Source organism: Alkaliphilus sp. B6464 (genome assembly GCF_018141165.1).
Taxonomy (GTDB): Bacteria; Bacillota; Clostridia; order Peptostreptococcales; family Natronincolaceae; genus Alkaliphilus_B.
Genome location: NZ_CP058558.1, coordinates 57,672 through 112,155, shown reverse-complemented (window position 1 = coordinate 112,155; position 54,484 = coordinate 57,672). Strand labels below are relative to the sequence as shown.

Here is a 54,484-nt window from a genome sequence, read left to right as displayed (position 1 = left end):
ATGGTTACTGGTTTAATTGAATTATTTAACTTTGATATATCAAAAGCACTTTCTGTTATCGAAAATGAATACTGGTTTAATTACTATGAAGATGTTAGGCTTGGGGGTTCAACTGATTGGGCAGCATTAGCAGGAAGTATTTTAGGTGATATTGAGGGGATTGATGGGTTTGCAGATGGGTTTACAGAGGCAGATGTTGATAATTTAACTAATTTAGAGGATGCAGAATTAGAGCAGTTTCTTAAAGATTCAGGCTGGAGAATTGCATCTAACGGTTTTGCCATAGGCTTTGATGACAAGGCTCTTGCATTATTAATAAATCAAGAATAGAAAGGATAACTTTATATCTATAACAACTCTTACTAGGTACACAATAAGTATAGAGGATACATTATATGGGTTGTTTAGGATGCCTCAAGATATAGATTTATTAAATGGTGATGAATATGATTTGTATATAGAATTAGAAAAGAGGTGTTTAAGCACCTCTGATTTTATTATTTTTAATTTTTCTCTCTTTATCTAAAAAACGCAATTCGCATGTATTGTTAATAATTCCCAAAATCATTTTCTTTTATTGATTTTTTTATAAGTCCATAAATATCATTATGAATATCTTCAATGCTTCTAAGAATGTCATTTTTAACACATCTAACTTTATGCCAATCGTATTTATTCACAATATACATAGCGTTATCATATGCTGATTTTAAAAATTTTTTATTGCTTTCATGAATATCCTTCTTTTTGTTACCTGAATATTTATTGGGTCTGTTTTCCATCAATTTTATACTAACTTCTGGTGGAACATCTAAAAACAGCACTTTATCTGGTACAGGCAATTTAAATTTGTTAAACTCTAAATCCCATAGCCAATCTAAATATACATCTTTTTCTTTCAAATCAGTAATTTTAGATGCCTGAAAGAGCATATTAGATGTAGTGTACCTGTCACAAAGTATAATTCCGCCATTTTCATAAAATTTTCTATATTCCTTTTCAAATGAAATAAATCTGTCATTAGCATAAAAAGTTGATACTGCATATGGATTTATTTTTTCAGGATCCTGTCCAATCTTCCCATCGAGATACATTTTAACAAGGGCAGAACCTTCTGACTCATAATGAGGAAATGATATCCTAATTACATCATGACCTTCCTCTTTTAATCTATTAAAAATTTTTTGAACTTGAGTTTGCTTTCCACTTGCATCAAGCCCTTCAAAACAAAATATTAAACCTTGATTAGTGGCCATATAAATTCCTCCTTATTTATTTATGAAGATATGATATAGTTGAATGAATATAAGAATCAAATCATTTTCATATTGAATATAACATATAAAAGGACAAAAATAAAAGACAGGATAAACCCTGTCTTTTATTCTGCCAAATAACCTTTAATAGCATCTCTTTTTCTTTTCTCATTTTGTTTAGTATAGTGTTTTGCTGCGACCTCAACAGTATCGCCTATTAGTGAGGCCACAAGATATACATCTCCTGTAATTTCATATAAATTTGTAGCGAATGACCTTCTAAATGTATGAGGAGAGATCGTATGATGGGTAAATAATTGAGCATATTTTTCTATCATTTTTTGTACTCCTCTATCAGTAATTCTTGACTTGTAACTTGATAAGAAAAATGCGTTTTCATGATTCTTTTTAGGCTCTATTAATTTTCTTTCCTCATAGTATTCCATAATGTATTCTTCTGAAAAATCATAGTAAACAAATTCTTCATCTCCACCTTTTCGTGTTACTTTTATCATTTTTTCATCAAAGTAAATATGCTGAAAATCAATTCCCACAAGTTCACTTATACGAATACCAGTTTCAGCAAGAATAGATATGATACAAAGATTTCTCTTTAAATAATTATTTTTAATAATTTTCTTTTGATTATTAGTTAATTTCCCTTCTTTTCCTTCACCCGCTTCAATTACATCTAAAAATTCTTTAATCTGCTCTATACTCATTCTGTATTTTTCTTTAACATTAGTATCCTCTAGTTTAATAAGTCTGGCAAAATTCTTTTTTAACCTATTGTCATCATTCTCATCTTTTGTTAAAGATATTTCGTAAAGATTTGAAAATAAAGATCTTAATGCAGCAAACTTCCTGTTAATTCCCCATTCGCTATTTTGCCTAGTTATTTCATAATTTGCACCGTTTGAGGCCTTAATTTGAGTTTCATAATAAGTTATGTACTCCTTAAATTCATCAATGTGTTCCAGATTGATTTTATTTAATTCATTATATGAAAAAGATGAAAGTGTAACGCCTTCAAACTCATCTACAAATTCAATTAAAAATTCAAAAAATAATTTTAGATCATAGTAATATGAAGTTCTAGTTCTGATGGATGTGCCAGATATTCTCCTAAAAAAATCCTTAACAGGTTTAGGCATTATCTTAAGATCATCTTTTAACTTTTTTTCTTTCTTTTTTTTCTCTAAAGCATCCACTATTAAATGTCACCACCTTTTAAAATTATTTTGTAATTAATAAGTATATTATATCATAGAACTTATTCCAAAATATTGAAATATAAAAGTTTATAAGGTATTATTGAATTAACAAGTTATATTTTTGCATTTTAATGGACACATCTTAGCATACACATTATAACAAATTTAGCAAGGAGGGTTGAAATTACTGTTAAAAAAGGGAGGAGATTAAAATTACTAATTATAGTAAAATTCAAGGGGAGCGACTACAATTAGTTATTGATTATTTGAGAACAAATAATGGAGTAGAGGGTATTACGCTAGGAAGAAAAGACATTATTGAAATTGCAGGAATATCAGAAGGTAATAGTGCGAAAAAATTAATTAAAATGATTGATGATTGCGATGTAATTAAATCAGTTAAAGCGGGAAGAAAGAAAACATACTTTTTAACAGAACAAAGCATAACCGACAATATTAAGGATAATAAAAACAAAAAAGATAGCATAGTAAGTACAGGAAATAAGACAGGTGAAAAAGTGAAAAACAACTCTTATGAAATCCAAAAACAAGAAGAGGATATAGCATTGAAATTAGAACCCAAGATTCTGCTTAACGAGGTTATGCAGATTGGTGAAAAAGAATATTTAACATATATCACAGGAAAAGACTTGGTAGAATTTTGGATAGATAAGAAAATCGGTTATAATCCGAGGATACAGAGAGGTGTAAAACTAAAAGTAAATAGAGATGAAGAAATAAAAGTTCCAGTATTTAGTTTGGCCAATGTTAAAAAAATTAGAGATAAAATATTAATGGGAAATTATTTTACAGATATGATCACACTTAATCTCCTAGAAAACGGAGAGGAATATTTTGAATACAAAAATGGCGACTTGATTATTTATGAAGGAGAAACAGATCTTGCAGATGGACAACACAGAACAAGAGCATTGCATATGATCAAAATGTCGAATGATTTAAAAGATACTTCATTTGACCTATCTAAGATCATTTTCCCTCTTAAAATCACCCATTATGATGAAAAAACTGCACAGCAGCAATTCCATCAGTTCTCATTAGGATTAAAAATTAGCAGAAGTAGATCAGAGTACTTTAACGCTACTGATTACTCAAATATAGTCGTTCGAGAATTGATGAATAATAGTGATTTAGCAGACAGGGTAGAAATAGTAAGCAATAGTATATCGAAAAAAGATACTAAACATATTGTTACATTTGCCACTCTTGTAAATGCCATCGAGGAGACATATAAAATTGGTACTAAAAAGCAGGCAAAAGAACTTGCCAAATACCTCTGTCAATTTTTTGATGAATTAATTGATGAAATTGATGAGTTACATGATTATGATAAAAGAATTGAAAGCAAAGAAACATCTTTTATTGGGGAGAATTTCATGTTCTATGGTTATGTTTCTATAAGTAAAATACTTAAAGGCATGGAAAACTGGAAAGAAAAGATTCTTTTAATTAAAGAACTAGATTTGTTTAAAGGCTCCAAGATATGGTTTGGACAGGTAACTAAGCATACTGGTGGTAAAGTTAATAATGCAAATCATGGATTTGGTATCATTAATAATAAGCAGTCCAGAAACTATATGATTAATAAAGCAGCAGAAGAATTTGAAAGAGCATTAACGACTGAACAGTTATTTGTAAAAAATGAAATAGCAGCAGATAAAGAATAAAGCATTTATTATTTAACAACAAAACCTCCTATTAATGAATAGGAGGTTTGTTATTTTATATAAGGTATTTTAATACTGGAGATATTATATTTCAATTAGGTTATTTTCAACAAAACTGAAATAGTTTTTATAATCTACAACAATATGATCTATAAAATTCATTTTATGGACTACACAGAAGTTGGCAAATGTAAAAGTACAATCTATATCATCTTCAGAAGGCGAAAGTTTCATTGCTATAAGTCTTTTAGGATGATTATGTAATATAGCAACTGCATCAGCGTTCAGTTCTTTATAAGCATCTTTAAATGCATTGTAAGAGATACTTTCGGCAAAAATTCTGTTTTTATCACCTTCACCAAATTGAATTGACCCAATTAATTCATAATCGCCAACCTGATCACTATTTTTTTTGAGATAATAAGCAAATAATTTTTCAGTTTCACCATTCCTAATTGACTTTACTGATTCATGACCTATGATTTTATCAATATATTTAAGCATATCACTTTCCCTCCTTTCTTTAGAAATCAATAGTGTACTTTTAATGTATTTTTAGTATAACACGTATTTTCTCCTTTAGTCAATATAAAATAGTAAATTTTTTCAAAAAAACACTATATCTTGTGTTTTGATAAATGTCTAATAGCATATATTGATTTTAAAGCAAATTTCAAATTAATAGTCAAACTACACAAAATACAATCATAACAAAAATTCTATTACTTAAACTTAAAATAGTGGAGTTGAAAACTTAGCATCAGATCTTGAATACGACAATCGTGCAGTCACATTAGTTAATAGGAGATAAAAAATTCAGATTGGATTATGTAAGAGTAAAACTAAAATAATACAATAGGGAGAAAACTTCTCAGTTTTTTGTATAAAAAAAGAGATAGGAAATCCCATCCCTTGTTAATTAACTAATTAATTGTTCTCTTTGTTCAATTAGTTGTTCTAATAATTTATTCATTTCATGTTGCTGCCCATAAGCCTCTTTTAAGATTCTTATAGGCATCTTGTTAAGTTCAACAGAACATAAAAATTCTAATATACTCATATTTCCTTTATTTTGGTTGCAGTTATAACACATACCAATAAAATTATTCATTTCATTTTTGCCTCCTAGATCTTTGGCAATAATATGGTCAATTGTAAATTTATCTTGAGGAATTTTTCCTCCACAAACAGGGCATCTTCCATTAGATTCTACATAAAGAAAGTTTCTAACAATCTTTCTATGTATATAAGATTCTAAAGAAATATCAGTTCCGAGAATACTTTTAATAACTTCTTCGTAGCCATTAAGTACCATGTCATATAAATTTTCTTTGCAGTCAACAGGTAAAGGGGGGAGCACAAGTTTAATAAATCTCTCCAATTTAATGATCTTAATACTAAGTTTTAAAAACTCATTGGTATCATTAACATTATTGTTTTTTATCTGAAATCTAATCTTTTGTTTTTCCTCCGCCCAATTGATTCTTTTTTTAAATTGTGGAACTAATATATCTTTTTTTTCGAGTAATTTAGTTCGACAATTTTTGCACACATTTATAATTTTCTTAAAATTAATAGATCCATTATCATCTGTATAAGGTCTAACATGAAAAGAGTATGGTTTTCCACAATCTTCACAAGTAAAGCGATTGTTATTTATATGTTCTAAATATGTAAACTTTTTAAAATTTTTAATTTTAGAATTAAAAAGGTACGCAATTTCAGAACTATCCTTATTAAGAACATAATGTTCCTCGTTATCTAAATATACAATGATACCCAGTAATAACAAATTAGCCATTTCATCATGTGAAACATCTAATACAGGTTTATTTAAAAAATATACTTTCATAGAAAACCTCCTCCATAAAGTTTTAAGTCATTATACTTATTGAAGGGAAAAGTTCAAATTTTTAAGACAACTTATTTAAAAATGGTTTACATAAATAAATTATGTAAACAAAATAAAAACTTGAAATATAAAAAAGTCATTTATTATGATTTTTAAAAAGAATAGGAGGGATATGTATGAAAATTATTCAAACAAATCAGGAGTTTAGACTGAACATTGAATTATTATTGAAAGAAATTAATACAAAGGAGCCTCTTAGGTATATCCTTTTTAATAGGGGAAGCACAGTAGGTGAGGTAATGGATAAACGAGGACAGGTTGTTGAAAGAATTAAGATGAACAATATCTATGATGAATTAAAGATTGATAAAAATAACATTGTCCAAGTTCTTTATCATATCAATTCAAGGCATCCAGAATTAATTGGGAATATATCAATTTATTAATAACTATTGAGGGAGTATCTCCCTCTTTTTTTATGTTTGAAAATATACTTTGAATATTAATTATAGATTTTGATTAAAAGATGCAAAAATTTGCTCTTTAAAAGGCAATCCTTTTGCAATTTGAGAAAAGGTGCAAAAAGATTACTTTTAAAACATAATGTTTTTTACCTTTATTAAAGTTAGAAAAGCGGTCTAACTCTATTTAAAACCGACACTAATAAAATACAGATATCTTTTTAAGGATATCTTATTTAAAAACATGAAGGTATGTTATGTTTAAAGTGTCAATACTAAATAATCTCAAAGGGAAAGATTTATATTAAATGTAGTTAGTGAAGTAAAAATAATGAATTTGAGGAGGATATATATGAATTTATTAGAACAAGCAATTATTATAGCAACTAAGGCTCATGCAGGGCAAATAGACAAAGGGGGAAATCTTTACATCTTACATCCACTTAGTATTATGTTAAAAATGCCTGATGATAGAAGTAAGATTGTTGCTGTGCTTCATGATATTATTGAAGATACGAGCATTACTCCTGAAGATTTAAAAAATTTAGGATTTGGAGATGACATATTAATTCCATTAGATTATTTAACCAGAAAGAAAAATGAAACTTATATGGAGTTTGTAAGAAGGGCTGCACAGCATCCAGTATCTAAATTAGTAAAAATGGCAGATATTGAAAACAACATGGATCTAACAAGAATTAGCAATCCTACAAAAAAGGATTATGACCGGGTTAAAAAATATGAAAAGGCTTTAAAAATATTGAAGATGGATGACCAAGAGAATGAGAGAACTATTTAGTTTGTGAAAAAACTTGATATTGTAGAACCAATAAGACAGATAGGTGAAGAATTTAATTTAAAGAAATGCCCCAAATGTAAAGATGGGGTTCTTCATCTAACCATAGGTCATTGTCGTGCTTGTGATCATCAAAAGAGTGATATTGTTTCTATGTAAAAATGTGAATCATAAGGGAGTAAAATAGATGTCACATATTGAAAATATTGCGACGTAGGAGGCAATCTAAATTGGCTATAAATGATGTGTATACAACTCACAAATGTATAAATTGTGGTTCGAAAATAGAGGAAATTCCTATAAATGATTATTGGGGTTATCATGTGCTATCAATGTTTAAATGTATAAATGAAAAATGTAAGATGCAGATTAATTGTTCAGATATTGATATTAATGATTATGTTGAAACGACATACCATCGCAAATAAATTAAAGACTTACAGTAAGTCTTCTTACAAGTATTAGATACAGTTCCATCTATTAAAATCCATAGAATAGAAAGGATGATAAATATGTTTAGTATAGAAAGAAAATTTAGGTGTACAAAATGTGGTGAAGTACAAATTCAAGAAGTAAGTTTTACAAAACTATATAAAATAAACAATAGCAATATAGAATATGTGGATTTAAATTGTGAACAATGCGGAGAATTACATTATGTAGCCTCAGAAGGTTATATTTTAGATGAACTTACAGCAGAGGCTAAAGAGAAGAAGTTTAAGGAATTAAAGCACTATTTGGGAAGTGGTGCTAAAGAAAGATTTTTAAAGGACGCTAAATTTATATTAATTAAAGATGCTGTTATACCTAAAAGTGATGTAAAATGTATAGAATGTGTTGGAGAAGCAGCCTTTTAAATTATAAGTTCACTATTTAACTAAGGAAGGAACAAGTTAATTAATGAACATAGCAAGATTTATGTGTAATAGATTAACGGCATTATATATGCCGTTTTTTTATGTGTTATGTTAAGGGAAGAAGTCATATTCAATATTAATAATTGAAAACATACTGTATCTTTATCAATAATATATGTGATAAACTAATAGATAGTGGAGGGATATTATGTCAGAATTAAAAAGGAATTTTACTAAATATTCAGGGTTGCCTTTAAATGCACTGGAATTTTTAGCAATAGCAAATATGCCAGTAAATCCAAATAATCATAAGGAAGTTTGGTCGGAATTATATTATAGATATTTCAACTTAGAGAGGCAGTTTAACTTATATACAATTTTACTAAAATTAAATAATAAAAGGGCAAAAATGATTTATTTTGCAAAAGCATTAGAAATGGAATTGATAAATGAAAAAACTAACATTCCAGTTCATCACACAGAAGATTTCATGAAGAATGTTCTAGACTTTATAAAATATGTAGATGATATAGTAATGCAGAGAGACAACTTGCAATTTGAATGGCAATTACATGCTTTATCAGGTTTAAAAGATTTAATTGAAAAAGTTAGAGAGGCCAAAATTAGAGACAATAATCTTCGTCAAGAGATTAATCTTTTTATTGATAAAGTTAATAATGCAAGAAAAGAAACATTACTATTGCTTGAACAGAGAAAAGTTAGTGAATTAGAGAATGATGAAGAAAATATACAAAAAAATGAACTTATATTAACTGAAGAACAAACAGCACTTATGAAGCAGGAGTTGAGGCATTTAGATATTACACTTTCTAAACTTAGAAAAGGTGAATTATTAAGTGTAATTTATAATTTAAAAATGTATTATCCTGCTGATAGGAAAAAGATTTTAAGGCAGGGAATCAAAAGATGTACTTTTGAAACCCTAAATCATTGGCCATGGGAATGTTTTGTAGAGAACCTTGAGTATAAAAATCCTAATGTAAATATGATGCATATTTTAAATAAAGCAATTAATAATACTACAAGCGGAGTTATATCAATTATGACACCAAAAAATATAGACATAAACTTACTTATACCTAATGGAACAAAACAACAATTAGCCGAATATCTAATTAATTGGTTTAAGTCAATTGACGGAGTTTCAGATATGGAATTAAAGCAATTTAAATTAATGGTATATGAAGGGTTAGTTCCTGAAAAATATAAGCAGTCGTATATTGAATTAATGGAAGAAAATTATTGGATTATAGAAAAATATAGAGGAGCAAATGTATCTGAATTATTAAAAGAAACAATTGAATTTACAGAAGTTGATTTAGATAATAGATATCTTGCAGTAACTTATGATAAAGAAAAGGATGGTTGGATAGTATCATCTTCATCTAATAGAAAAAATGAAGGTGAATTAACAATACTAGAATACTTCACTGTTTTATTTAATAAACTTAATAATACAATTTTTTATTATAATGGACATTGGCTAGAAAGGCATGAATTTACTATACACGTAGATAAAAAACATACTTCGCTTATAAAAGAATATATTAACTTTCATTTAAGTTTGAAACTTGACAAGGGATTGCTAGAGAATTCAAGAACTATAGAAAAGTCTCGTTGGATTTATAGCGATTCTATAACGCATCAAGCAATATACAAACTAATATTGCACAAGTTTTGCCAAGATCACATAACTATTGATGAAATAGATTTTCTATACAAAGAAGGTTATGATTTCTTTAAAAATATTACAAATACAACTGGACATAGTGGATCATTTCATAATCATAAGGAATATTTGGATAAATATCTTGATGAAGCAATTAATCTTTTTGATTTTTCAAAAGAAGAAGAACTAAGAATGTTTTTTAACTTATCTTTCAGAGGAGACGATTTTTATGGTTCTTATAATGATGGAAGAAAGGCAAATCTTTTTCTTAACAAGAGTCATGGAAAAAAGATAGTTAGAAAACTTCAAGCAGAATGTCCTCATGAATTTGCACTTATATCTGATTATTTTTCAGGAATAGAGGAAGAATATAACGAGTTTGTATATAAGGAGGAATATGAAGGACTATCACCAACCGAAAAACTTCTATTATTTAAACATGGGATTGATATAGGAGAAAAAAGAACAATAAAAAGATATAAAGATAAAAGGTACGGAACAGATATTTATTACACTATTGATGAAATCAGAAATAAATATATTATTGATTATTTTAAGGAAATATATATAAAGAAAACATAAAAATAAGAACACATAGTTGAGTTGCTAACTTGATTATGTGTTCTTATTTTTTATAATATCTATATTAATTTCAAAGGAGGATTTGATATGGCTAAAAAAACCTCAAAAGTATTATATGATCTAACAAGAACTGTTGGTAAGGCTGCTAGTACTATGAATGATTTAGAAAACTTAGGTAAATCAATTCAAACAGGAGATCCGTCACATATAGCAAAAAGGTTGGCTAGAAAAACTGCAACTAAAAATGCTAATAAAGTATCAAGTAATATTAATAAATTATTTAAATAGAAAATAAAAACGCATGTTTATCATGCGTTTTTATATTGATATAAGAATATATATATGCAGAATAAATATATAGACATAAATTATATTTAATCCAAGGACTGAGTTTGCAACCCATTTTTTCTTCTTATATAGGAGATTAATTGGATAAATACATAAGAGTACACCTAGTAGTTTACACAATACAAAGAGAAAAGGGTTATATTGATATATTCTGTTCATTATAGGATTACTCTCTATCAAATATTGCTTTTTAAGGCCATTATATGTGAATATCAGATCTAAGACATTAAGAGTATATAAAACTACTATTGAACTGTGGATTGAATATATAGGGTTTTTAAAGACATTTAAAAGATGTGTAAATTTATTTGTTTTATAATTATTAAACCATTGATTTGACAATGAAAAGCCTCCTTATATCATATAAATCTTTAAATAAAGCAAAAGGATTTAATACCATAGAATACTATAATTGATCATAAAGTAAATTGAATTATTATTTCAAGTAAAGAAAATATAACTTTTAGTTGCATCTATTAATTAAACAATCCATATACATATATTAATTGATATACTGTAATAATTATGGATATCAAAAGTAATACCATATAAGTAGTTAATGCGTTATATAAGCAGGTCTGTGTGTTCCTAAATAATCGACCATTTAATATTTTTGTATCACTTAAAATTTTTAGGGCATACTTCGTGGCCACTATTTCTTCTTTTAATAAAACACTAAAAAAGAATATAGATATTCCACAAAAAGCAAAAACTACGCAGGGAAGTAGTTTATTTTCTACAAACATAGGTTGCATGTAATATAGAATAAGAGCCATTGTAATACTGTATTTCATAATAAGATATGATAAATTAGAATAAAGTCCTTGGTCTTTGGTATTATGATCATCTATTGCATGGCCAAGTTCGTGAAAACCCTCTGCAATGTTTTTAACTGTGTTTCCTTTAGATATCATCATTTCTTTTGATCCACAGTCATAATAAGGTCTAGTCTTTTCTTTAATTAATAATTTCACATCTAAATTTCTTTCTAAGAACAATGATTGCAAAATATCTTGCAAATTAATATTTGTTTCTATCTTATTAAAATAAGAATTTATAATAGTAAATGTGACTATTGACATAATGCATATACTTACTATAACAAAAATCATGCTCATATCATCCCTCCCTCCAATATTGCAAAAGATATATTCTTTTATCATAGAAAGAGGCTAATATCAAATTTTAAATAGTTATTTTTTAGTGTACTTCAAACAGGTATTATTTATTTGGTGTGATATTCCATTTTTCGCTTGTCAATAGAACATAAGTTCGATATAATAAAAGTGCCACTGGATTTTATATATTATTTAATATTCTAAAGAGGAGGAGTAGGAGAATGAAGAATAGTTCTTCCATTTGGGTGACAATAAGTAAAAGAGAGCAAGAATTAATAATTATGGCTTTAGACTATACATCTAATACACATTACAAAACAAGTATTAATAAACATAATAAGGATGTTCTATGTATCGACTATATTATTTCTGAACTTTTAAAAGATAAATTTCAAAAAATAGGGAAAGATGAACTCGATTTATATGATGTTGAGATTCACTATACAGAAGTCAATGTTTTGCTATTTGCATTATATTATTTCGCTCCTTATATAAGCAAAGATGCAGATAGTAAAATCTTAACAAATATATTGACTATAATTCTTTGTGAAACAATAGATATCAAGGCTAAAAGCAAAGAATACGTAAAACTTGATAACTTAGATAAACTAAATATATTTATAGAGGAGATAAAAACAAAAATTAATTAATAGACATCTAAGCCTATTTTTAATTAATAAATACATAATTCTTTCTGTATAAAAATAGATGTATTTTATTGTGACGGAGGAATTTACATGAAAATTTTATTAAGTTTTACTAGGATCTTAGAATATAATGAGAATTTAAGTAAGGAAACAAATAGGATTGCACAGACACTAAAAGATAAGTCTGGAATGAAAGTTGATAGTAAGAGTATTTATTTTATACAGGAATGGAATGATTTTTTAGATTCGTTATCTAATCAAATAATTGATGGTTTTGGCAAAACCTGTTATGATTGGGTTTATTCATAGTGGGATAGAGAAAATACACTAAGAGAAAATGATTATGTAAATGGATATCGCTTAATTGTTAATGTTGATAATCCTAGAATATTGGTTTAAAAATTATATTCCTCTAGGAATTCCTATATAGATCTTTGTGTTTTGCAGAAAATAATTGATTTAAAAAAGAGACTTAAAATTAAGTCTCTTTTTATTTTTAGATAAAACATTTAAAAGATGTGTTATGTTAAAAGAAACTGATTAATGGAAATATCAAAAGGGGGCATTTTATGTTTAAAGATACTTTATTAGATAAAACTTGTATTGTTATTCCTCTTACATTAAACGAAAAGGAAACCATTATAAAAGCATTAAAGATAACTTCTAGAAAATATTATACAATAGAATTTATTAAAAATTTTAAAGAAGTATCTTGGGCTGACTACTTTATTAATGAATTGTTATATGAAAAAGTAAAAGTATTTGATAAGCAAGATAATGATTTTTTTAATCTTAAAATACACGCTTTTGAATTGAGTGTATTATTATTTGCTCTAAATTACTATTTAAAAGAAGAAATAATATTAGAAGAAAAAGAAAATTTGGAGAAGATATGCACTATGATACGCATGGAATCTATGGAGTTAATGCAGGAAATGAAAGAATTTTCAACTCTGAAAAATAGTGAAAAAATGAAACTATATTGCTATTATGTATTGGAAATTAAGTAAGGGCAAGGATTGTTATTTCAAACGAAAGACTACCTGAAACACAGGTAGTCTTAGAATTATTTAATATAACCATCTTTCTTTGCACACTCAAATGCTTGATCTAAAGTAATTGCATCTGGAAAATCAACAATTACTGCATCTGCCGAAGGATAATAACCAGTATCACGACTATTTGGCGAAAAATATCCATCCTCATAGGATACAGAGCCTAAATAATGTCCCGCTGCTGATGACATTACAACATTAAAATAAACTCCATTTTCACGCTCTATTTTGATATCTTGAATAGCACTAGCACCTACATTATTCATGTAAAAACCTCCTAAGTTTAGAATATATTTATTTATACAGAAAATACACAACCCCTGTCAAGTTGACTTTATTTCAAATTTTATTTGATTTTATGATTTATGCTTTTATATGATATATGCACAATTACTATAAGGAGGTATTTTTATTATGGCAGATTACAGTAGAGGAGAATTATATATACCACAAAATCTTTATGATAGCGATTTAGTAGTAAGGAACTTAATTAATGAGTATGATTGGTCTGAAAGAGAAACTGATGAAAAAGTAATTACTTTTGTTGATAATGAAGCGTCATATGGTAAGTTTGATTATTTAGAAAGCCAACTTAAAAAACTTGGAATTTCATTTAACAGGAAAAGTGCTAATTGTTCTGATGTTCCTGATCAATTAAGAATGTATAGACCTGCTGAAGAAGGGAAAGAAGAAATAGATAAGGAAATAAGTCTTTCTTATGATAACTATGAACCTTATATCGAAATATCTTACATTAAAAATATTTTAAGAGAAGATATAAATGAAATAGATAAATTAAAGAAAATTCAGGAATTAGTGAATTTTTATGGAGAAGTTGAAAAAAGTTTATATGAATATTAAACACAAGAACAAGGCTTTCTACGGAAGGCCTTGTTCTAAATTTCATTGAAATTATGTATTATACCTGAAGATATCACAGAGGAGACATCGTTAATGAATGATTTAGATACAGATTCATTAGATGCAGTTGAAATCATGCTAAATATATATCTGAGACTTTGCTAATTGCATAAAAATACTTGCAATTAGGGATTACCCTGATTTTTATTTTACTTGAAAGTAGAGATTGAAAATTAATAAGATACTCCCACATTTTAATAGGTTTAAGTATAAAAACATAGGAATCTAAAAAAGGAGAGATATAGATGAATAGGGAGTTACTTATTAAAGAAATTACTTTATTCCATGGTACATGTGAAAAGATAGAAGGTGAACTTAGAGGTGGAGGTTATGACGGAGTTTTTTGGACAGCATATACTTCAGCAGTAGCACAAAACTATATTCCAGAGGCAGGTATTATTTCTTATATTCCAGAAATAGAATATTTTTTAGATAATGCTGTAACTCCAGAAAATACAAATATTGTGATTGCGGAGATGATGGGATATAGGGCAGAAATTCATTCTGTAGATAGCAATAGACCTTCTTCATGGTCTTGGTTCAAAGATAAAGAAAGTTGTTATTTTACTAAAGGAGAATTGAAAGCCTTTATTGAGAAAGATTTAGGATACAAAGCGAAAGATGGAGTTTACCCTATTAAAACCAGTTATATAGAAGGTAAATTAACTGTACTACCTGCTGACTATAAGTTGAAAGGTAGACTTTATATATTGACCGTAAGAAATGAAAAAGAACTTAGAATTTATGATTACGCAAATGGTTCCGAAGGAGATTTGACAGATCCAGAATATAATCATTTAAAAGTATTTAAATGGGCTAAAGAGCAAGGATATGATGGGATTAAAATTAATGATTTTTGTCAAAGTAAAAATTGGGGTAATGTAGGACATCATTCTATTGGACTTTTTCCTATTGGACTTAAGAAAATGAATAAAACATTTATCACCGCTACAAATTTTGATTGGGATGAAAGTTTGCAGATATCAGATACACCAGAATACAGAGAGTTTATTAAAAAGAGTGCTTAAACAAGAGGCAGCCATTGGGCTGTCTTTTATATTTCAATTATTTCAAAGATTTATCAAATCATGTGTTATGTTAGAAATACAAAACAATAGAGGAGGTATAAAGGATGAAAATAAAATTATATAAAGAGCAAGAAGTTAAAGAAATATATGACTTTAAGGGGATAAAAGAGTTCTTACGAACTGATTTAGAAATCACTAGAGACTTAGGTTTTGAAAACCCATTTATCAAAGGATGTCTTCGCAGCGGCAAAACGTCAAAGGTACTAATTCCACTTTACAAGGTGTGGGAAGGCGGAAAATTATATATAAATATCGAAAGAAGATATGAAGATGTAATAGTAGATAGAGACGATATACATGTCTTTGGATTACATGAGGATAAACCAAACTTCTCTGATATAACATCACTTCTTTTAACTGGAAAATCTGTATACTTGAGTCTTTCGGCAGAATCCGCTCAAAAGATGAAACTTGCTTATGAATTATTGAACGACATATTTGCTGATCTACATTCAAAAGTAGGAAAAGTTGATGTTCCTATTCTAATCTGCTGTGACGAACTTCATCACTTGGGAAGGATAGAGAATTTAGTAACAGTTCTTGAAGATAATAATCTGTATGTAGCGTCAACCGTTCAATATACTAGACAGTTAGAATCCAATTATACATCAGAGGAAGTACAAAAAATCAAAAAGTTTATCACTATGTATGATGTAGAAAAACAACCTAAAAACCATCTACAGTAATCGTGGGGTCTCTGCAATAAATCAGAGGCTTAAAATTAAAGAACATATTGAGTTTGAGCGGTTAAAGGATTATGGGTTTGTTATTGAAGAAAATAGAGCAGTTTATACGGATAGTGAACAGGATGGTAGTATTGAAACTGCATAAGCCATCATATTTGAGGATCGAGAAGTGAGAATATATATAGAATTTCCTAATATTATGTCTTGTTGCGACTATATCCATGGGATAGGAGAAGTTGTAGCCAAATTAATATAAGATTGAATTGTTGAACTGGTGAAGGAGGAGAAACGAAAAATGAATGGAAAGGCTTTTACTAGTGTAGTCAACAAATATAAAAAGTGTCCTAATTGCAAAAGTAGTTACAAGGATACTAAGTTAAAGGTTTCTTTAGAGAATGAGATAATTATTATAAGTTGCGAATGTGGTTTTTTGAAAAAGGTTGATGAAAACAATAAAACAATAAAGAAATAAAGTAGTTCATTGATGAAAGAAGGGCTGAAAATGGAAATAGATAAAATCGAATTCGATAGTGGATTTGTTAAGCATAGATTGTCTATAAATAAAGAGGATAATACATTGTATTTAACAAATATTACTCAATCAGGCAGTCCAAGTTCTTCAATAGGACTTGAATTAACAAAAGGAGAATTAAAAAATTATATAGACTTATTGAATATCATGTATAGTCGATTAAGTTAAAGTAATATGTTAAGGACGCTCTACAACAGAGCGTCTTATTTTATTATACCTAAATTTTCAAAACAGAAATGGTGTTATGTTAAAAACACAAAAAATTCAAAGGGATGGTGTTTTTACTCTTATAATGATATTAAAAAACTAATAGGGTGATTGAGAATAAAGTATTGGTAAGTATTCTTGATTTATTTGGAAGTCATTTTGTATTGTATATCAAGTACATATTTATGGATTTAATCAATACTTAGGAGGTACTTCACTTGAGACAGTTTAATGATCACCAAAGAAAAGCGTTTCAACAGTTAAGTAATGCTTTGTTTTTAGTAGAGCAGGAAATGTCAAAAAGTATATTATTGAGGGATTATCAGACTTTGTAAACTTAAATGCAGATGTTGAATCTAATGATATCATTGCAGTTATGAAAAAGGCTTTAAAAGAGAAGAAAAAAGAAATGATGATAAATAAAAATGTGTGTAAGGAGATGGGCGTATGAAAACAAGATTATTACATGGTTTTATTTTAACGGATGAAATTCAAAGGACTTTATATAACTTATGGTTTTTTCAAAAGATCTTAGTGTTTTGTAGACCGGATGAATATGAAGAAAGAGTAGTTAGGGATATAATCAAATTTGATTTTGAGGTACTTGACAAGAAACAGGTTCCTTTCAGAATACAAAATGAATTCTTGGCCCTAGCACAGAAGGGAAGAAGTTTTGATGATTTTATATATTCTTTACAAGTAGCATAATAAGACTAAGACCTTAGTTAATCTAGGGTCTTTTAGTTTTTCTTGATTAATGCATTAAACATTTTATTTGATTTGCAGCAGTAAGACTTGTATAATTTCTCATTATATAATAACTATAGGGGGTATTAATATGAATTTTAAAGTAGGTATTGATGAGGTGGGGGTTTCATCAATTGCGGGTCCAATGGTGGCTGCACTTGTTGTACTTCCAGAAAATCATGGAATAGATAGATTACCAATTGATAGCAAAAACTTATCTGATAATGAAATTATAGAATTAGCAAAACAAATTAAGGAAAAGGCCATGTATTTCAAGATTAAAGAAATTTCTGCTGAAGAAGTAGATAAGCATGGCGTTAGTAAATCTATGAGGAAACTTTGGAATAGGTTAGCAAAGCACATTACAAGAAGTAGACAAAGTAAATTTAAAGTGAACTATATTCCTGAAATAACAATTATATTAGATGGAAATCAAAAGATGGATTGGATTGAAAGAATTCCAAAGGTTACTCATATTACAGAGGTATCTGCTGATGCTAAACATGATTGTGTATCTGCTGCATCTATAATAGCCAAGGATTACTGTGATCAAAAATTGAGAGAAATAGATAGATTATATCCTCAATATAACTTTAAGCAACACAAAGGATATCCTACAACAGAACATATCGTAAAGATAAAAGAAGTTGGTCTTTGTAAGGAGCATAGATTTAAAATAGCAAGTAATGTAGTAAAAGATTTTAAAGAAGAAAATAGAGAGATTCATTTATCAGAAGAACAGGTGAAGGAAAAACTTACAAATATCTATTTATTAGATACACACTATAATAACTTGATTGGAGAATGGGAGAGAAACTTTTGTAAATTACAGTTTTTGACGGCAGTTAAAAATAAAAAAAGCCTATCTCCGAAAGTTCAGTTCATTATTAATGAAATTGAATCAAAGTGTTTTAATAATCTTAAAAAACTTTATAAAAAGAACGCAAATAAAGTCTTAGAGGAACTTAAAATCAGTACTCAAGTTATTCATTATAATAATTCTTTGGATGAAAAAGACAAATTAAATATAATATATAAAAATAAAAAACTATATAATTTAACACCATGGGAAAATAATTTTATTGAGAATAATTATAGTAGATTATATCTTTCTAATTATGAATTCTCCGAAAAGATTAAGTTATATATTACTAAAACTTATGAAAAATATTGCACGACAAAAGCCTCCTAAATATAAAAGGGGGCTTTTATTAAATTTTAAACTATGTGTTATGATAAAGTTGAAAGCAATTAAGATGAATATGTAGTATATTTTAATATTATTATAATGTTTTATTATAATAAGCAGGTATTTGACAAAGGAGGATTAACTATGATTGTTTTAGAAGGAAAGTATAATAAAGCAGCAGTATTTACAGATAATATCGGGAATGAGGCAATAAGTCAAATTATAGAGTTGTGCAATCAGAGGGCGTTTGAAGAAAGTAAAATCAGAATCATGCCTGATTGTCATGCAGGTGCAGGATGTGTGATTGGCTTTACGGCAGATTTAGGTCGTAAAATCGTACCTAATTTAATAGGCGTAGATATTGGATGTGGACTTTTAACTGTTCCTTTAGGCGATATAGAAATTAATTTTGAGGAGATGGATAATTTTATTAGAAACAATATTCCCCATGGTTTTTCTGTAAACAATAAGGCTCAAAAAATGTCTCAAGAAGTAGAGCAAAGAATAGAGGAAATTGCTAAATTGACCAATTCTGATCTTAATAGGCATATTCTAAGTTTGGGTTCATTGGGCGGGGGCAACCATTTTTGTGAATGTGGTGTTGATTCGCAAGGAATAAAGTATCTAGTAATTCATTCTGGTAGCAGAAATTTTGGATTGCAGATAGCAAAATATTATCAGGACAAGGCTATTGAACATTGTCAAAGTCAGATTAATGCTATAACTCATGAAATGAATCGTAATCTAGGATTATTAAAACAACAGGGTAGAGTTGCGGAAATTCAATCGACCAAAGAAGAATATCAAAAGATAATGGAAGTTTATAAAGTACCAAAAAACTTATCTTTTTTAGAGGGAGAATTAGCAGAACAATATAAGAGAGATATGGAGTTCGCACAAAAATTCGCAGTTGAAAATAGAATCTCCATGGCAAAGAGAATTGTGGAGTTTTTAGGATTAGATTTTGATGAATTAGAAAGTTTTACTACAATTCATAATTATATTAGTTATGAAGATAATCTTATCAGAAAAGGGGCTATATCCGCTAAAAAAGGTGAGAAAGTGCTTATTCCGATTAATATGAGGGACGGTTCTATTCTTGCAGTTGGGAAAGGTAATGAAGAGTGGAATTATTCAGCACCTCATGGAGCAGGGAGATTGTATTCAAGAGGTCATAGTAAAGAATTATTCAGCCTAGAAGAATATCAAGAAACCATGAAAGGAATCTATTCTACTTCTGTTAATCAATCAACTATTGACGAGGCACCTATGGCATATAAACCTATTGACGAAATTATAGAGAATACGAAGGAAACAATTGATATTATAGATATCATTAGACCTTTATATAATTTCAAAGCATAAAAAAAGTCTTGGGACACCCCAAGGCTTTTTTAAATGTATTCTAAATGATTTTCATTTGATTCATTGCTGTATAGTATAGTGTAAACATTGAGCATAACTTCCATATCATCATGTCCACCATATTTTTTAAATGTTTCTAGTATTAATTCAATCTTATCTCTTTTATATCCCATAGCCTGTAAACATTGCTCTGATAAAGCAAAAGGATCTTCGGTGATTTTATTAAAATTTTTTGAGGATAGTTCAGCCAATTTAGTAAAAAACATTCTCCATGCCAATTCAGACAAAATTTTAAAATCCTTATCTTCAATTCTATCATTAAAAGCATAATTATCTTCAGGAATGTGGAATGTTTTTTGTCCATTATTAAACCGTCTATTGATTTCTGCCTTCATAATTCTTCTTTCTTTAGCCTGTATTTGCTCTGTTTTAATTCTCTCTCTTATCTCTCTTTTTCTTGCCTTAGAAGCCTTCTTAGCCTTACTCATACCCATAGGATTAACCTCCCTAGTATCTATGTCATATCATTGTTTTATATTTTATTACGATAATAACATTTTATACAGATGCTATCAAATTATTTTAATAGAATAAGAGTTCTGAATTGCTATCTTAAAAACGTGTGTTATGTTAAAAAAACAAAACATTTCATACATAGGAGGTACTCGAACAATGGGTAACGCTAGGAAAAAACTAATGGAAAAGATTAAACATAATGAATCTATAGTTCAAGAAGATAGTGAAATGAGTTTTTTTCTTGATTTCATAGATAATGAGGCGAAAAAGGAAAAGTCAGTTATGGATCCTTTTACTTATGCTAAAAACTTGAGGCTTAATTTAGATGAAATGACCCCTAAAGAAGTTCAGAGCATACTTGATTTTAAGAGTGAACAGAATAAAAGATTATTCTACACAGGATGCAAAACTAAACTTTTAAATTTACTTTTAAACAAGAAAAACTTTGAACATAAAAAAATACAATTAGAATTAACTTTATTGGAAAGTCTAAAGACTTTTAAAGTAAAGAAAGAAGACCTTGAGAATATTTTATTAAAATCATGCACCATTGAAAATACGGAAGAAAGATTTAACTTTATAAAAAAAGAGTTAGTTTTATATTTTATATATAGTTTAAATAGCAATGAAGAAAAAGTTATATCTGAATCTGCGTTGAAAGATTTAAGATCCTTTTATAAATTGGAATTAGATAGAGCATTTAAAATATTACAGTTTATGTATAATGTGAGAGAACTTCAGCCTACGACTTTTGAATCAGGGGAGCAGGGATATATAATAGAACCGTATCCTAAAAAAATCAAACGTGCTAGAAAAAAACTCAAAAAATCAGAGGAAAAGATGAAAACTATTTGTATAGATGACAAATTGCTTATACAAAATTAAAAATTGTTCTTTAGAAAAACTTGATTTATTGATATATATATGTATAAAATTGAGATAACATAAAACCTAATCTAGGAGGGGTACTTATGAAAGGATATTTTGCATCACATTTTTTCAATGCTGCTATGTTTCAATGGACAGAAGAAATAGCGACACTGATCGAAAAAGAAACAGGTCTCGAACTTTATGTCCCTCAAAGAAATAAAGACATTAATGATAAAAAGAATAATGATGCTGAAATTACTGATATTAAGATTGCTGATGCTGATCTTGAAAGGCTAAAAGAATCAAATGTACTAATATGCTGTATAGATGGACAAAGTATGGATGAAGGAGTAATGGGGGAAGTAGGCTATTTTGCAGCATTAATGGATATGCAAAAAGATAAACCTAGAACCATAATCGCTATATATACAGATATGAGACAGTTTGGAACAGGTGATAACCATCTATATAGAAATCTATTTATTACTGGAGTTATTAGAAAGCGTGGATCAATTGTAGGAGGGGAACCTGATAAAGAAGATTATAAGGTTACTCTTATAAAAGAAATTAAGGACTTTATGATAAAGTATAATTAAAGTCATAATGAAAAGGGGATGTGTATCTCCTTTTTTTATGCAAAAAAAGAATCAGTGGTGAACTTAAAAAGGAATAAAAAATGATACTCCTATTGTTCAATAATCCTCTTGAATCAGCATTCTTTCTAGTAACTATGCTAAAATATGTGCTAAGTTATATGATATCATTAAGATAAATTTGATTCTAATAGTTGATTATATGTATTATAGGAAAATAAAATATGGAATTAATTATAAAGAAAGGGTAGTTTAGTAATGAAGAAATTAAAGAACTTTATAAAAGCATTTTGTATATTAATATTTATTGGAGTGCTTACATTTATTAATGATGAATTTATAAGAGTTTACGTCTATCAATATAATAACCAATTACGGTTGGTAGATCACTTTCTAGCAAGTATTTCAATTCCGATAATTGTATATTTAATTGGAGTACAGTTTCACAAAAGTTGTATTTTTTATTTTTCTTGGTGTACTTTTTGGGAATTGCACCAATTTATAAGTAGAGGATATTTCCAATATGATCAATATATGATTGATATATTTGGATTAATGATACTTATATACTTATATAAGATTAAAATAATTGAGAAAATAAAATCGTAATGAATACAATGCGATTTTATTTTCATTTTATATGCTATTTTCAGGTTTTATACCTTAAACTGAAACCGTTGATACTATAGAGAACATTCAGAGGAATACTAAGTCTTATTTTTGTAAAATACTTGACAGTATTGTTAAATATTCGTTATAGATAATAAGGGTGCTTAGATAGAGTATTGGTAAATTTTTAAAAAGAGGTGATGACCATGGATGGCAAGTACAGAAAAGATATTCACAAGGGACAACATGTTAATATTGTGTTGAAAAAAGATCAGTCAACAGGAATACTTACTTATGGGGTTGTAGAAGAAATATTAACAAATAGAGCATACCACCCAAGAGGAATAAAAGTAAAATTAAAAGATAATAAGGGAGTAGGTAGAGTTCAGTGGATTCCTGAAATTAAACAATAGAATAACCTCCAATTGATTAGAGGTTGTTTTTATATCTTAAATAAGATTATCGTAAATGATAACATATGACATTAAAAGAAATCACTATTAAAGAGATATATTATAGAGGTAATTAATATAACTAGGTTATGAAATAAACTTTAAATAGGTATATAGTCTAAAATATAATAAGTTACAAGTATTTAAAGAATTAATAAAATGAGGTGATTAAACCAATGAGTATAGAAATTCTACCAAAGAACATTCATCCGTCATGGCATAAGTTTTTGTCTGATGATATCTTAAATGAATTAAGAAATATAGAAAGTCAAATAGGAAGCAACTATAATCCTCCAACTAACCTAGTGCTTAGATTTTTAGAAAATGACTTATATAATATCAAAATAGTAATTCTAGGCATGGATCCATACCCCCAATTTGGAGTGGCCATTGGCCGTTGTTTTCAAGTAGGTGGACATACCTCATGGAACCAACCTTTCAATAAATCATTACAAAATATAATTAAACTCATTCATAAGTCGTATTCTGATATTATAGATTACGGAGATATCAAGTCATTGGGAGAAATAAGAAAGGAAATTCAATCGGATGACTTTGATATCTTATCACCTGATACAATGTTTGATAGTTGGGAAAATCAAGGTGTATTGCTTCTTAATGCTTATCTTACTGTAGAGATAGGAAAACCGGGATCCCATAGTGACATTTGGGATACATTCTCTAAAAAACTAATTAGATTTATTGATGCTGAAAGACCAGATGCAAAATGGTTTTTATGGGGAAATGACGCACAAGAAATAGGGACAATAGTAATAAATGGAGTGAAATATAAAGACAGGCACCCTTCAAGGGTTAGTGAGAAGTATGATAAAGATTTTCTTAAATCAAATTGTTTTAAGGAAACTATGAATATTATTAATTGGCTTGGCGAGTAGGGAAACCTACTTGTTTTTTTGTGTTATGTTAAAAGAAAAAGATTGGAGTGAATTATGTCATGAAAAAATACAATTCAAGAAAAGGAAGTATAGAAATTATTTTTGTTCTTTTTGTCTTTGCTGCCTTATTTTTCGTATTAATAAGTCAGAATGTAGAAAGTAAGCAAAATGCATTAACGGCAGACTTAATTATCTCTAGATATGCTGAAAGTATCAATAAAGATGGATATTTATCTTTTGAAAAAAAAGCAAGTCTTATTTATGAACTAAAGCAACTAGGTTATAACAATGTAGAAGTCTTAGCACCCGACAAAAAAACAGAAAGTAAAAGCACCGTTCTTCAAGTTACAATGCAAAAAGAAAATTTAAGAGGTGGAATAGTAGAGCAAAAGAATTTCATAAAGGAAATAGATTTGAACTAGACAATTATATAACAATCTAATATTTAAGGAGTATATACCCCTTTTTTTAATATGTTATGTTAAAAGAAAGAGAGGTGTTTTATATGTCAAAAAAGATAGGTCGTAATGACAATTGTCCTTGTATGTCAAATAAGAAATATAAAAAATGTTGTATAGGTAAGAATGAAAAAGAGATACTTGAGCAAATTAAAATTAATATACATGAAATATTAAAAAAGGAATCAGAAAAAAGAATTGATGAGGAAGATAATGGCAAAGAATTTTATTTAATGTCAGAACTTAAAAGAAAGCAAATTGAATTAAATTATAATATTTTCTTTAATGGTTTTGGAAAATATGTGATGAATGTAATGGTTCGGTCTATGAAGGAGGCCAAATTATACAAGAAGAAGATTAATGGCAGCATTATTCCTGATGAAGCAATTTTTTATAGATTAGAGGATTTAGATACATCTGAACCATCTGTTAAGTATGTATTTGTAGATTTTTATAAAATGATGGAAGTGCTTGATATCGAACTAACAGATGAAGATATTAAAAGAGATATGTATGGTCTATAATAACTTCTAATATTCAATATGAGAAGAAAATTAAATTCTAAGATTTTTTTATAATAAATATAATTGATAAACTCAGCGACAAATTTTAGTTGTCGCTTCTTTAGTAATAAAATATGAGAGATTATGTCTTGAATTTAAATCATTAAAGTTTATATAATACCTCTACATATCAGATAGGTATTTAATTTATATACATTGGAGGTATTTTGAATGGGAAAATTTATTGAAAAAAAGAGAATTAAGGCCTCAAAAAGAGGAATTACATTTTCTTTTAAGAATAAAACAAATGCTAATAAGTCTAAGACTAAGTTTGATATAGGCGAGCATTATATAGTGGATCTAAAAAACAATAAGATGGTTATTCTTCCATCTAATGGACAAGGATTAAAGGTTTCAAGAAAGAAAACTAAAACTGATGAAAAACCACTTTTTGATATTAGAAATAATGAGGCTTTATCTGCATTTAAGGATGCTGATTATTTAGAGGTTTCTATTTATGAAGATAAAATTTTAGTTGAAGGTTATATCGAAGAAAATACAAATACATTATCTAATACTATTAAAAAAATTAAAAATAAAATATTAGGTAAAAAAGTAATTGATATTACTAAATTATTAAATGTAAAGAAAACCGCCAGTATGGTGTTTAGTAGAAACGAATTAAAAATGGTAGCAGGTGACGAATCTTTTCAAATCTCTATGGATGATATATTAGGAAGTATTAATACTAATATAGCAGAGTCCATACCTACTACAGACAATTATATCTCATATACTAATAAGTATACAAAGCAAAATGCTAAGGTATTAGACTTTACAAAGTCACTTAAAAACATAGAGTACCCTTTACAAATTGTAAGTCTCTTTTCAGGTGCAGGATTGCTCGATTATGCTTTTGTTAAGGAAGGTTTTGAGATAGTTTTTGCTATTGATAATGATGAAGATGCTTGTAGAACATACAGAGAAAATTTAGGAGATCATATTGTATGTGATGATATATGTTCATATCCTAAGATAGATGTGCCAGATACAAAAATTATTATTGGCGGACCATCTTGTAAACCATTTACTAAAGAAAGATTTAATTATGGAAAAGAGAGAGGGAAGATAGAGGATCATAAAGATAGTCAACTCATTCTTGAATATGTTAAGTGGGTTAAATCAAAATATGCTGATTACGATATATTTGTAATGGAAAATGTGCCTGACTTATTAACTGCTTCAGAAGGTGCTTATCTTAAATTAATAAAAGAAGAACTTTCTGATTTTGAAATATCTCATGGTATCGTAACTGATGTAGAGCAAGGAGGATATCAAAATAGAAAGAGAGCATTTATTATTGGAAGTAAGATAGGTAGGGTGAACATTCCTGAGCCTTTAGTTTCACAAGATAGATGGAAAACTATGGGCGATGTTCTTGCTAAAGTGGATGATAATTGGCCAAATCAAAACGATGTAAGCATTGCTAGAGAAGATACACTTGAGAGAATGAAATATGTTCCTCAAGGTGAAAATTGGGAGTCTATTCCTGAATATTTAAGAACTAAGGCAAGACATTCTAATTCATATAGAAGATTAGCAATGAATCAACCTTGTATTACATTAGTTAATTATAGAAAACCAGTTATCATTCACCCATTAGAAGATAGAATCTTAACGGTTAGTGAGGCTGCTGCTGCTTCAGGTCTTGATAAGAACTTTGTATTTAAGGGTAAGTTAAGTAGTATGCAACAACAAGTGGGTAATGGTGTTCCAATCGCATTAGGTAGAAGTATTGCTAGGGCTGTTAAAGAAACTATTATTAAATATGTTCAATCAAAAAACAATATTGCTTTAGCAACTATATAGAAAAATCCCCTTATAAGGGGATTTTATTATTTATTTTCTTAATTAGTCCTAAAACATTTAAAGGTTTTGCAATCGTATCCATCTAGTACATCTACTCATATTTATTAACATTATAAACTCCATCTCCTGCGAATTCAAGGTTCCCTTTATTGTTAATTCTTCTCTAAATATCTCTGTAATTATCTTTACAATATGTACAAAAGCAAATCACTCCTTTTAAAGTTCAAATGACAGTGATGAAATTGGGTTATTGAGTTTACCAGTGTACATATGAATTAGTTTTTCAGAACGAATAAAGTCAACCGATGTTATTAATTCACTAGGTTTATCAAACAATTCTATCCCACTATTATTTAAAAGTTGGGAAACAAATTGGGAACAAAAATAGCAATTTTCTCTATTTAAAGGTTTATTGATGATTACTCCAAATAGTCCGATAAAGTTATATTTATACTTACTGCTTTCTTTTTTGAATTCACATAAACTTAGAACTAGTTTGTCGTATTCTTCATAAGTAATATCTAAAGCATATATAGAACAAATAGTATTAGGGAAGTAGGCATAAACACCATTCTCTATATCTTCTTTAACAAAACCTGCTGAAAATGGATTTAGGGGATTTTGACGGCCAAAAGAATACAATTCATTAAAATCTCTGTCTAATGAAATAGAGACATGAGGATATTCTATTTTAGTGGCATATTTAATTAATTGACTAAGCCATGTGCCAGTGTATGAAAGCAAAAAATACACTGTTTTTTGCTTTTTATTATCCATATGTTTTCCCCCTCTTGTATTTATCACATAAGTATTAAATTATATATGAACGAAGAATAAATTTCAAGCAATAAGTCTAATAAAAATACTTGAAATAAAGCAGAAAAAACATGCATTGTTGTTAGCATGATCATCATAATTTAATAACTAATATCATTGAATTAATTAGAAGCAAAGGTTATTTTGAAATGTCCGGTACAATCGTTGGTGTTTCTAATGAATTACTTGATGAAGTGTTATAGTGAAACAAAAAATAGGTCTTGACATGTCAAGACTTTAATTTTTATAGTCAATGAGACCTATTTTCACAAAAATATATATTTAATGTAGAAAAGAAAAAGATAATTAGGTATATTATATTAGTAAGTATATGAATTTATAAGTTTTATGAAATTTATTAAAAATATTAAAAGGCGAATTAATGTTAAAGATGAACGTTTGAAAAAATATTGAAATAGTTATAGTAATAATTTTTGATAATATTAGCCTTATGCATGATAGAAATAATATTCATAAATAACAAGACTCCTTGGTTTATAGAAATATAAATTCATTACATAGGACTATATCAAACAGGAGGTTAGAAATATGTCAGTAGCAAAAAAAGAGAATTGGAGTAATCATGAAAATAAATTTTTAATTGAATATGTAAATCAAAATCAAAAAGGAAAAAATAAAATTCATTTATTAAAAGAGGTTTCTGATAAATTAAACAAGAATGTAAAAGATGTTACTAATCAGTATTTTAGCATCTCAAAAAGCAATAGTGAATCAGATAATTTATTAAAACTTAAAACTGATGATATTAAAGATAAAAGTAAATTTACACAACTTATTGCTGAATTACAAAGCCTCCAGTAAACTATTCAATATCGAATAGTTTATTTTTATTTATTGTGAGTATTTTTCTTATCTGAACTTGAAAGTTACACTCCCAAAGATTAAAATTATTTAAAACTTTAATGAGGAATAGTTAAACAATTTTACATAGAATTTCGCAAATATTTTACTTATAATTAAAAGTAAAAGACTAGTGATTATAATTAGTAGTCTTGTGATTATGCAATATATTAGATAAATTTGATTCTGATAGAATTATCAATATAATTGTAAATATATTAGATAGAGGAGGAATAATCATGAATAAATATATTATGAAATTACCTCAACTTAATTTACTTACCCCTGATGTGAATACTACATTTAAAAAATTAGTAGAAGAAATATCGGAATGTAATGAGGCCTTTGAAACATTAAGTAAGTTTGAGGAAAAATATAATATTAATTGGCTTTTACTAAGTGATGATGAACTAAATCGCATAAGAAGTGACTATAAGAAATTAATTAATGAATTCTTATTTGAAATTATGGATATAGCACAAGTTTGTGTATCTCAATTATTCGTATTTGAAACTAATGGAATGGATACAAAGTCAGTATTTGATGATTATATCGAAGAAGATGACGAAATTATCTTTGAATACAAAAACAACTGTAAATATTTCCATCTCCCAAGAAGGACCAAGGATACATCAATTTCAGAAACAATGAACTCTATTATAAAGTCCATGGGAATTATCGCTAAATTGAGCAAATTTACAGGTGAAAATGGAGAAAAACCAATAATGGATATTAATGCATCAAATTATAAATATGTTTATGAACTATATAACATTATTCAATATTGTTTCGATTTAATTTATATTATGAATGAAAAATATAATATTGATATAAAGATGTTATTTGATGGACATGTAAATAAATTAATTAAAAAAGGTTATGTAAAATTAGATTAAGAATGTAAGAGATGGTGACTTTGAACACTATCTTTTACATTTTTTTGTTGATTTTAGGAGTGTTTTAAATCATAGTACTTGATATTTATTAAAATCTTGAACTATTCTTTCTTAATTAGCAATTAGGAAAGGATGCGATGTCAATGATGATAGGTGGCAAAAGTAAATTAGAATTTAATCAATTAATGGATAGGAAACAAAAAGGTGTTGATTCTATTGAAGTATATACTGATATTAAAACTTTTATGGTTCCAACAAATTCTAATGATGGCTTAAAACTTCTAAATGAACTTGACATGACGGCCTATGCAGTACATGCTCCAATGAGAAATGAAGAAAATTGGCATATAAGTGTAGGAAATTTAACTTCGAATGAAAGAGCAAGAAATCTAAACATTATCAAGCAATCAATTGAAATGGCTCATCATGTTTGTAAAGTTGATAATCCAATTGTAATAATTCATGCAGGTGGACATTATGAACTTGAATTATATAGTAAGTTTGATTTGATAAATAGAAGAACTAAAGAGATTGATATGTTGAAAAAAGATTTACAGTATCTAAATAATTATATTATATCAAAATATCCTTCTGTTATATTAGGTATTGAAAACCATTGCATTTTTACTTATGAAAATGGAAAAGTGTATGGATTTAACTATGGCAAAGATTTTGATTTGCCAGAAGTAATTAGAAGTCTAAAATTATCTAATATAAAAGCAGTATTAGATATTTGCCATGCACAATCAGTATGTAATTATGACAAACTTGATGTCACTAAGAAGAATAGAAAGATTGAAGATTTCATTAGAGCATATTCAGACACTCTTTGTTTAATTCATTTGGCTAATGTAAAAGATTTCGGTGAAATTGAAGAAAAGCATGGAACCCCTTTTCATGAAACTCCAAATGATATTGATAGATTAAAGAAAGTTATAAAAACATTAGAAGAAACAGGGTATAAAGGCAGAATTACGCTTGAAATTTTGGAAAAGGACCATACTAATGCATTGAACTTAAAAACTACAATCAATACTATAAAGAATATCGGTTATGAAAAATATATTTATTAGCAGCCTCTTTAAAAGGGGCTGCTTTATATTTTACTTGCAATATGAGTAGATGTTTGCCCAGAATATTGCAGTTATCTATATTTGGATTTTAACTAAAAGATGATGTTTATATAAGGAGGATATATAGTTATGTTAGGAGATTATTCAATTTGTAACGTATGTTCATATGAAGGATTGGTAGAGGTAGGATCTAAAATATGTCCTATTTGTCGTGAGGCAAGTTTAGAATATACAGGGATATCACATCCTACAGTTTTAATAGATAAAGTAGATAATAGAGAGTTTAGCAAAAGATATCTGCAAAAATCAGATAATGAGAAATTGATTATATGGGAAAGACTTTCTTATTTAGAGAGAAGAAGTCTTGAGAATGAAATTGAGAACATTATAAATGAGATAAAACATGCCTAAGTACGCATTAGGTACATAGTATAAAGTTTTGAGGTGTTATGAACTGGCATACTTTTGAACTTAATTTCATGTGTTATGTTAAAAAAAGTAATTAATGATTTTCATAATGTTATAATATTGACCGTTTGATCTAAAAGAGAGATGAACAGAAAAGGAATATTAATAAACAAGCGAGGAAGTATGTGCATGAATAATATTTTATTAACATGTGGATTTTGTGGTTACGAATCTACAGCAGATGAATTTGATTTAGATAAATTTGGACAAGGGTTTTGGTGCAATGATTGTGATGGCTATACCTACTATAGTGATATAGATAATGTGAAGCACAAGTTTTTATTAATTTTAGAAGATAAATCTACTGAAAACAGCATTTATTTTAAAGCCCCTATCCCATTGAATAAAAGACTCTCTCCATTAAGATATCCGGGTGGTAAGAGCAAGTTAATAGAGTATTTATATTCTAAATTGCAGAAAACAAATATAGATACTTTTGGTGAGGCATTTTGTGGAGGATCAAGTGTAGGCTTGTCTTTGCTTGAAGCAGGTGTTATAAAAAATTTGATATTAAATGATTTAGATTATGGTGTATTTTCTTTATTTTCAATAATAAAAGAAAATCCAGATATGCTAATTGATAAAATTAAAAACTACGAACCTACTCATAAAGATTTCTTTAAATCAAGAGAAATTATAACAAATAATTATAGTAATTGTGATCTGTTCGAGGCAGCATGGGCCTTATTAGTAGTAAATAGATTAGCCTATTCTGGCATATATAAGGCTAATCCGTTAGGTGGTAGAAATGGCAGCAAAAAAGACTTGTTATCAAGATGGAGTCCGAATACTATATGTAAAAGAATTGAAAAAATTAACCTTATGAAAGACAGGATTACTGTTTTGAATATGGATGCTTGTGAACTAATTGAAGAAATGTATTGGAATCCTTTTACTACAATATTCATAGATCCTCCATATTATGTTAAAGGCAAAGACTTATATTACTGTTATTTTAATGAAGAACAGCATGTTAAACTTAATACTTTGTTAGATAGTCTATACAAAGGATGTCCGGGAGCGGATATACTTTTAACATATGACAATGCTAAATTTATTGAAGATCTATATTTATATCCTGAAATAGAAAAAATCAATAGAGTATATACAATTTAAAACAGTACCATTTGGTACTGTTTTTGTGAGAATTTATAAAGTCCAATTTTTACTTGAGTTTTGTAGTAAAACCTATATATCATATATAAAACTTTAATGGATTGAATAATTATCAAAAGGTATTTATATGCTTGATAAATTGGAGGAGTGATTATTAATGTCTCAAAAATTTATTAAATTTGAAACAAGAGATGATGATGTAAAAATGATAACAGATGCCTTAAAATATATCCCTATTGCAAGGGAAGATATATGGGGATATCTCTGCTATTTAAGAAATGAAATAGCAGAACAACAAGAGATTAAAAAAAGTTGGGGAGTTTCTGATCCTAAAGAAGCAGACGCATTTACACTGATTAATAAATCTCCGAAATTATATTTTGACGCAGAAACATTAATATGGTTGTACCAATCATATATTACAGAATTATTGAGAGAAATAGAAAACTATAAACACTGTTATGGAGATACTGAGAGTAAAGAAAAAACAAAATAAGATCTAAAGAATCAAATTACAAAAATTATTGATAACTATTAAGTCACAATGAAAAAATTAAAGTACAATAAAAGGGAATATGGATCATGAATAAAACAAAACAGTTTTATATAACTTTGAGAGATTTAATTTATGGAAAGGTTAACTTGAGATTAGATAATATTAAGGAAATAAGAGAGGCTGTTGACGAATTTAAGACTACTCAAGTAATCTTAAAAAGGATTCCTACAGATGTTGATGACAGACTTATAACTTACATTATTGGTGAAAAATATATAGACCTTAAAATTCAGGAAATTGAAAGCAAGAGTTTAGAATTTACACCTAGACAACTAGAGGATCATATCTTCAGGAAGATTCATGAGATTGGATTATATACACTTATCCATTCTGCACCAGAGTTGATTGCTACAAAGATTGTCAATGATTATAGAGACAAGATACAGAGAGCAGTAGCATAATCATAAGCCTATCTTATGATAGGCTATTAGTTTAGTTTTGTTTAATTTGTTAAATAAAGATATTATTGTACTATGTGAAGATTAGACCATATAAGGAGGGCGACCTTTTGAAAAGTTTATCATCTTTAAAAAAGGGTGAATTGTTCAATGTTTTGGCTGAAATTTTAAATCACCATAAAGATTTAAAACGTACTGTAGAAGAAGGTAAGTGGTATGTTGATGATTCAGAATTTGGACTATATGTAAAGGCGGTATTGGAAAACCATAGACTTATAGAACCCGAGACTATAAATGATTAAATCGTCTAAAATACCAGTTTTACTTTAGTTTTAGATTGGAGTTATATTATTGCACCGTTAGTTAGAATGTATGTATATAAAATAGCCTATCATATGATAGGCTTATTTTATGTGTTATGTTTAAAATAAAGAAAAGGAGAAATATTATGTTTGAAAAACTTAAACTTAATGAGAAAAATTTAATTTTCAAGTTGTTAAATTGATAATAGGATTAAGTCTCTGAATAATATCGCTTATTTAAAAATAATTTCTTTTTTATATATGAAAATAAATTTTAGATTTAATCTTTTATTAATTAGTAAAAACTTGATTGTCGTATAAATATATGAATAATGTAATAGAGATAATGTTTTGTTTATACAATTGGGGGTGTGATAAATGAAAAAGATAGTTGATACACTAAATGAACTAAAAATAATAGTAGAAAATATTAATCCAGAGAAAGAAATAGATTATATTTCAATATTTAAATTGTTTAATAAGTTGGGGACGTATATTAATGCAGAGGAATTGTCCTATTATGAAAAAAGGATATTTTTATTTAAAATAGTATATATCTTTGTAGATAAATATACGGAAGATGTATTGTCGTTAATAGTAGAACCGTATGATATTAATAGAATTAAATGTTTTAGAAAATCCGTCAAAAATTATTGTATAGATAATGTAAATTTTGACAAAGGAAACTTCAGAGATAATATAGATGGCTTCATTACATCACAGAGGATAACATATGAATTTCTAGTTATGGAACTGAATAGTATTATTAAATATTTTGAAAATAAACAATTCTAAAACTCACATAGAATATCTATGTGAGTTTTAGTTTCAAAAACAATTATTATTAAAAAGTTTATTATATTAGCAGCCATGATCTTTTTGAAAAATTTCACCACTAATTCGATTCCATAATTCTTTATTATATTTATCTTCTGAGCACTCTTTACTTAGTATATTACAGGCCTTAGTAATTGCATTAATTTCAAAATCATGAGGAAATTCCTCGTCTTTATTTGTATAGGCAAAAACTAAATCTGCTATTACATTTATTAAGTCTTCTCTATTCACATATATCATCTCTTTTCTATTCAATTTAACGCTGATATTTTAAACAGTGGGATTGATAATAAAGTCCTTTTAATTATCAATGCCTAACTGTTTAAAACTATATTCTACGTCATTTCTTCAGAGTGTGCTATTTAATCATATGAGATCACTCGGTTTATCATAAAGCAGGAGGTTTAAAACCTTTTCCCTGAATTTCAGATATGTCCATGACAGATATAAAAGCATTATCATCTATTTGGGTAATAATTCCTTTTACCTGTGCTAACTGCTTGGTGTTAATTACACAATAAATAATTTTTTTCTTTTTTCCGGTATATGCACCTTCTCCATCTAGGAAAGTAACCCCTCTTTTGATGCTTTGTAGCAAATATGAGGAAATTTCTTTTTCTTTATCAGTTATAACAAATAACATTTTCTTATTATCAAATCCAATCAAAATTTTGTCCATAACTTTAGATGAAATAAACATTGATATTAAAGTGTAAACAGATAAAGTTGGATTTACAATAAATCCTCCAATTAATACAATAACTAGATTTATTATAAAAGAAAGAGTTGATATTTTGATCTCATATTTTTTCTTTAGAATTACAGACACGATATCCATTCCCCCGGTAGATCCTCTGTTGCTAAATACTATACCTGAACCTATTCCTGATAATAGCCCACCGTAAATTGTAGATGCTAAAAGATCAGGAATAAATTTAAGGGTCGAAAGGGGATTGGTTAACAAGATAAATAGCGACAAAGAGATCATTCCAACTAAACTGATAACAATAAAATCTTTATCTATCTGTTTTATGCCTAATAAAAATATCGGGATATTTAACAGCAGTAGTATAATACCGGAATTAACGTTTGTTATATATTGGACTATTAATGAAATACCACTTACTCCACCTGATAATAATCCATATGGTACCAAAAACAAATTAATGCTTATCGCCATTAATAAAGAACCTAATATAACACAAAAATATCTTAATAGTATATGTTTGAATGGTTTTAACTTCACAATATCACCTCCATATCTAAAATTTAATTTTTAATATATATAAGAAATCGAGTTAAAAAATCAAATATATTACTTTAGTTAGTAATTTGATTTTATTCCTTCCTATTTAAGATAACACAATTTCTTTGATTTAAGGAAGTAAATATAGTTGACTTTAGTAAATTAACTCCTAGATAGAACTTCTAAAAAACAACTTGAACCTATATAAATATTGACAATATACTATGTCTAATTAGATAAAAGGTTATAATTAGTTTTAGTTAGGAAACATGTATTTCAAAAATATTTATTATAAAATAAAAGGAGAGTTTATCTTGAATAAAAGGCTGATTAAAAAGATGTTAAAAAAGAAAGAGCAATTTAATGGCTTTGTATATGCTGATGGCAATAATGGTGGAGACTTTATTAAAATAGAGAACATGAAAAACGGAACGATAAGTCTAAAGTCTGGAAGTTGTTGTATTACGAGTATTGATGCCATTGTTCCAGTCGAATTTCTAACTGCAATACTGTCAGATAAAATGCTGGAGCATAATGGGGATATTAATTCTATTATAGATTCTTTTGGATGGAGCAAAGAATATAAAGATAATTTAAAGTCTAAAGTTCAAACATTTTAAGAAGTAAACATAATAATGAATTTAAAATAAGATTTTTTAGATAGTAATATTATACAAGTAGATATTGATGATATTCAGCATATCATAGATTAATTAAAGATAAGAATTATTAAATATTACACAAGGAATCTGTGTGGTATTTATGTTTTTAAAACTATAAGAAGAGAGGAGGAGATATTAATAAATAAGATTATATATAGACTTAAATTTATTATATTATTTAAAAGATAGTTGTTTACATAATATTATTATAGTAAAGAAATGTTCGTGAAAATAAAATTATACGAACATTTGTTCGAAAGGTATAAATAATATATGAAAGGACCTTGATTTCAAAAAAATTGATTAATTTGTTTATATTTACAAAAAATACTTAAAGTTTGCAATTCGGATTTAATAATGTTTTTAAATAATAAATAGTTAATATATATAAATGATTTTAAGTTTACAGTGTTAATACAAAATGTTGAAATGAAAAATCAAGTCCATATAGGTCAATTTTTTTATAGAAATCGAAAAAATGACCTTATAATTTGCCTTTTAAGCCCCTAAAAAAACTTTTTATACCTATTATACCTTGTTGCCTTAATTTTTAAAATTAGCCTTATTTACGCTGCAATTGTAGTTTTTTCTTAATATTTACCAAAATCATTATACAATTAAAGCATTTTTTTATAAAACAAACTCGAATAAGATTGTCATATATAACAAAGACTAATTATGTATTAATAAAATGCAAGTTAATAAACAAAACTTGCATAAGGATCACATAGTTTTATTGAAATAATTTGCGAAATAGCCTCCAACTATTGAAAATACTAGGTTTAAAAACTATACTCACTTTGTTACAAATGTTCGCAAAAGGATTGTTTTACGAACATTTATAAAATCGTTAATATAGCCTGTAAAAATTAAACACTTCAGGTTTACCATTGCCCCCTTACGGAGTATAAATAAAAAGGCTTAGAATTTAACCTAAGCCTTTTTGTATTATTTATTTTAATATATCATGTGTAATTGTTTAGAATAAGATTTTGTTTTTTATTTATGACTGAAAATCTAAATGAAACTTTCAATAGAATCGTTTTCTTTAACAAATAAACTTTTTCTATACACCATGAACTTTACTTGAAATACGTAACTAAGTTAAGACTTTATAATAATCTCAAAATCTGATTCTAATAAATTTTCAAGTATTGCAACATCTTCTTCACTCTATCCATTTTGAGGTAATAACTCTACTCCTAATAAATGGTCAATTGCTTGTTTTATTAACTCGATTTTTTTTTGCATATATTATTTTTTCTTTCTAAGTTGTTATTTACATCTTTTAGCACATCATTTGGGACTGGTTCTTAATTCGCTAGATGTTATGTAATAACATCTAGTTTTTTAAATTTGCTTAAAAACTATGTCGGCATTTTTTAACTTCATTAATTCCTGTTTCATTTCTTTTATTTCGTCTTGAATATTTTTTTCAACATGTTTTTTTTCATAATCAAGGCAGAATTGAAGTTCATCTGTAGTACAATAAATAATATCATCTATTTCATCGTGATAAATGCCTTTTTTTATTTCTGTGCAATGTTCAATTTTTTTAACTGGAAGATAGCAGCGTTCATTTCCTGTAATTGTGATGTCCTTAATAAAAATACGTGCTGGTTCGTCTTCTGAAATATATCCGTAGACTTGCTTATATTCAATATGAATATTGCCTGTTTCATCATTCCCATATGGTCTAATATAATAAAGTTTTCGTTGACTCAGTTCTATTATCTGTTCTTCCGTATATTCATTTCTGCTGTCTTGGATGCCATATTCTTTACGTAATTCTTTTACTTTCGTAGTTTCCATAAATTATCAACTCTCTCCTTCTGCGATTTCTTCATGTCGCACTTTTATTATAATATATCATTAATCCTCAATATCTTTATGATCATTACATACATCATCCATTTCGGTTTCTTGTTTTAATATTGGACAATATCTAATCCACCCATCTGATTTATCATCCCAATATTCGCAAGTTCCACATGTTTCAGGTTGAAATTTCAATCTTTTATGTTTCATTTCCAAACTCCTTTTGTATTAATTATTCAATCCATATAAATAACCTATTGGCTCTTTGTATTGATTATATATCCTAAAACAATATTCACACTCAATTATTAAATTATCAGGCCTTCTGCATTTATCAAGTATGCTATCACACCATATAGTAATATATCCTACAGCGATTTTTAAATTAATAAAATCAGAATCTATTTCATAATCCAATACATCAGTATTTATCATAAGGTCATGTTGATATAAGTGATATTTTACGTTCCCTTTTTTTACAATCTCCACCAATTCATTAAACATTCAAAATCACTCCTTTTCTTTTTTAGGTGTCGCATAATCTTCAGAATGCGACACTAACTTAGTTACTATTCATTTTGAATTGATATTTTATTAAATATTTTCTCTACTTCTTCTGGAAATGTTTCACCACCATAAGCCCACTTGGTGCAAGACCATTCTTTTTCACACTTTGAACATTTATATCCCCAATTATCACTTTTATCTGTAATTTTAGGCTTTGATTTAGTTGAAACTATTTCCCCATTTTCCAAAACTTTTTCATATTTATAGGCTATATACTCTGTCCATATTTCTAACTGTCCACCACAATTCGGACACACACATTTTAAATCTTCCATAACAACTCCCCTCTCTATTTGGCATAGTTTCAAATTACGTTATAATCTTGTAATGCGACATTATTATTTTTCTATTTCATTTAAATCTACACCATAAATTTCCTTAACCCAACTTTTAATAGTTTCTGAATAACAACCTAATAATCCGTTCCATTTCACAATTTCTTCAAAAACTTTATTTGATGACAACTCATTCAACTCTTTATCTTGACTAAAATCAAATTTGTTCAATTCGTTTCTTTGTCTTAGATATTGCATTATTTCATCCGAATATTTGTTATTGTTATTTTTTGCGTAATTATTATATTCAGTTATCTTATGAATAATTTCCGTTTCGCTTTCTATTGTTTTTGAAAATTCTTCATATAATCCATAGTTAAAACCATCACAACTCAAATTGTTTCTTTCTAATATTGTAAAAATATTTTCCTTATTCATTTTAAATGCACCTTCCTTTTAAAATATAATGAATCGTACAATCTTCATTCTGTGTTATATTCTTGTATTACGACTTAAAATATATCTCCCGATGCACCTATTAGTTTTGCTGTGCCATCAACAGTGCCCATATAAGTCAACTCCATCTTACCAACGCTAACTTTATACATATTTGCTCCAATATACTCAATTTTTGATACTACTGCACCCGATTCAATTGCCTTATAATAAAATCTTTTAACTTCCTTCTCTATAGAAATCTTTGTACATTCAAACAAATCCATCAGTTTCACCCCTTTACTTCACTATTATCTTGAAATGTGTCTTAACAATAAAAATTTATAACCTATCGTGTATAAAGATAACATCTGAAATTTTATCATATATAGTTTTTTCGTCTATTAAACCCCCATAGCCATCAGAACAATCTATTTCAATCCGCACAGATGAATTCAGTTTTGATGAACAATCAATAAATGCAACTATATTTGAATCTCCTACAGAAAAAATAATTTCCTCATTGTCCGAGTAGATGATGCCTAATGAACTAATTTTAACATTCTTTTTATTATCTTTTAAAACACCAAACACCTTAGTTTTTAATAAGTTGTCTCCCATTTAAAATCCCCTTTTCTATTATGCATAATCTTCAAAATACGCCATTACTCTTATTTTAATGTTACAGCACCAACACGAATCAATTTATCTAAATGATATTTAACTTCATTTTTTGTTAATCCTATATCTTCCGCTATTTCACTTATTGATATTTCTTTTTGTCCATGAGATACGTATCTTATAATTTCATCCCACACTTTTTGTAGTTTTTCTTCTGACATTTTTCTATTTATTCCTGTTTAAAATTTTGGATTTGCTAAATGCTTTTTCTTTATATCAATATTATATACTATCATTAACTCACTCCAATTCATTAAGTATCTTACTTTGAATGTATCTACACTTGTAATGTGTGATATTTAATCAATTCGATATTTTGGATTACCATACCAATTCATGCCACTTATATTAGAATCATATCGCATAATCTCCATAACATGCAATACTAATATTTGCAATGATGATATTGATAAATTTCACAATTACATTAAAGTTTCATATCAAAAGATAGATTTCTCTTAGTTTTAGTCACAAAATCATATTTGTGGACCGAAATGAGTAAAGCAGGGATAATCCTCACATTTTTCACAAGAGTCTTTTTCGCAAGGAGCCTTTTTCTGACTGAATATTTCATTTCCCTCTCTCAATCTTGGTATTATTTCTTCTCCTTTTTTTATTATATAGCCAAATGTGTCATTACCACCTTTAACAAAAATACAACCATCTTCTTCAAACCATTCTATAGATATAGAAGTTATATATAGTTTTTTGGGATTGTCTAATTCTTTTGCAATTTTGTGTGCTACCATTCCATTAATAAATAACGGAGCATCTTCATCGAACTCTTTTATTCTACTGCACCATTTCTGTAAAACTTCTTCGCCTTTAATTGATTTTATAGATCTTGGTATACTCATAAATTTTCTCCTTCTTAGCCTTATATTTTTTACCTATAATAATCATATCCTATACATACACCTTGGCCATTAAAACATCCAAAAAGTTCATCATCTACCTGCTGAAGCATATTTATGGTTATTTCATTATATCTGCACTGTTCTGAATACGATAAATCTTTACTATGAATAAAATTTTCACAATTACTTTGATGCGTCTTTGACATACTTTCTAATTTATCAAGATTTACACCTTTCTTTTTATTAGTTAAAGCCTTTGTTTTATATTTTCTAACCTCATTTTTTATAAATGTTTCTATCTTCATTTAATAATCACCCTTCTTTTGTAAAATTAAATTCCATAGTTAATAATGTTTTTTATTTTATAGTAAATAGAGTCAATCAATCAAATTAATTTATTATGTGCTTAACCATAAAAAAGCAAAAAACCTAGAGTCTTATCTAGGTCTTTTAAATATGTTTTAATTTATTAAATTACATTAATCTATCTTACGATTCTATATTCTAAATTAAGCATATCTTTATATATTTCTTCATCACAAAAATCACATCTTTCAGGCATATTTGTTAAATCTTCAAATATATAATTCTGATCACACTCACAATTATAGTGATATATCAGAGTTAATACCCCTTCTGTAGTCATATCAGTTAATATTTTATTAATCTGCTTTATACATTCTTGATTGGTTGGATCTACATTTAAATCTTTAATAATTGCTGCTGGATAAAAACCTATAATTCTTTTATTATTTTTATTATTTAATACACATTCTCTTACTTTGTTTTCTAAACCTTCAGAGGATATGTCGTTTTTAGATTGAGATAATGATTTCAATGCTCTGACATACCAAATGTTTTCAATATCAGAATCCGTTATCTCCTTTAAGTCTTCTTCTTTTTCAATAATCCCCCAAAAACTTTCATAGCCATATACAATTTTATTTAAATCAAATACAAACACACCGGGATTATTCCTGAATGAAACATCTAATTCTTTAGTGTCTGGATTATACGATATACCATGTCCTACAGGCAATTCCCCTAAATAAATTCCCAAAAATGTCTTGCCTTTATATTCTTCAGAGCAAGGAGTTATCTTTACAAACTTTCCAATAGAATTCCCCCTGTATCTACTCTTGTTGATATTGTTATTTATTTTTGATACTTCTATCGGATATTCTATAAATATACTTTCATAATTATCACAACTAAAGTTCTGTTTAAACTCCCAAATTTTCTTATATTCTTTTATTTGTTGGTATTCTTCATTATTTTTTAATGTCTGACATATTATAAACATTCCAAATTTGCACGTGCTGCAATTCTTTGTAATCTTGCCCATTGTTAAAATCCTCCCTCATTAAATAATATCTTTAACTTAAAACTATTAAGCATATAAATTACGAAAATTAACACGCCCATTTTTATATGGTCTTACTTTCATTCGTTTTCCACAATTAGGACATTCAATTTCTTGATTCTCATATTTTTCTCTATCATATTCAATTTGATTACTACAATTCATACAATCTATTTTTTTAATTAACATATGTTTTTCTCCTTTGAACATTCTAGTATTTTAAATTATTTAAAGATACAATTCTGTAATGTAAGACAATTATATAATTTTTAATTGTTTAAGAGCCTTTATTACTGCTCCCTCTCCAATTTCTAAAACTAATTTCCATACTCTTTCTCTTATTTCTTCTTCTTTTTCTTCTTCTTCAAGACTTAATCTTAATGTTTTCAATGCTGATTTATCTTCATCATTTTCTAGTACTAATTCAAATTTTGTTTTAAAATCATATAAAACACTTTCATAAAATAGATCTTGCACATCAACTATATCATTAAATTTTTTTCCTTCATTTTCATCTGAATCTGATGCATCCCATTTCCATCCTTCTCTGTCAACAAATACTCCATTTTTAACTTCAATTATAGTTCCTACACTTCCAAAATGCTTTATACTTTTTCCTCCTATGTTTTCACTCACTACCATTTTAAAATTTCCCATTATTTACCCTCCTATTCTATTTTACATATTTTCCTTACTTGGATTAATTCATCAATTTTTCAAAATCATAACTATATAAATTTATTGCTCTACCCATTTTTATTACCTCCATTTATTCTTCAATAGATCTTGGATACTTTTTTCTTAATAAAGGCTTGTACCTATATTCATGTTATGCTATGATTATTCGTATGTTTTTTTAACTATTTTTAAATAAAAAATTTAATTATACACCACTTCATTATTGATATAGGAATAAAAAATATTAATGCCATGATAAGTGAACGCATCATCATCAAAGGTATACTCCCTAAATTGGATATTAGAACCTCTTTTCTAGTACCATCTATAAAATCACCCATATTACATTGGTGCCATGATAATAGTTGCAATATAAGCCAAAATAAAAATAAAACCTTATAAATATCTATATCGTCCATTTAATTTCCTCCTATATATGTACGAATTGCTAATTAATTAGCAATTCTAAATCATAAATTGTATAGTCACATCTGTATATAAAAAGATATTTACCATCTATTTGTATACCCGTTGATTTATCTATTCCTGTTGCGAAATAACTGACATTATTACCAACGAATGTAGCAAGTGGCTTGCCTGATTGAGATCTGATTAGTATTACCTTACTCTTTCCAGAGGTAAGATTTTTCATATCATTGACCATTCTATTAAGAAAAGGTGTTGATCTATCAAAGTTTTGTATATCTACTTTTCTCGAAAACTCATCGAATACATCAATTAAACCTTTCTCATGTAAAATCAAACTACTTCCTACATGAACCATAGACTTACCGCCAACCGTAATACTAATTACTGAAGATTGATTTACAACATTACCTTCTTTATCTTTGGTGTTAAACTTATCTTCTGAACTTATACTTATTGATTGCCCTTCAATTTTATCAATAATATTACTTTCTTCGTCATAGGTCTTTATTACGGCAGCCCTACCTCGTAATGCTTCCATCATTCCACTAATTTCATAATTTAACATGGCACAACCACTAAGCATTGTTATAACTAACAGCATCACTCCAATTACTAATATTAATTTTGCACTTTTAATTTTCATTTTCCATCATCCTCTATCAGTTATTAATTTAAAATCTCATTAATTTTCAACTCTATGATATGACCATACTCTAAAGAAACTTCTATATCTCGTATAGGCATTTCATTGATTTCCTTAATGTCTCGGCAAAATCCAAATTCATTCTCTTTAACTCTTTTTTTAATTATTTTTATTAATTCGGTTCTTGAAAACATTCCAACTAAACGCATTGATGAAAATTCTTTCCATTCGTTGCAAGTAAATAATGCATAATATTGTCTCATTAAAGTTACCTCCAAGTTATATATTAAATTCCAAGTTTATAAAATTCTCTTGTATGATATATAATGTTTTTCTTAGAAGTCAATCTTTTTGATTGATCTTTATATTAATTTCAAATTCGATCTTGAATTACATTCATCTAAACATGTAATGTCCTTTTCTCATAAAGTTTATTTTCCCAATTGTGTTTTCTTCATTTATAAAGATAACTTTCAATGTGTTTACAGATACATGTATGTCCTTTATTGTTGTTATCCTTATTTGAAATAATTAATTTAAGTTCTATCAAGGTAAAACGTCATATTAAATGCTTTTTTATAATAAGAACCGTTAATTAAGTCATCATGTTTTCTAACTTTTTTATTGCTAATCTTTTTTGCGAATCTGAAATCTTGACTATAATAAGCAGGGTAGTTTTTAAGTTTGTATTTTATAATAATTTTTCGTTTGGCTTTTCTATTATTTCTTCTTCTATTTCTACACTCTTGTTTGGAATCATTTATTAGTGTAAATCTCTTATTAATAGATTCTAAATCATACTTTAGTTCTCTCAATAAAAATTCAATATATCCAGAAGAAAAATACCATTCATAGCATCCCCTATATTTCTCAGGACACAATAAATATTCTTCAAGATATTCTATATAGTCAGTTAGAATTTTCTTTTGGATATTCATATATATCACCTTCATTTCCCCTTTATAGTAAAGTCTATGGCAATACAAAAATGTTATCTTTTTTGATCATCTTAAACATAACACATGAATTTAATTAAAATACCACATAGGCTATCTATGTGGTATTTTTTTATTATTATCTATAGTAAATGAAAAATGAATATCGCTTCTATTCAATTTAATGCTTATATTTTCAGATTCCCATTCAGCAAGAAAACTTTCTTCATTAATTACACTATTGTTAGCCATAGAGTATACTTTGTTTAAATCATCAGTCATTTTAGTAAATTCCTCTGATTCAATTAAAGGATCATATTCACCGAACATTACTCCATAGGTTATTATCTCTTTATCTTTGTTTGATACAATAATCAATTCTTCTCCTATTCTTTCTCTCCACTTAATTGTTCTTGAATAATAACTATTAGAACTTCCTCTATTCAATGGGTTTATAACCATATTTTTATCGTTAATAAACTTATCTATATTCATATCTAAGTCTATAGGATTCAAGTAAAAATCATCTTTTAAATCATATATTTTTTTCATTTCTTTTTTATAATTATCATAAGTTTCAAATCCTATCTTTACTTGATAGTCATTATATATGATAGGTGCAATAATTATTAAAGATGATAGAATTATTAAAACACTTATAATCCATACTAATTTTTGATATTTTTTCATTATTATAGTTCCTCCATGATTTCAACTTTAAATTTTAAATCTCCAGTATATATATATAACATATCTGGACATCTTTCACTTTGCACGAAATCCTCAATAAAATCATATAAAAAATGTTTGCTATTTAAATCTTCTATTTCATTACTTTTAAACTCACCTTCTGCGAAGTAATTGTAAATATTTTGCTCACTAAATCCGTTACAACTTATTTCAACTAAAGACGCAGCATAATTAGTCTTATCTTCTATAAACGAGAAACTAAAATTATCACCTATAATTGTAATTTTTCTGATGATTGGCTTTAATTTAATAATCAAAGATGGGCCCCCTTCTTATTTTCTTCTATAAACAATTGACCAACCATTTAAGCATACTCTGTTGTCAACTAAACAAACTCTTTCCGTTTCTGTTTCTGCAATCATAAGAATCTCCGTTCTGTCTATATTGAATTTGCCAATTAATTTTTCAGCGATTTCTTTACATTCCTCGGCTCCTAATTTCCTATATTCTGGAAGTGGTTTTGTGTCTATTACTTTATAATAAATTTTACCTTTAAACTCAAACCCTTCAGGCATATCCCTTAAAAAATCTACAAAAACTAGATTTCCTTGTGTAATAACAACATCTTTAATACTTTTATCTTCTAATACTTTTTTAAATTCTTCATAAGTAAATTTCATTTATGGCATCCCCTCCTTAGTTATGATCGTTTTTAACATAACACACAAAGCAGGGTAGAATTATATAGGATAAAAGAAAAAGACTCGGTGTAACCGAGCCTATAATATCATAATTTCCCATAGTAAATTGACCATCCTGCTTGATGTCCATGAGGATGAATTAAACAAAATACTTCACTTTTTGTCTTTTTAGTCATTATTAGATATTCTTTACTTAAATCAAACATTCCAACTAAATTTTCGACAATTACTCTACCTTCTTCAATTCCGACAAGTTCAAAATCTGATAAAAGTCTTTTTATTGGACTTTTGTAATGGATTTTTCCCATCATTTCATAATCTTCTAAAAAGGTTACATATATTTGTCCTTGGGGTGAAATTGTAATTTCTTCTACATTTTCATCTTCCATAAGTTTTTTAAATTCATCATAAGTAAATTTCATTAAGGCATCCCTCCTTGATCATCATTATTTTTAACATAACATATAAATTAAGAGTAAATGTCAAAATAAAAAAAGACTTGGCATAACCAAGTCTATAAGCACCTTTATAGCATACTATTCAGTTGTCTTTATCGAATACAACAATATATTAATCATTTATTTTCACTACTGGGATTGCCATGATATCCGCCTTCATTAATTTTTTCTAGCAGAGTAATCATTTCTAATATCCATAGTTTTGAATTTTAAGCCCCACTATTAGCCATCATAATGCTTGGGTTCCTGCTTTGTATATAAACTTTACCGGGTCCTACAAATTCGGTAACAAGCATTTCTCCAGAGGTAAGTGATGACCATACACTCTTAGACGCTTTTTTAATTCTATAATTCATGTCGGATTTCCATGCTACTAAGTGATGATTATCAATTATCATCTTTTCATTTTCTTTTAATTCAAGTTCATGAATATTACCAAAAGAACTCACGAATAGTAAGCCGGTGCCACCTGCTTTTAAAAGAAAAAAACCTTCTCCTGAAAACAAACCCTTTATAAGTCCCTGAACCTTAGTGGATACCTCAATATTAGCGGTGCTTGCAAAGTATCCATCCTTTTGAATGATATAGTCCTCTCCATTTAATTCAATCGCTTGAATATCTCCAAGCACTCCCGGTGCTAATAATATGGTCCCATTGCCCCTAGAAGCAGTAATTGTCTGAAAGAACATCTTTTCACCAGACAGAAATGATCTCGCAAGAGCCTTTCCTAGTCCACCTTCTAGTTTACCCTCTATATCAAATGTCTCACTCATGGCCACCATAGCACCTGACTCTGCCTTTATAGTTTCTCCTTGTTCAAGCATAACTTCTAACATAGAAAAAGCACCTTTATTTAAAATTTTATATATCATAATAACTCCTCCTTTATTTTTAAAATTTCATTCATTATTTACAATCCAACTAAAGAAATCAAGTTTTAAAATTAGGCTCTGTTAAAGAATATGTTGATATTTAAGCCGAAGAAAAAAATACGTCTTGGCAAGACGTATTTATCTTGAAATGTGTAATTAAGAATTTATTTCCTCTACAGAATCAACCTGTGGAGTACCGAAATCACTATAATTCATTAATTGCATTTCTGCATCAATATATTTATTAATTGCCTTCTCAGTAGCCTCTGTTTCATTGTCTGCATGAACAGTTATAGTTCTTTTAATAAATCGTGTACAAAACGAACCAACTTCAACCTTATATTTCATTATCAACGCCCTCCTTCGCAATAATCTTGTATTACGACCAATCAAAAATATTATCCATATTCATTTTTTTAATATATACTCCATTATTTTCTTTAATAATATAATCAACTGCTTTTCTTTCCAAATACTGTTTAAAATCATAAAATGATTGAAAATCATTTACATTTTGTTTGTTCAATACTTGAAATCCTCCATCATTATCATATGGTAAATTATTTATTGATGTATAACCATATCCACTATCTATTCCACCAATGTATAAATCTGCATCCAATACCACACCAATTTCATCTTCATAATCCATAAGTTTTAAATCAAAACTCAAATGTCCGATATAAAGGTTTCCGAGAAAATCTTCTGAAGCATCCTGCTCTATTACTCCTTTAATCGCCTTATTAAAATCTTCTTCATTAAAATTCCATTTTGTTTTCATAAAATCAATCCTTCCTTTTTTAAATTCAATATGTCGTATAATTTTCATAATGTGTACCTAATAGTTCAATTTCTGTCCGCAATTTTGACAGTAATTCTTATTAACAACTGAATCACATACAGGACATGTTTTTATTGCTGCTCTCTCTCTAACAACATCTTTAGGTATCTGTTTTTCAAGTGCTTTAATTGCTAATTCTATATGTTGTTTTGATTGATTTCCTGTTTCTAAATGATTAATTGCTATTTTGTTTTGTTCCATTCTGCAACCCCTCCCTTAACCAAATCTTGCATTTCGTTTGACTAAAATACATTTTATATCCTAGTTTTACTAGTACATGGTGAATAACTGGTATCGCATTTTCATAGTCGAACCCTAAATCTTCAATATCTTTTCTTGTTATAACTTTATCGTTTTCTAGTTTATTAATTAATGTAGTTGGAACTAATTGCATCCTTTCATCTCCTTCTGCATCACATAATCTTCAAAGTACACAATATTCTTGAATTACGCAATATCTTCATTTGTTTTCTTTCAAAAATTTTAAAATATCTTCCAATGCATCACCTCTGCCACATAGAAACCACAGTCATATTCTACACTTGAACAAATATCGGCTTTTTTATTTGCTTCCTTAATCATTTCTTCAATTTTATTTATTAATTTATCAATCTTTTTCATGATATTCCTCCTTAAATACTTCACGATCTTTTCATGTTGCGAACCTTTTTATTAAATTTAATAAAATACCTTTTGTAATATAGTTTCTTCACTATATGCAATCATATCTTTGAAAATCAACATTATTCTTTAACAGAGCCTAAAATTAAAGTTAACATAATTTAATTATGTTAACAAAACAGTCTATCGAGAGTAGATATAATTCTTTTCTTCTGAATTTTGATAATTGAGATGCAAGTCTTTATTCTATAAATCAGCATTATGAAAATTAGTTATTAAATACTCAATAGTCTGTTCATCCGTCATATTAATAATTTTTAATCCTTCATCTAAGACTCTATCTCTAATTTTTTGTCCTAATAATTCCCTGTCTGGCACTATTCCTAAATTTAAATCAGTTGCTTTTTGAATTGAATATAATAACTGTGCTTTACTTGTGCATAATTGTCTAATGATTTTTAATGCATATTCTTTACTAATTGGTTCAGAATTTCTTTGAAATTCTTTAATCAAGCCACTAATTGTCACTGTTTTTACTTTACATTCTCTTTTCATATTGAATCTCCTTATTTAAAATCAATTCTTTAATGCCCCCTTAATTCTATGAACTAAATTCAAAAAATGATTAAGTCACTCATTCCTCTTCATTGAAAATTATATTTTAATCAGAAAAGCGTTTTAAGTAAGTATATAAAAATATGGTATTTAAATATATTTCATATAATTTTCAATAACTATCTAAGGTCTTCCAATTGTTTTCTCATTAATATCATTAGTAAATGATACTTCTACCTCATTTAATTTTACTTTATAATAAACAGGATCATCTTTTCTTAACGCCATAAATCTCACTCCTCATATAGTTCTAATATTAATTTTTGTACTTGTTCCCCTAATAATAACTTAATAGCATAATAAGGAAAGTTAATCCCCGACATGCATGATGCATAGCATCCCCCTTAAATCAATAAGGTTATAAGCCGTTAGGATAAGCGATTAAACCATATTCTCACTTTACACTACATTCCTTCTTCAAGATCACACTTTTAACATAACATATAAAAATAACAAGACTAACTAATAGTCTTGTTATTTATAGGATATTAATAAAATTGAATCTGTTATAGTCCATAAGGTTATAATGCAGTCTTAATCAGATTTAAGTACATTATATGTTAAAGTACAATTGGATTTCTTAATATTGAAGTTAATCTTGGATATTCATTTAAATACATCATATGTTAAAATACAATTACTTATACTTTACAAAAAGAGAGGGGGAGATATTTAAATACATAATATGTTAGAGTATAATCTTACCAAATTAAAAGCAGAAGGATATGCGAGAAATTTAAATACATAACATGTTAAGGTAGAATTATTTCCATATATAAAATAAAAAAGAACTTGGATTTTTAAATAAATTATATGTTGGAGTACAATTTTGGTGGTTTGGTATGTCTTACTAAGTTAAATAAATTTAAATACATTATATGTTAAAGTACAACTTCAATTTATCCACCTTTGCTCTAGAATTACCTCACTATAATCTAAATACATTCTTATGTTATTTTGTAATCATTATTAATTTTATTTTATCTTAACTAACTTAAATACATCATATATTATAATCTAATTCTGAACTATTTTTCAAAATCCAAAGTAATAGCAAATTCTGAACCACTAATTCTATTAAATAAATTGCAAGACATAACCTTCAGATGAATACAAATTTCTTAATTTGCAATCCGAAATTGCATAGTTGCTAAAGCACAATTCTTTTTCAGTATATCTATTTTTATACTCTGTCATGTCAATAGGCATTATTTCTCTTATTGAAAATGTATTCATATTATTTTCATTAATTAAATCATCGAACTCTATGTGTTCATATTCAAATAAAGAATCTATCCTATTAACTTTATCTACTTCTTCTAATTCAACTAATCCATAATTTGATATTCTAGCAGGATAATGATTTTTTCCTAAATACGGGTTAAAACTTCCTGACCTAGATAATAGACACTTATACAATTCATTTACAACAGTGTCATTTTTTTTATCTGTTAATATATATATATCCCAAGATGGATTAATCAAAGATTGTTCACGAACCATTAGTCCATCTCTATTATTAGAAAATCCTGTTGTGTCGGTGTAGTGTTTAAATCTTTTAGAAAAAGCCCCAACAATGTTTGGTTTTATAGATATTTTAAGATCTTTTAACTTCTCATAGAATTCAGGATACACAGATTCTTCCTCTTTTTGAGAATGTCCTCCGTATCCTAATAGGCTACCTAAGATACCTAATAATGCAACCTTATGTATATTACCATAAGTGAATAACTTATTATTTTGGTGAGGCCTTTTGAAACAAGCAAAGTCACCTGAAAGAGTAAACTTTAAAGATTTCACATTAATCCCTCTTTTCTATTTCTCTTTTATTAATAATGTTAAATACCTTAGTGTTTAATTCTTTTAACACTTCCTTATTCGCTAGTCCTATGACATATGGATTAATATAAATTTCCACAACATCAATCATATCTTCATAATCTTTTAGATAGTCAAACAATCTATTTAAATTTAATTCAGCCTTTTCATCAATCATCTCATAATCAATGTATTCATGAAGATTTGCCATGATAGCATTAGTTCCGTCCTTGCACTCTACGAAGATTGCATATTCATTTTCACAACCTCTTTTACTAGCAGAATTAAGATTTGTTGCACACTTTAAACATGCATCTTTTAATACTTCATAATCTTCTTGCTTATATCCCTCAAATTTTTCTAAAACTCCTATATAGTTGTTATAGTTGTTTGGATTTATAGATATAGTATAAGCATAGGATGCATAATCAGTTACCGTTCTACTTCCCATTGTGCTATTTTTTGCATCTTCTTTTTTAGAATTCTGAAATGGCGATAATATACTAAAATCAACTATCTCTGCATCTTTATTTTTATTAAATCCTTCTGTAATTTGTACTGCACCTGTAATTGAAATATTATGATTAGTAATAGGGAATGCTACACCAAACTGGATGATATCATCACATGAAAAAATATTTTCAAGAATATCTAAAGTGGTAGTCTCCTTTGCTATTTCTGTATTTGTAATAAAATTATATCTTTCTTCTAATGATCTTGGCATCAATTCGCCTTTTACTGTTTTAAAACTTTTCAAAATTAAAACCTTTTTACCTATTTCTTCTAAATATCTTCTGATTGAATACTTAAGGGCCTTATCACTTGCTACAATAGTTCCATCAGGTAGTGTTTGTGGCCTTCCTTCAAAATCAGCGTTCCAGTTACTAGATACACTTTTAATACCAATTACCGCATAATTTTTTTTGTTTAATTTAGACATATAAATTCCTCCTCATTTAGTGTTATAATTGAATTATCTTTATTTAGTGATTTAGTTTTATCACTTTTTTTGTTTCTGTAGAACATGTTATTGCCGATTAAACCTGCCATCAATAAATCTTTATAAAAATGCTTTTTACTTCCTTCATCTTTTGGAATATAATCCATTACCATCTGGATTGCCTTATTGATATCTAATTTAGGATGTATTAACAATTCATGACTATATCTCTTATAGGTTCTTCTAATAACTTCTTTAATTTTACCGCTAGTTCTAGCAGTTATAATTGGACTTAATAATCTACCATTTTTAGTTGCCTTAGACTTCGATATTAAATATGCATAGACCTGTCCACAAACAAAGTAAAATTCTTCATCATTAGAGATTTCAGCAATCTCCAAACTCTCAAATTTATTTGAAACTTCATTATAAATATCCTTAATAGTTGTTGCCATAGAGCCATGCACTCCTTTCTTATCAAAAAAATTCATAAGAGAGACTCTTAAATCAAAAAGATATTTTATTCTATTTCTATCTATATTTATATCATTTGAGGATATAATTTTATCTTTTATTATTGCACCAGTAATTCTATCAATATTAGTAGATATATCAATATGCTCATTTTTATTAAAGTAATGGACAAGTCCTTTTATATAGTTCATTCCTGCTGTCCTTAAAGCATTACTGCATATTATATTATTTAAGTCTTTACGAGATTGTGCTTTCATAAATTCATTAATTTTTTTATCAAAGAAATTCAGATTTATTATCCACTTAATATATGAACGAGAAAATTCCTTACTAACTCCACTTACTATGATGTCTTGATAATCTTTAGTTCTTAAAATATTAAACTCAATAAATGGATATAACATATCATTTTTTGTATTTAAAATATCATAATCTCCGACAGTAATACCTGTTTTACTTATTTCTTTTTCAAAGTAGATATTTAAAGGAATTTTTAATTCTTCTAGCAATTCTTTATCGTACCCTAATGATTCCGCTAGTTCACCAAATGTGAATTTATAAGGTGCCTTTTTTAACCACATTTTCATTTTTTCATATAAATAAGCATCTTGTGAATTTACAATGTAAGGAACTTTAAAACTTGTTGTATTCATTAACAAGAATGGTTTTCTACTATTTAGATTCATTGAAAAACTATTAGCCCCTATTGTGCCCCCATTTATTTGTTCGTTATAATCTGTATTTCCAAATATTCTATTTGGAAAGTAATAAAGATCAGATGCTCTACTGTATGTTTCAATACTGGCATCAAAAAATATCTTTATCAAAGAACCATTTTGCATTTGATTATCATTAGAAATCTGTTTAATCATCTCTATATTTTTTAGCAAGATATCCTTATTTGCAATAGTTGTTGTTCTTATTTCAAAATCTTCATTTGCATATTGAATCAGGTTTTCATAATAGTTCTCGAAAGTTTCAATAAAATAATTAATTTTCCCTTTCTTATTTAAATCTTCATTTTCCTCAAAAATATTTTCACGTTTTATAAAGAAAGTAAAACAATTGTTGCTAAGAGTTTTCTTGGTGCTTGAATCAACAGCCTTATTATTAGTGATATAATTAGAGTTAATATCTCTAAGTTTATACCAATTATATAGTTCACTTTGTTGTAAAACTGCTAATCTTTCTTTTCTGTCTGTTTCTTTTTCTTCTTTTTTCTCTTGTTTAAATAGTTTAGCGTCTATTAATAAAAGAGAACGTTTATCTATATTTCCATCTTTATTAATTCTTAAATACAAACCGGGGCTTATTTCGTATGCATCCATTAGCATTTTATCTCCAAGTTTATTATATAGTTTCTTAAAAGAATTAAAGAGTTCGATCATGCTGCCACCTCCTCTATTTTATATATGTGCAATAGCCCATCCCCAGAGAACCCTTTTCTAATGCTCCAACTCCTAGCATCATATATGCC

General features: G+C 27.6%; 81 protein-coding genes (2 of these 81 only partly in view). 38 read left to right on the top strand and 43 right to left on the bottom strand.

The annotated features are described in order from the left end of the window. Positions 1-330: the 3' portion of a hypothetical protein gene (locus HYG84_RS18300; protein WP_212383090.1), read on the top strand. Its footprint begins 66 nt before the window's first position; 330 of the gene's 396 nt are visible here — the last part of the coding sequence; its start codon lies off the left edge, out of view; it ends in the stop codon at positions 328-330. A 218-nt stretch (positions 331-548) separates the two neighbouring features. Here HYG84_RS18300 and HYG84_RS18295 read toward each other — a convergent pair whose 3' ends face one another. Further along, a complete protein-coding gene (locus HYG84_RS18295; protein WP_212383089.1) occupies positions 549-1,256 on the bottom strand; it encodes a dTMP kinase in 708 nt (235 codons plus the stop codon). Positions 1,257-1,381: 125 nt separating this feature from the next. Further along, the gene (locus tag HYG84_RS18290) at positions 1,382-2,467 is read right to left on the bottom strand and encodes a tyrosine-type recombinase/integrase (RefSeq protein WP_212383088.1); all 1,086 of its coding nucleotides are present in this window, start codon (positions 2,465-2,467) and stop codon (positions 1,382-1,384) included. A gap of 269 nt (positions 2,468-2,736) precedes the next feature. On the opposite strand from HYG84_RS18290, the gene HYG84_RS18285 reads away from it, so the two are divergent. Next, on the top strand, positions 2,737-4,158 hold the full coding sequence (locus HYG84_RS18285) for a DNA sulfur modification protein DndB (protein ID WP_249168777.1): 1,422 nt from the start codon (positions 2,737-2,739) through the stop codon (positions 4,156-4,158). A gap of 84 nt (positions 4,159-4,242) precedes the next feature. Here HYG84_RS18285 and HYG84_RS18280 read toward each other — a convergent pair whose 3' ends face one another. Next, positions 4,243-4,662, bottom strand: a complete 420-nt coding sequence (locus HYG84_RS18280; RefSeq protein ID WP_212383087.1) for a JAB domain-containing protein — start codon at positions 4,660-4,662, stop codon at positions 4,243-4,245. A 415-nt stretch (positions 4,663-5,077) separates the two neighbouring features. Further along, the gene (locus HYG84_RS18275) at positions 5,078-6,010 is read right to left on the bottom strand and encodes an HNH endonuclease (protein WP_212383086.1); all 933 of its coding nucleotides are present in this window, start codon (positions 6,008-6,010) and stop codon (positions 5,078-5,080) included. Positions 6,011-6,186: 176 nt separating this feature from the next. Between HYG84_RS18275 and HYG84_RS18270 the strand changes: the two genes are divergently transcribed. The 7 genes from HYG84_RS18270 (at position 6,187) to HYG84_RS18240 (ending at position 10,684) form a co-directional block, all read left to right on the top strand. Then, complete coding sequence (locus HYG84_RS18270; protein ID WP_212383085.1) at positions 6,187-6,456, top strand: hypothetical protein; 270 nt, start codon at positions 6,187-6,189, stop codon at positions 6,454-6,456. A gap of 367 nt (positions 6,457-6,823) precedes the next feature. Further along, positions 6,824-7,270 (top strand): GTP pyrophosphokinase, encoded by a 447-nt coding sequence (locus HYG84_RS18265; protein WP_212383084.1) that lies wholly within the window; start codon positions 6,824-6,826, stop codon positions 7,268-7,270. Between the two features lie 3 nt (positions 7,271-7,273). Further along, positions 7,274-7,426: a hypothetical protein gene (locus HYG84_RS18260; protein ID WP_212383082.1), complete on the top strand. Its 153-nt coding sequence runs from the start codon at positions 7,274-7,276 to the stop codon at positions 7,424-7,426. Positions 7,427-7,497: 71 nt separating this feature from the next. After that, positions 7,498-7,695 (top strand): hypothetical protein, encoded by a 198-nt coding sequence (locus HYG84_RS18255; RefSeq protein WP_212383080.1) that lies wholly within the window; start codon positions 7,498-7,500, stop codon positions 7,693-7,695. Positions 7,696-7,779: 84 nt separating this feature from the next. Then, complete coding sequence (locus HYG84_RS18250) at positions 7,780-8,124, top strand: hypothetical protein (protein ID WP_212383078.1); 345 nt, start codon at positions 7,780-7,782, stop codon at positions 8,122-8,124. A gap of 208 nt (positions 8,125-8,332) precedes the next feature. Beyond that, a complete protein-coding gene (locus HYG84_RS18245) occupies positions 8,333-10,396 on the top strand; it encodes a hypothetical protein (RefSeq protein WP_212383076.1) in 2,064 nt (687 codons plus the stop codon). A gap of 87 nt (positions 10,397-10,483) precedes the next feature. Beyond that, positions 10,484-10,684 (top strand): hypothetical protein, encoded by a 201-nt coding sequence (locus HYG84_RS18240; protein WP_212383074.1) that lies wholly within the window; start codon positions 10,484-10,486, stop codon positions 10,682-10,684. Between the two features lie 30 nt (positions 10,685-10,714). Here the strand turns inward: HYG84_RS18240 and HYG84_RS20915 are convergent, their stop codons facing one another. After that, on the bottom strand, positions 10,715-11,086 hold the full coding sequence (locus tag HYG84_RS20915) for a DUF5658 family protein (protein WP_442860817.1): 372 nt from the start codon (positions 11,084-11,086) through the stop codon (positions 10,715-10,717). 134 nt (positions 11,087-11,220) lie between these two features. Beyond that, positions 11,221-11,862: a zinc metallopeptidase gene (locus HYG84_RS18235; RefSeq protein ID WP_212383072.1), complete on the bottom strand. Its 642-nt coding sequence runs from the start codon at positions 11,860-11,862 to the stop codon at positions 11,221-11,223. A gap of 221 nt (positions 11,863-12,083) precedes the next feature. Here HYG84_RS18235 and HYG84_RS18230 point away from each other — a divergent pair, with 221 nt between their 5' ends. The 3 genes from HYG84_RS18230 (at position 12,084) to HYG84_RS18220 (ending at position 13,519) form a co-directional block, all read left to right on the top strand. After that, a complete protein-coding gene (locus HYG84_RS18230) occupies positions 12,084-12,512 on the top strand; it encodes a hypothetical protein (protein WP_212383070.1) in 429 nt (142 codons plus the stop codon). 87 nt (positions 12,513-12,599) lie between these two features. Continuing rightward, positions 12,600-12,818, top strand: coding sequence for a hypothetical protein (locus tag HYG84_RS18225; RefSeq protein WP_212383069.1), 219 nt, complete (start codon positions 12,600-12,602; stop codon positions 12,816-12,818). Positions 12,819-13,078: 260 nt separating this feature from the next. After that, positions 13,079-13,519: a hypothetical protein gene (locus tag HYG84_RS18220; protein WP_212383067.1), complete on the top strand. Its 441-nt coding sequence runs from the start codon at positions 13,079-13,081 to the stop codon at positions 13,517-13,519. A gap of 56 nt (positions 13,520-13,575) precedes the next feature. Here the strand turns inward: HYG84_RS18220 and HYG84_RS18215 are convergent, their stop codons facing one another. Further along, the gene (locus HYG84_RS18215) at positions 13,576-13,830 is read right to left on the bottom strand and encodes a hypothetical protein (protein WP_212383065.1); all 255 of its coding nucleotides are present in this window, start codon (positions 13,828-13,830) and stop codon (positions 13,576-13,578) included. A 148-nt stretch (positions 13,831-13,978) separates the two neighbouring features. Between HYG84_RS18215 and HYG84_RS18210 the strand changes: the two genes are divergently transcribed. The 8 genes from HYG84_RS18210 to HYG84_RS18175 all read left to right on the top strand — a co-directional run bounded on the left by HYG84_RS18210 (position 13,979) and on the right by HYG84_RS18175 (position 20,299). Next, entirely contained in the window at positions 13,979-14,425 is a 447-nt protein-coding gene (locus tag HYG84_RS18210; protein ID WP_212383063.1) for a hypothetical protein, read from the top strand. Between the two features lie 305 nt (positions 14,426-14,730). Further along, positions 14,731-15,513, top strand: coding sequence for a hypothetical protein (locus tag HYG84_RS18205; RefSeq protein WP_212383061.1), 783 nt, complete (start codon positions 14,731-14,733; stop codon positions 15,511-15,513). Positions 15,514-15,617: 104 nt separating this feature from the next. Further along, complete coding sequence (locus HYG84_RS18200) at positions 15,618-16,259, top strand: hypothetical protein (RefSeq protein ID WP_212383059.1); 642 nt, start codon at positions 15,618-15,620, stop codon at positions 16,257-16,259. Between the two features lie 295 nt (positions 16,260-16,554). Continuing rightward, positions 16,555-16,731 carry a hypothetical protein gene (locus HYG84_RS18195; protein ID WP_212383057.1) on the top strand — a complete coding sequence of 59 codons (177 nt, stop codon included), beginning with the start codon at positions 16,555-16,557 and terminating at the stop codon, positions 16,729-16,731. 30 nt (positions 16,732-16,761) lie between these two features. Beyond that, positions 16,762-16,959 carry a hypothetical protein gene (locus HYG84_RS18190; protein ID WP_212383055.1) on the top strand — a complete coding sequence of 66 codons (198 nt, stop codon included), beginning with the start codon at positions 16,762-16,764 and terminating at the stop codon, positions 16,957-16,959. A 486-nt stretch (positions 16,960-17,445) separates the two neighbouring features. Next, entirely contained in the window at positions 17,446-17,706 is a 261-nt protein-coding gene (locus HYG84_RS18185; protein WP_212383053.1) for a hypothetical protein, read from the top strand. A gap of 130 nt (positions 17,707-17,836) precedes the next feature. Continuing rightward, the gene (locus tag HYG84_RS18180; protein WP_212383051.1) at positions 17,837-18,937 is read left to right on the top strand and encodes a ribonuclease HII; all 1,101 of its coding nucleotides are present in this window, start codon (positions 17,837-17,839) and stop codon (positions 18,935-18,937) included. A gap of 141 nt (positions 18,938-19,078) precedes the next feature. Continuing rightward, positions 19,079-20,299: an RtcB family protein gene (locus HYG84_RS18175; protein ID WP_212383049.1), complete on the top strand. Its 1,221-nt coding sequence runs from the start codon at positions 19,079-19,081 to the stop codon at positions 20,297-20,299. Positions 20,300-20,328: 29 nt separating this feature from the next. Here the strand turns inward: HYG84_RS18175 and HYG84_RS18170 are convergent, their stop codons facing one another. After that, the gene (locus HYG84_RS18170) at positions 20,329-20,793 is read right to left on the bottom strand and encodes a DUF2695 domain-containing protein (protein ID WP_212383047.1); all 465 of its coding nucleotides are present in this window, start codon (positions 20,791-20,793) and stop codon (positions 20,329-20,331) included. Between the two features lie 178 nt (positions 20,794-20,971). Here HYG84_RS18170 and HYG84_RS18165 point away from each other — a divergent pair, with 178 nt between their 5' ends. From HYG84_RS18165 to HYG84_RS18130, 8 genes are all read left to right on the top strand, one after another. Continuing rightward, positions 20,972-21,700: a hypothetical protein gene (locus tag HYG84_RS18165; protein ID WP_212383046.1), complete on the top strand. Its 729-nt coding sequence runs from the start codon at positions 20,972-20,974 to the stop codon at positions 21,698-21,700. A gap of 86 nt (positions 21,701-21,786) precedes the next feature. Then, complete coding sequence (locus HYG84_RS18160; protein ID WP_212383044.1) at positions 21,787-22,281, top strand: nucleoside 2-deoxyribosyltransferase; 495 nt, start codon at positions 21,787-21,789, stop codon at positions 22,279-22,281. A gap of 255 nt (positions 22,282-22,536) precedes the next feature. Then, positions 22,537-22,887 carry a hypothetical protein gene (locus tag HYG84_RS18155; protein ID WP_212383042.1) on the top strand — a complete coding sequence of 117 codons (351 nt, stop codon included), beginning with the start codon at positions 22,537-22,539 and terminating at the stop codon, positions 22,885-22,887. A 206-nt stretch (positions 22,888-23,093) separates the two neighbouring features. After that, positions 23,094-23,300: a YwbE family protein gene (locus HYG84_RS18150; protein WP_212383040.1), complete on the top strand. Its 207-nt coding sequence runs from the start codon at positions 23,094-23,096 to the stop codon at positions 23,298-23,300. A gap of 215 nt (positions 23,301-23,515) precedes the next feature. Then, positions 23,516-24,235 carry a uracil-DNA glycosylase gene (locus HYG84_RS18145; RefSeq protein ID WP_212383038.1) on the top strand — a complete coding sequence of 240 codons (720 nt, stop codon included), beginning with the start codon at positions 23,516-23,518 and terminating at the stop codon, positions 24,233-24,235. A 59-nt stretch (positions 24,236-24,294) separates the two neighbouring features. After that, on the top strand, positions 24,295-24,657 hold the full coding sequence (locus HYG84_RS18140) for a hypothetical protein (protein ID WP_212383036.1): 363 nt from the start codon (positions 24,295-24,297) through the stop codon (positions 24,655-24,657). An 83-nt stretch (positions 24,658-24,740) separates the two neighbouring features. Further along, positions 24,741-25,217, top strand: coding sequence for a YecA family protein (locus tag HYG84_RS18135; protein WP_212383034.1), 477 nt, complete (start codon positions 24,741-24,743; stop codon positions 25,215-25,217). Positions 25,218-25,427: 210 nt separating this feature from the next. After that, a complete protein-coding gene (locus HYG84_RS18130; protein WP_212383032.1) occupies positions 25,428-27,065 on the top strand; it encodes a DNA cytosine methyltransferase in 1,638 nt (545 codons plus the stop codon). 216 nt (positions 27,066-27,281) lie between these two features. On the opposite strand, the gene HYG84_RS18125 is transcribed toward HYG84_RS18130, so the two are convergent. After that, positions 27,282-27,842 carry a hypothetical protein gene (locus HYG84_RS18125; RefSeq protein ID WP_212383030.1) on the bottom strand — a complete coding sequence of 187 codons (561 nt, stop codon included), beginning with the start codon at positions 27,840-27,842 and terminating at the stop codon, positions 27,282-27,284. Positions 27,843-28,430: 588 nt separating this feature from the next. On the opposite strand from HYG84_RS18125, the gene HYG84_RS18120 reads away from it, so the two are divergent. The 9 genes from HYG84_RS18120 (at position 28,431) to HYG84_RS18080 (ending at position 34,346) form a co-directional block, all read left to right on the top strand. Further along, the gene (locus HYG84_RS18120; protein WP_212383028.1) at positions 28,431-28,703 is read left to right on the top strand and encodes an Elf4 domain-containing protein; all 273 of its coding nucleotides are present in this window, start codon (positions 28,431-28,433) and stop codon (positions 28,701-28,703) included. A gap of 278 nt (positions 28,704-28,981) precedes the next feature. Beyond that, positions 28,982-29,638: a hypothetical protein gene (locus tag HYG84_RS18115; protein ID WP_212383026.1), complete on the top strand. Its 657-nt coding sequence runs from the start codon at positions 28,982-28,984 to the stop codon at positions 29,636-29,638. Between the two features lie 137 nt (positions 29,639-29,775). Continuing rightward, complete coding sequence (locus HYG84_RS18110) at positions 29,776-30,711, top strand: TIM barrel protein (protein ID WP_212383024.1); 936 nt, start codon at positions 29,776-29,778, stop codon at positions 30,709-30,711. 129 nt (positions 30,712-30,840) lie between these two features. Next, positions 30,841-31,122: a hypothetical protein gene (locus HYG84_RS18105; RefSeq protein ID WP_212383022.1), complete on the top strand. Its 282-nt coding sequence runs from the start codon at positions 30,841-30,843 to the stop codon at positions 31,120-31,122. 186 nt (positions 31,123-31,308) lie between these two features. Beyond that, on the top strand, positions 31,309-32,295 hold the full coding sequence (locus tag HYG84_RS18100) for a DNA adenine methylase (RefSeq protein WP_212383020.1): 987 nt from the start codon (positions 31,309-31,311) through the stop codon (positions 32,293-32,295). A gap of 157 nt (positions 32,296-32,452) precedes the next feature. Further along, positions 32,453-32,791 carry a hypothetical protein gene (locus HYG84_RS18095; RefSeq protein WP_212383018.1) on the top strand — a complete coding sequence of 113 codons (339 nt, stop codon included), beginning with the start codon at positions 32,453-32,455 and terminating at the stop codon, positions 32,789-32,791. A 116-nt stretch (positions 32,792-32,907) separates the two neighbouring features. Beyond that, positions 32,908-33,252, top strand: coding sequence for a hypothetical protein (locus HYG84_RS18090; protein WP_212383016.1), 345 nt, complete (start codon positions 32,908-32,910; stop codon positions 33,250-33,252). Positions 33,253-33,359: 107 nt separating this feature from the next. Beyond that, positions 33,360-33,551, top strand: a complete 192-nt coding sequence (locus tag HYG84_RS18085; RefSeq protein WP_212383014.1) for a hypothetical protein — start codon at positions 33,360-33,362, stop codon at positions 33,549-33,551. 378 nt (positions 33,552-33,929) lie between these two features. Beyond that, positions 33,930-34,346, top strand: a complete 417-nt coding sequence (locus HYG84_RS18080) for a hypothetical protein (RefSeq protein ID WP_212383012.1) — start codon at positions 33,930-33,932, stop codon at positions 34,344-34,346. Positions 34,347-34,412: 66 nt separating this feature from the next. Here HYG84_RS18080 and HYG84_RS18075 read toward each other — a convergent pair whose 3' ends face one another. Beyond that, the gene (locus HYG84_RS18075) at positions 34,413-34,619 is read right to left on the bottom strand and encodes a hypothetical protein (RefSeq protein ID WP_212383010.1); all 207 of its coding nucleotides are present in this window, start codon (positions 34,617-34,619) and stop codon (positions 34,413-34,415) included. A gap of 157 nt (positions 34,620-34,776) precedes the next feature. Then, positions 34,777-35,634, bottom strand: a complete 858-nt coding sequence (locus tag HYG84_RS18070) for a YitT family protein (RefSeq protein ID WP_249168776.1) — start codon at positions 35,632-35,634, stop codon at positions 34,777-34,779. 314 nt (positions 35,635-35,948) lie between these two features. On the opposite strand from HYG84_RS18070, the gene HYG84_RS18065 reads away from it, so the two are divergent. Then, on the top strand, positions 35,949-36,254 hold the full coding sequence (locus tag HYG84_RS18065; protein WP_212383008.1) for a hypothetical protein: 306 nt from the start codon (positions 35,949-35,951) through the stop codon (positions 36,252-36,254). Between the two features lie 1,392 nt (positions 36,255-37,646). Here HYG84_RS18065 and HYG84_RS18060 read toward each other — a convergent pair. From HYG84_RS18060 to HYG84_RS17905, 32 genes are all read right to left on the bottom strand, one after another. Next, positions 37,647-38,108 (bottom strand): hypothetical protein, encoded by a 462-nt coding sequence (locus HYG84_RS18060; RefSeq protein WP_212383006.1) that lies wholly within the window; start codon positions 38,106-38,108, stop codon positions 37,647-37,649. Positions 38,109-38,168: 60 nt separating this feature from the next. Next, a complete protein-coding gene (locus tag HYG84_RS18055; protein WP_212383004.1) occupies positions 38,169-38,324 on the bottom strand; it encodes a hypothetical protein in 156 nt (51 codons plus the stop codon). 18 nt (positions 38,325-38,342) lie between these two features. Beyond that, on the bottom strand, positions 38,343-38,618 hold the full coding sequence (locus HYG84_RS18050; protein WP_212383003.1) for a hypothetical protein: 276 nt from the start codon (positions 38,616-38,618) through the stop codon (positions 38,343-38,345). A 65-nt stretch (positions 38,619-38,683) separates the two neighbouring features. Next, a complete protein-coding gene (locus HYG84_RS18045; protein WP_212383001.1) occupies positions 38,684-38,956 on the bottom strand; it encodes a hypothetical protein in 273 nt (90 codons plus the stop codon). A gap of 63 nt (positions 38,957-39,019) precedes the next feature. After that, positions 39,020-39,394: a hypothetical protein gene (locus HYG84_RS18040; RefSeq protein WP_212383000.1), complete on the bottom strand. Its 375-nt coding sequence runs from the start codon at positions 39,392-39,394 to the stop codon at positions 39,020-39,022. Positions 39,395-39,468: 74 nt separating this feature from the next. Continuing rightward, entirely contained in the window at positions 39,469-39,678 is a 210-nt protein-coding gene (locus HYG84_RS18035) for a hypothetical protein (protein ID WP_212382987.1), read from the bottom strand. Between the two features lie 55 nt (positions 39,679-39,733). Next, the gene (locus tag HYG84_RS18030) at positions 39,734-40,012 is read right to left on the bottom strand and encodes a hypothetical protein (protein ID WP_212382985.1); all 279 of its coding nucleotides are present in this window, start codon (positions 40,010-40,012) and stop codon (positions 39,734-39,736) included. Positions 40,013-40,062: 50 nt separating this feature from the next. Next, positions 40,063-40,233, bottom strand: a complete 171-nt coding sequence (locus HYG84_RS18025; protein WP_212382983.1) for a helix-turn-helix domain-containing protein — start codon at positions 40,231-40,233, stop codon at positions 40,063-40,065. Positions 40,234-40,548: 315 nt separating this feature from the next. Further along, positions 40,549-40,929 carry a hypothetical protein gene (locus tag HYG84_RS18020; RefSeq protein WP_212382981.1) on the bottom strand — a complete coding sequence of 127 codons (381 nt, stop codon included), beginning with the start codon at positions 40,927-40,929 and terminating at the stop codon, positions 40,549-40,551. 29 nt (positions 40,930-40,958) lie between these two features. Beyond that, positions 40,959-41,234: a hypothetical protein gene (locus tag HYG84_RS18015; RefSeq protein ID WP_212382979.1), complete on the bottom strand. Its 276-nt coding sequence runs from the start codon at positions 41,232-41,234 to the stop codon at positions 40,959-40,961. A gap of 179 nt (positions 41,235-41,413) precedes the next feature. Next, a complete protein-coding gene (locus HYG84_RS18010; protein WP_212382977.1) occupies positions 41,414-42,274 on the bottom strand; it encodes a hypothetical protein in 861 nt (286 codons plus the stop codon). Positions 42,275-42,319: 45 nt separating this feature from the next. Then, complete coding sequence (locus tag HYG84_RS18005) at positions 42,320-42,457, bottom strand: hypothetical protein (protein WP_212382975.1); 138 nt, start codon at positions 42,455-42,457, stop codon at positions 42,320-42,322. Positions 42,458-42,550: 93 nt separating this feature from the next. After that, entirely contained in the window at positions 42,551-42,949 is a 399-nt protein-coding gene (locus HYG84_RS18000) for a hypothetical protein (RefSeq protein ID WP_212382973.1), read from the bottom strand. Between the two features lie 209 nt (positions 42,950-43,158). Beyond that, a complete protein-coding gene (locus tag HYG84_RS17995; RefSeq protein ID WP_212382971.1) occupies positions 43,159-43,389 on the bottom strand; it encodes a hypothetical protein in 231 nt (76 codons plus the stop codon). Between the two features lie 29 nt (positions 43,390-43,418). Next, positions 43,419-44,042 (bottom strand): DUF5052 family protein, encoded by a 624-nt coding sequence (locus HYG84_RS17990; protein WP_212382969.1) that lies wholly within the window; start codon positions 44,040-44,042, stop codon positions 43,419-43,421. Between the two features lie 23 nt (positions 44,043-44,065). Beyond that, entirely contained in the window at positions 44,066-44,305 is a 240-nt protein-coding gene (locus HYG84_RS17985) for a hypothetical protein (RefSeq protein ID WP_212382967.1), read from the bottom strand. A 273-nt stretch (positions 44,306-44,578) separates the two neighbouring features. After that, the gene (locus tag HYG84_RS17980) at positions 44,579-44,989 is read right to left on the bottom strand and encodes a hypothetical protein (protein ID WP_212382965.1); all 411 of its coding nucleotides are present in this window, start codon (positions 44,987-44,989) and stop codon (positions 44,579-44,581) included. A 102-nt stretch (positions 44,990-45,091) separates the two neighbouring features. Then, positions 45,092-45,667 (bottom strand): hypothetical protein, encoded by a 576-nt coding sequence (locus HYG84_RS17975; protein WP_212382963.1) that lies wholly within the window; start codon positions 45,665-45,667, stop codon positions 45,092-45,094. Between the two features lie 2 nt (positions 45,668-45,669). Further along, on the bottom strand, positions 45,670-45,984 hold the full coding sequence (locus tag HYG84_RS17970; RefSeq protein ID WP_212382961.1) for a hypothetical protein: 315 nt from the start codon (positions 45,982-45,984) through the stop codon (positions 45,670-45,672). A 15-nt stretch (positions 45,985-45,999) separates the two neighbouring features. Next, on the bottom strand, positions 46,000-46,347 hold the full coding sequence (locus HYG84_RS17965) for a hypothetical protein (RefSeq protein ID WP_212382959.1): 348 nt from the start codon (positions 46,345-46,347) through the stop codon (positions 46,000-46,002). 107 nt (positions 46,348-46,454) lie between these two features. Next, positions 46,455-46,790: a hypothetical protein gene (locus tag HYG84_RS17960; RefSeq protein WP_212382957.1), complete on the bottom strand. Its 336-nt coding sequence runs from the start codon at positions 46,788-46,790 to the stop codon at positions 46,455-46,457. A 245-nt stretch (positions 46,791-47,035) separates the two neighbouring features. Next, positions 47,036-47,698, bottom strand: coding sequence for a TIGR00266 family protein (locus HYG84_RS17955; protein WP_212382955.1), 663 nt, complete (start codon positions 47,696-47,698; stop codon positions 47,036-47,038). Positions 47,699-47,854: 156 nt separating this feature from the next. Continuing rightward, positions 47,855-48,046, bottom strand: coding sequence for a hypothetical protein (locus HYG84_RS17950; RefSeq protein ID WP_212382953.1), 192 nt, complete (start codon positions 48,044-48,046; stop codon positions 47,855-47,857). Positions 48,047-48,077: 31 nt separating this feature from the next. After that, positions 48,078-48,479 (bottom strand): hypothetical protein, encoded by a 402-nt coding sequence (locus HYG84_RS17945; RefSeq protein WP_212382952.1) that lies wholly within the window; start codon positions 48,477-48,479, stop codon positions 48,078-48,080. A 57-nt stretch (positions 48,480-48,536) separates the two neighbouring features. Then, on the bottom strand, positions 48,537-48,740 hold the full coding sequence (locus tag HYG84_RS17940) for a hypothetical protein (protein ID WP_212382950.1): 204 nt from the start codon (positions 48,738-48,740) through the stop codon (positions 48,537-48,539). Further along, a complete protein-coding gene (locus tag HYG84_RS17935) occupies positions 48,715-48,933 on the bottom strand; it encodes a hypothetical protein (RefSeq protein WP_212382948.1) in 219 nt (72 codons plus the stop codon). Before HYG84_RS17935 ends, HYG84_RS17940 begins: the two co-directional genes overlap by 26 nt. An 89-nt stretch (positions 48,934-49,022) precedes the next feature. Continuing rightward, positions 49,023-49,160 carry a hypothetical protein gene (locus HYG84_RS17930; protein WP_212382946.1) on the bottom strand — a complete coding sequence of 46 codons (138 nt, stop codon included), beginning with the start codon at positions 49,158-49,160 and terminating at the stop codon, positions 49,023-49,025. 246 nt (positions 49,161-49,406) lie between these two features. Next, positions 49,407-49,715 carry a hypothetical protein gene (locus tag HYG84_RS17925; RefSeq protein WP_212382944.1) on the bottom strand — a complete coding sequence of 103 codons (309 nt, stop codon included), beginning with the start codon at positions 49,713-49,715 and terminating at the stop codon, positions 49,407-49,409. Between the two features lie 1,137 nt (positions 49,716-50,852). Further along, a complete protein-coding gene (gene cas5b, locus HYG84_RS17920; RefSeq protein ID WP_212382942.1) occupies positions 50,853-51,575 on the bottom strand; it encodes a type I-B CRISPR-associated protein Cas5b in 723 nt (240 codons plus the stop codon). 1 nt (position 51,576) lies between these two features. Next, positions 51,577-52,533, bottom strand: a complete 957-nt coding sequence (locus HYG84_RS17915) for a type I CRISPR-associated protein Cas7 (RefSeq protein ID WP_212382940.1) — start codon at positions 52,531-52,533, stop codon at positions 51,577-51,579. After that, positions 52,521-54,395 (bottom strand): hypothetical protein, encoded by a 1,875-nt coding sequence (locus tag HYG84_RS17910; RefSeq protein WP_212382938.1) that lies wholly within the window; start codon positions 54,393-54,395, stop codon positions 52,521-52,523. Before HYG84_RS17910 ends, HYG84_RS17915 begins: the two co-directional genes overlap by 13 nt. 13 nt (positions 54,396-54,408) lie before the next feature. Continuing rightward, positions 54,409-54,484: the end of a CRISPR-associated endoribonuclease Cas6 gene (locus HYG84_RS17905; RefSeq protein WP_212382936.1), read on the bottom strand. It continues 632 nt past the right edge of the window; only the last 76 of its 708 coding nucleotides appear in the window; its start codon lies beyond the right edge, outside the window; the stop codon is at positions 54,409-54,411.

What these genes read in the sequence shown, in the direction of transcription:
- HYG84_RS18295 (WP_212383089.1), bottom strand. Translation starts at nt 1,256, where the DNA reads ATGGCCACTAATCAAGGTTTAATATTTTGTTTTGAAGGGCTTGATGCA.
- HYG84_RS18280 (WP_212383087.1), bottom strand. Translation starts at nt 4,662, where the DNA reads ATGCTTAAATATATTGATAAAATCATAGGTCATGAATCAGTAAAGTCA.
- HYG84_RS18275 (WP_212383086.1), bottom strand. Translation starts at nt 6,010, where the DNA reads ATGAAAGTATATTTTTTAAATAAACCTGTATTAGATGTTTCACATGAT.
- HYG84_RS18270 (WP_212383085.1), top strand. Translation starts at nt 6,187, where the DNA reads ATGAAAATTATTCAAACAAATCAGGAGTTTAGACTGAACATTGAATTA.
- HYG84_RS18265 (WP_212383084.1), top strand. Translation starts at nt 6,824, where the DNA reads ATGAATTTATTAGAACAAGCAATTATTATAGCAACTAAGGCTCATGCA.
- HYG84_RS18250 (WP_212383078.1), top strand. Translation starts at nt 7,780, where the DNA reads ATGTTTAGTATAGAAAGAAAATTTAGGTGTACAAAATGTGGTGAAGTA.
- HYG84_RS18245 (WP_212383076.1), top strand. Translation starts at nt 8,333, where the DNA reads ATGTCAGAATTAAAAAGGAATTTTACTAAATATTCAGGGTTGCCTTTA.
- HYG84_RS18240 (WP_212383074.1), top strand. Translation starts at nt 10,484, where the DNA reads ATGGCTAAAAAAACCTCAAAAGTATTATATGATCTAACAAGAACTGTT.
- HYG84_RS18235 (WP_212383072.1), bottom strand. Translation starts at nt 11,862, where the DNA reads ATGAGCATGATTTTTGTTATAGTAAGTATATGCATTATGTCAATAGTC.
- HYG84_RS18230 (WP_212383070.1), top strand. Translation starts at nt 12,084, where the DNA reads ATGAAGAATAGTTCTTCCATTTGGGTGACAATAAGTAAAAGAGAGCAA.
- HYG84_RS18225 (WP_212383069.1), top strand. Translation starts at nt 12,600, where the DNA reads ATGAAAATTTTATTAAGTTTTACTAGGATCTTAGAATATAATGAGAAT.
- HYG84_RS18220 (WP_212383067.1), top strand. Translation starts at nt 13,079, where the DNA reads ATGTTTAAAGATACTTTATTAGATAAAACTTGTATTGTTATTCCTCTT.
- HYG84_RS18215 (WP_212383065.1), bottom strand. Translation starts at nt 13,830, where the DNA reads ATGAATAATGTAGGTGCTAGTGCTATTCAAGATATCAAAATAGAGCGT.
- HYG84_RS18210 (WP_212383063.1), top strand. Translation starts at nt 13,979, where the DNA reads ATGGCAGATTACAGTAGAGGAGAATTATATATACCACAAAATCTTTAT.
- HYG84_RS18205 (WP_212383061.1), top strand. Translation starts at nt 14,731, where the DNA reads ATGAATAGGGAGTTACTTATTAAAGAAATTACTTTATTCCATGGTACA.
- HYG84_RS18200 (WP_212383059.1), top strand. Translation starts at nt 15,618, where the DNA reads ATGAAAATAAAATTATATAAAGAGCAAGAAGTTAAAGAAATATATGAC.
- HYG84_RS18195 (WP_212383057.1), top strand. Translation starts at nt 16,555, where the DNA reads ATGAATGGAAAGGCTTTTACTAGTGTAGTCAACAAATATAAAAAGTGT.
- HYG84_RS18190 (WP_212383055.1), top strand. Translation starts at nt 16,762, where the DNA reads ATGGAAATAGATAAAATCGAATTCGATAGTGGATTTGTTAAGCATAGA.
- HYG84_RS18185 (WP_212383053.1), top strand. Translation starts at nt 17,446, where the DNA reads ATGAAAACAAGATTATTACATGGTTTTATTTTAACGGATGAAATTCAA.
- HYG84_RS18180 (WP_212383051.1), top strand. Translation starts at nt 17,837, where the DNA reads ATGAATTTTAAAGTAGGTATTGATGAGGTGGGGGTTTCATCAATTGCG.
- HYG84_RS18175 (WP_212383049.1), top strand. Translation starts at nt 19,079, where the DNA reads ATGATTGTTTTAGAAGGAAAGTATAATAAAGCAGCAGTATTTACAGAT.
- HYG84_RS18170 (WP_212383047.1), bottom strand. Translation starts at nt 20,793, where the DNA reads ATGGGTATGAGTAAGGCTAAGAAGGCTTCTAAGGCAAGAAAAAGAGAG.
- HYG84_RS18165 (WP_212383046.1), top strand. Translation starts at nt 20,972, where the DNA reads ATGGGTAACGCTAGGAAAAAACTAATGGAAAAGATTAAACATAATGAA.
- HYG84_RS18160 (WP_212383044.1), top strand. Translation starts at nt 21,787, where the DNA reads ATGAAAGGATATTTTGCATCACATTTTTTCAATGCTGCTATGTTTCAA.
- HYG84_RS18155 (WP_212383042.1), top strand. Translation starts at nt 22,537, where the DNA reads ATGAAGAAATTAAAGAACTTTATAAAAGCATTTTGTATATTAATATTT.
- HYG84_RS18150 (WP_212383040.1), top strand. Translation starts at nt 23,094, where the DNA reads ATGGATGGCAAGTACAGAAAAGATATTCACAAGGGACAACATGTTAAT.
- HYG84_RS18145 (WP_212383038.1), top strand. Translation starts at nt 23,516, where the DNA reads ATGAGTATAGAAATTCTACCAAAGAACATTCATCCGTCATGGCATAAG.
- HYG84_RS18140 (WP_212383036.1), top strand. Translation starts at nt 24,295, where the DNA reads ATGAAAAAATACAATTCAAGAAAAGGAAGTATAGAAATTATTTTTGTT.
- HYG84_RS18135 (WP_212383034.1), top strand. Translation starts at nt 24,741, where the DNA reads ATGTCAAAAAAGATAGGTCGTAATGACAATTGTCCTTGTATGTCAAAT.
- HYG84_RS18130 (WP_212383032.1), top strand. Translation starts at nt 25,428, where the DNA reads ATGGGAAAATTTATTGAAAAAAAGAGAATTAAGGCCTCAAAAAGAGGA.
- HYG84_RS18125 (WP_212383030.1), bottom strand. Translation starts at nt 27,842, where the DNA reads ATGGATAATAAAAAGCAAAAAACAGTGTATTTTTTGCTTTCATACACT.
- HYG84_RS18120 (WP_212383028.1), top strand. Translation starts at nt 28,431, where the DNA reads ATGTCAGTAGCAAAAAAAGAGAATTGGAGTAATCATGAAAATAAATTT.
- HYG84_RS18115 (WP_212383026.1), top strand. Translation starts at nt 28,982, where the DNA reads ATGAATAAATATATTATGAAATTACCTCAACTTAATTTACTTACCCCT.
- HYG84_RS18110 (WP_212383024.1), top strand. Translation starts at nt 29,776, where the DNA reads ATGTCAATGATGATAGGTGGCAAAAGTAAATTAGAATTTAATCAATTA.
- HYG84_RS18105 (WP_212383022.1), top strand. Translation starts at nt 30,841, where the DNA reads ATGTTAGGAGATTATTCAATTTGTAACGTATGTTCATATGAAGGATTG.
- HYG84_RS18100 (WP_212383020.1), top strand. Translation starts at nt 31,309, where the DNA reads ATGAATAATATTTTATTAACATGTGGATTTTGTGGTTACGAATCTACA.
- HYG84_RS18095 (WP_212383018.1), top strand. Translation starts at nt 32,453, where the DNA reads ATGTCTCAAAAATTTATTAAATTTGAAACAAGAGATGATGATGTAAAA.
- HYG84_RS18080 (WP_212383012.1), top strand. Translation starts at nt 33,930, where the DNA reads ATGAAAAAGATAGTTGATACACTAAATGAACTAAAAATAATAGTAGAA.
- HYG84_RS18060 (WP_212383006.1), bottom strand. Translation starts at nt 38,108, where the DNA reads ATGGAAACTACGAAAGTAAAAGAATTACGTAAAGAATATGGCATCCAA.
- HYG84_RS18055 (WP_212383004.1), bottom strand. Translation starts at nt 38,324, where the DNA reads ATGAAACATAAAAGATTGAAATTTCAACCTGAAACATGTGGAACTTGC.
- HYG84_RS18050 (WP_212383003.1), bottom strand. Translation starts at nt 38,618, where the DNA reads ATGTTTAATGAATTGGTGGAGATTGTAAAAAAAGGGAACGTAAAATAT.
- HYG84_RS18045 (WP_212383001.1), bottom strand. Translation starts at nt 38,956, where the DNA reads ATGGAAGATTTAAAATGTGTGTGTCCGAATTGTGGTGGACAGTTAGAA.
- HYG84_RS18040 (WP_212383000.1), bottom strand. Translation starts at nt 39,394, where the DNA reads ATGAATAAGGAAAATATTTTTACAATATTAGAAAGAAACAATTTGAGT.
- HYG84_RS18035 (WP_212382987.1), bottom strand. Translation starts at nt 39,678, where the DNA reads ATGGATTTGTTTGAATGTACAAAGATTTCTATAGAGAAGGAAGTTAAA.
- HYG84_RS18030 (WP_212382985.1), bottom strand. Translation starts at nt 40,012, where the DNA reads ATGGGAGACAACTTATTAAAAACTAAGGTGTTTGGTGTTTTAAAAGAT.
- HYG84_RS18025 (WP_212382983.1), bottom strand. Translation starts at nt 40,233, where the DNA reads ATGTCAGAAGAAAAACTACAAAAAGTGTGGGATGAAATTATAAGATAC.
- HYG84_RS18020 (WP_212382981.1), bottom strand. Translation starts at nt 40,929, where the DNA reads ATGAGTATACCAAGATCTATAAAATCAATTAAAGGCGAAGAAGTTTTA.
- HYG84_RS18015 (WP_212382979.1), bottom strand. Translation starts at nt 41,234, where the DNA reads ATGAAGATAGAAACATTTATAAAAAATGAGGTTAGAAAATATAAAACA.
- HYG84_RS18010 (WP_212382977.1), bottom strand. Translation starts at nt 42,274, where the DNA reads ATGGGCAAGATTACAAAGAATTGCAGCACGTGCAAATTTGGAATGTTT.
- HYG84_RS18005 (WP_212382975.1), bottom strand. Translation starts at nt 42,457, where the DNA reads ATGAATTGTAGTAATCAAATTGAATATGATAGAGAAAAATATGAGAAT.
- HYG84_RS18000 (WP_212382973.1), bottom strand. Translation starts at nt 42,949, where the DNA reads ATGGGAAATTTTAAAATGGTAGTGAGTGAAAACATAGGAGGAAAAAGT.
- HYG84_RS17995 (WP_212382971.1), bottom strand. Translation starts at nt 43,389, where the DNA reads ATGGACGATATAGATATTTATAAGGTTTTATTTTTATTTTGGCTTATA.
- HYG84_RS17990 (WP_212382969.1), bottom strand. Translation starts at nt 44,042, where the DNA reads ATGAAAATTAAAAGTGCAAAATTAATATTAGTAATTGGAGTGATGCTG.
- HYG84_RS17985 (WP_212382967.1), bottom strand. Translation starts at nt 44,305, where the DNA reads ATGAGACAATATTATGCATTATTTACTTGCAACGAATGGAAAGAATTT.
- HYG84_RS17975 (WP_212382963.1), bottom strand. Translation starts at nt 45,667, where the DNA reads ATGAAAAAATATCAAAAATTAGTATGGATTATAAGTGTTTTAATAATT.
- HYG84_RS17965 (WP_212382959.1), bottom strand. Translation starts at nt 46,347, where the DNA reads ATGAAATTTACTTATGAAGAATTTAAAAAAGTATTAGAAGATAAAAGT.
- HYG84_RS17960 (WP_212382957.1), bottom strand. Translation starts at nt 46,790, where the DNA reads ATGAAATTTACTTATGATGAATTTAAAAAACTTATGGAAGATGAAAAT.
- HYG84_RS17955 (WP_212382955.1), bottom strand. Translation starts at nt 47,698, where the DNA reads ATGATATATAAAATTTTAAATAAAGGTGCTTTTTCTATGTTAGAAGTT.
- HYG84_RS17950 (WP_212382953.1), bottom strand. Translation starts at nt 48,046, where the DNA reads ATGAAATATAAGGTTGAAGTTGGTTCGTTTTGTACACGATTTATTAAA.
- HYG84_RS17945 (WP_212382952.1), bottom strand. Translation starts at nt 48,479, where the DNA reads ATGAAAACAAAATGGAATTTTAATGAAGAAGATTTTAATAAGGCGATT.
- HYG84_RS17940 (WP_212382950.1), bottom strand. Translation starts at nt 48,740, where the DNA reads ATGGAACAAAACAAAATAGCAATTAATCATTTAGAAACAGGAAATCAA.
- HYG84_RS17935 (WP_212382948.1), bottom strand. Translation starts at nt 48,933, where the DNA reads ATGCAATTAGTTCCAACTACATTAATTAATAAACTAGAAAACGATAAA.
- HYG84_RS17930 (WP_212382946.1), bottom strand. Translation starts at nt 49,160, where the DNA reads ATGAAAAAGATTGATAAATTAATAAATAAAATTGAAGAAATGATTAAG.
- HYG84_RS17925 (WP_212382944.1), bottom strand. Translation starts at nt 49,715, where the DNA reads ATGAAAAGAGAATGTAAAGTAAAAACAGTGACAATTAGTGGCTTGATT.
- HYG84_RS17915 (WP_212382940.1), bottom strand. Translation starts at nt 52,533, where the DNA reads ATGTCTAAATTAAACAAAAAAAATTATGCGGTAATTGGTATTAAAAGT.
- HYG84_RS17910 (WP_212382938.1), bottom strand. Translation starts at nt 54,395, where the DNA reads ATGATCGAACTCTTTAATTCTTTTAAGAAACTATATAATAAACTTGGA.